Genomic DNA, 56,054 nt, shown 5'->3' on the forward strand with positions numbered 1-56,054 from the left:
GGCCAACCACGCCGGCGCGCGGCAGGAGCTGATGGCCCTGATCCGGCGCTGGCAGGCCGCTCTCGACGTCGTCGCGAATCTCCGCAAGCCCACGGTCGCCGCCGTCACCGGCTGGTGCATCGGCGGCGGCGTCGACCTCGCGGTCGCGTGCGACGTCCGGGTCGCCTCGGCCGACGCGGTCTTCAGCGTCCGCGAGGCCAAGGTCGGGATCGTCGCCGACCTCGGCAGCCTGCAACGTCTGGTCGGCGTCATCGGAGACGGCCACCTGCGCGAGCTGGCGCTCACCGGCGACGACGTCGATGCCGCTCGGGGCGCGCAGATCGGCCTGGTCAACCACGTCCACGCCTCCGCCGACGAGACGCGTACGGCGGCCGCCGGGCTCGCCGCCCGGATGGCCGCCAACTCGCCGCTGGTGCTGCGCGGGATCAAGGACGTCCTCGGCGCCGAGCGGGGCCCACGGGTCGAGGCCGGGCTGCGCTACACCGCCGTGTGGAACGCGGCCTTCCTGCTCAGCGACGATCTCGACGAGGCCATGCTCGCGTTCCTCGAGCGCCGGCCACCGGAGTTCACCGGTCGCTGACGGCGTCCCGCTTCGCGCGGGTGATCGCCGCGACGGCGCGGCCGTACCGGATCGGGGCGGCACCGAGGGCCAGCGCTCGCTGCCGGGTCGGCTCGGTGACGTCGAAGTGCTCGGTGGCCGTTCCCGCGTTCTGGATCCAGCGCGCCTCGATGCCGAGCCGCTCGGCGAAGGCGAGCAGCTCGCGGCGCCCGGCCTCGCCGGGCAGGTCGGACAGCAGGTGCGACCAGACACCGTCGACCGGACCCACGATGGCAGGTCGCTGCATGTCGTCGACGTACACGGTCACGACGGTGGACACTACCGCCGGCACCCCTCCTCGGGGTGCCGGCGGTGCCCGGTCAGCCGGTCAGCGGACCCGGCCGTAGAAGACCGAGCCGGTCCAGATCCGGTCCTTGCGGACCGGGACGCCGGGTCGCGAGGCGTGCCACAGCATGCGGTCACCGGCGTAGATGCCGACGTGATAGACGCGCCCGCCGCTGGTGAAGAAGACCAGGTCGCCGACCTGCGGGCTGCGGACCCGCTGCGTGGCGCCGGCCTGGGCGGAGGAGGTGCGCGGCAGGTTCTCGCCGACGTGGCGGTAGACCCACTGCACCAGGCCCGAGCAGTCGAAGGCGTTCGGGCCGGCGGCGCCGTACGCGTAGGGCTTGCCGGCCCGCGAGCGGACCGTGGCCATGACCTTGTCGATGCGCTTCTCCGCGCGCTCCTCGGCCTTCTCCTTCTTGGACTTCTCGCCGTTGGTCGCGCCGTCGGCGGTGTTCTCCTTGTTCTGCTCGGCAGGGGTGAGGGTGGAGACGACGTCGTCGTCGGCGTGGGCCTGCGGCGCCGGCGTGAACAGGCACGCGGCGGCGAGGAGCGGGACGACGAGCAGGCGCGCGGCAGCGCGGGACGCGATGGTGGACATCAGAACGGAACTCCGTCAGCGGCGCCTGCGAGAGATGACCTGTCGGGCTTGGGCTGCTGGTGCCCAGGGACGCTGTCGTCCCTTCGCCCCGAGCCGGATCGCGATCCGGCGTACTGCTGGGTCCCCCGTGCCCGCGCTTACCTCATCGTGGTCGATGTCTCCCCACCGTCGAGCGCGGGCCTCGGCGCGACGCGGGCGGCCTCCCCGGTCGGGGAGGTCTCGACCGACCATTCGACCCGCATGCCATGGCCGGCGCAGTGGTCGATGTCACGTTCGCGGCGTGGCGATCCTCACCCGGTTCGATGTAACGCCCACCGTGATGGGTGCCTCCGATCAGCCCGGGAAGTGTGGATCGGCCAGCAGGTACTGCGTGATCCGTCCGTCGCGGGACCGGGGCGGACGCACCGGCTCCGGGATCATCCTCCCCTCGGCGGTGTCCCAGAACCGGTCCACCCGCACCGCGAGCCGGCGAGCCAGCCGACCGGGCACGCCGCGGTGGGGGAGGTACGGGTGCGGGCGGGTGGGCACCCGCCGCTCGCAGCGGTAGAGGCGCTCGGCCAGGTCGCCGAGATCCTCCTCGGACGTGGCGGCGGCCAGGTCGTCGACCAGCCGCAGCTCCAGGGTGCGCATCCTGGCCAGCTCCTCCTCGACCTCGTCCCAGATCGAGGTCCAGGTGCGGCGTACGGCGTAGGTGGAGCCGTAGAGCTTGGCCTTGAGCTCGACCAGCGCGACCTCGAGCCGTCGGCTCTGCCGCGCGAACTCGTGGGCGCGCCGGTGTCCCTGGCCGAGCCTGCGGCGGGCCGCCGGGACCAGGACCGCGTTCGCGGCCGCGACGTGGCGGCTGGTGCTCGCGAGGAACGGGTCCGCGGCGCTGTAGGCGGCGCGTGGCGCGTCCTGGGTCGGGCGGCAGGCCTCGGCGCTGCGCATCCGGGCATGGAGCACGGCGTAGGTTCGCGTGATCGTGTCGGCGAGGACGTCGACGCCGGCTTCAGGGCTGTCGTTCATGGTTCCACCTCCGAGAGAACCCCCCCTCAAATGCAGTGTGCGCCGGTCCGGGACCCCTCGCAAGGGGGCCCGGACCGGCGCACGGCCGGCCGGTGGGACCGGACGGAGCGTCAGGCGCGCGGCAGCGTCGTGTACTCCACGCCGCAGATGTACTGCACGGTGCGCAGCACCTGGCAGGAGTAGCCGAACTCGTTGTCGTACCAGACGTAGAGGATGGCCGAGTCGCCGTCGACGATCGAGGCGCCGCCGTCGACGATCGAGGCCGCCCGGGCGCCGATGAAGTCGGTGGACACGGCGTCGGAGGCGGTCGTGTAGTCGAGGTTGCGGGCCAGCGGACCGGTCAGGGACGCCTTGCGCAGGTAGGCGTTGACCTCCTCGCGCGTCGTCTCCCGCTTGAGCTGCAGGCTCAGGATCGCGATCGAGACGTCCGGCGTGGGGACGCGGATCGAGTTGCCGGTGATCTTCGCGTCGAGGTCCGGGAGGACCTTGGCCACGGCGGAGGCGGCGCCCGTCTCGGTGATGACCAGGTTGAGCGGTGCGGAGCGCCCGCGACGGTCGGCCTTGTGGAAGTTGTCGAGCAGGTTCTGGTCGTTGGTGAACGAGTGCACCGTCTCGACGTGGCCGCGGGTGATGCCGAACTCGTCTGCCATCGCCTTCAGCGGCGGGACGATCGCGTTGGTCGTGCAGGACGCGCACGACAGCACCTTCTCGTCGAGGTCGACGTCGAGGTGGTTGACCCCGTGCACGATGTTCGGGACGTCGCCCTTGCCCGGCGCGGTCAACAGCACCTTCGCGATGCCGGGGCGCAGGTGGTTCGACAGGCCCTCGCGATCGCGCCAGATGCCGGTGTTGTCGATGAGGATGGCGTCCTCGATGCCGTACTCGGTGTAGTCGACCTCCGCGGGGGAGTTCGAGTAGATCACCTGGATCACGTTGCCGTTGGCGATGATCTGGTTCTTCTCCTCGTCGACCGTGATCGACCCGTTGAAGGAACCGTGGATCGAGTCGCGGCGCAGCAGCGAGGCACGCTTCTTGAGGTCGTCGCCCTTGGCCTTGCGGACGACGACGGCACGCAGGCGCAGGCCGTTGCCGGAGCCGGACTTCTCGACGAGGAGACGGGCGACGAGTCGGCCGATCCGGCCGAAGCCGTAGAGGACGACGTCCTGCGGGCACGGCGCCGGGACCTTGTTGTCACCGGTGGCCTCGGAGAGCGCCTCGGCGGTGAACTCCGGGATCGACGGCGAGCCGGCGGCGGCGCGGTGGGCCCGGACCAGCAGCGCGAGATCGACCTTCGCGGCGCCGAGGTCGAGCGCGGCGATCGCCTCCAGGAAGGGGAAGGTGTCCGACACGGACAGCTCTACGCCGTCGATCTGGCGGGCGTAGCGGTGCGTCTTGAGGATGTCGATCACCGACTTGTTCACCAGCGAGCGGCTGTGCAGAAGGATGGTGACGTCCTTCTCGCGGTGCAGCTTGCCGACGACCGGGATCATCGCCTCGGCGAGCTCTTCGTGGTTCTTCCAGCGAGTGAACTTGTCTTCGGTGGTGCTCAACGCTTCCCCTCGTACGACAGTCGACAAAGCGGCTCGATCGTAGGCCCCGCGTAGGGCGGGGCCCTCATCGGGCCGCCCGTAGGACGCGTGCGTTGGGTCACAGTGGGCCAGGGGTCGCGGCTGCCGGGTCGTTGGGTCGTCGGGGTGCCTATGCTGGTCAGCGACCTGTGGAGTCCCGGAGCGAGGAGGTGATCGGCGATGGACGGCCAACCACCCAGTCCCACCACCGCTCACCACCCCGAGGATCCCGCATGTCCGAGAACCGGGCCACGAGGCCCCTTCGCACGCCCATCCGCAGCCTGACCGGCCGGGTCCGGCGACCCCAGCAGGTCGTCCCGACCGACCCCGGCGCCGTACCGGCTGGTCCGTCCGCTCCGGCCGGCCTCTCCGCCGGCCGTCCGTCCGGGACGAGCCTCGTCGACAGCGCCGTGTACGTCGATGGTGACCGGGTCGCGTCGCCGACGTCGCTGGCCGAGAGCTACCGGGCGCTCAACGACAACGAGCAGGCCATCGCCTGGATCGGTCTCTACCGCCCCGAGCAGCACGAGCTGGCCTCCCTGGCCGAGGAGTTCGGCCTCCACGAGCTCGCCGTCGAGGACGCGATCGTCGCGCACCAGCGCCCCAAGCTGGAGCGGTACGACGACACGCTGTTCGTCGTGCTGCGCGCGGCCCGCTATCTCGACGACGTCGAGGAGGTCGAGTTCGGCGAGGTGCACGTCTTCGTCGGCCGCGACTTCGTCGTCACGCTCCGGCACGCGGAGGCGCCCGACATCTCCGCCGTCCGCCGTCGGCTGGAGAGCAACCCCGACCTGCTCCGGCTCGGTCCCGAGGCGATCCTCTACGCGATCCTCGACCGGGTGGTCGACGGCTATCTGCCGGTCGTGGCGGGCCTGGAGAACGACATCGACGAGATCGAGACGGAGGTGTTCGGTGGCGACCCGGCGGTCTCGCGGCGCATCTACGAGCTGACCCGCGAGGTCATCGAGTTCCAGCGCGCCACGCGCCCGCTCGCGACCGTGCTGCGCCAGCTCACCCGGGGCTTCTCGAAGTACGGCACCGACGACGAGCTGCAGCGCTACCTCCGCGACGTCGACGACCACCTCACCCAGGTGATCGAGCAGGTCGACGGCTTCCGTCAGCTGCTGCGCGACATCCTCACCGTCAACGCGACCCTCGTCGCGCAGAAGCAGAACGAGGAGATGACGGCGCTGACCGAGGCCAGCCTCGACCAGAACGAGGAGGTCAAGCGGATCTCCGCCTGGGCGGCCATCCTGTTCGCGCCGACGCTGATCGGCACGGTCTACGGCATGAACTTCGACCACATGCCCGAGCTGCACTGGCAGCTCGGCTACCCCTTCGCCGTGGTGCTGATGGGGATGGTCAGTGTCGGGCTGTACGCCGTCTTCCGACGCCGCGGCTGGATCTAGAGGTTGCCGGCCCGCCCTTGCAACTAAGGGTTACAGGGTGAATGCCGCTGCCACAGCGCCCGGGTAGTGGCAGCAGCGCCCGGGTAGTCGTCAGAGGACCTTGGTGCCGTACATCTCGCCGAGCGGGTCGGCGAGCAGCTCGAGGCGCTCGCCGTCGGGCCCGGGGAAGTAGAGCGAGACCCTCGACTCGAGGTGGTAGGCGACGCCGGCGTCGTCGAGCTTGGCCCGCAGGTGGTCCCACCGCTCGCGGGTCACCGAGATCGCGAGGTGGTGGTGGCCGCCGAGCACCTCGGCATATGGCCCGAGGTCGAGGCCCGGCAGCGTGAAGAAGGCGAGCAGGTTGCCGGCGCCCACGTCGAAGAAGAAGTGGTCGGATCCGGCGTAGTCGCGGTTCTCGAAGATCTCGGTCAGGGGGAACTCGAGCAGCCCCTGGTAGAAGTCGATGGTCCGGCGCACGTCCGAGGACAGCAGGGCGGCGTGATGGATGCCGCGGGCGCTGCTCTCGGGGCGCTCGCCCTCGGGAGCGAGGTACTCCTTCTTGATGCGCTCGCGGTCCTTCGTGATCGCGTCGAGATCGATCGTTGCCATGTCAACTACTCTCCTCCGAGATCGTGGATGTGTCAACATTCTCCGCTAGAATGGCTCCGATGAGTACGACGACGCGATGGCTCGACGACGAGGAGCAACGGGCCTGGCGGGCCTGGATCGACCTCAACGCCCAGCTCTCCGCGCGTCTCAACCGCGAGCTCCAGGCCGCCAGCGGCCTCTCGATCGCCGACTACGAGATCCTCGTCGCCCTCACCGACCGCGACGTCCCCGACCGCACGCTGCGGATGTACGAGCTCGGCGAGCGGCTGCAGTGGGAGAAGAGCCGGGTGTCCAAGCAGGTCTCCCGGATGGAGGCGCGCGGACTCGTCGAGCGCCGGCACTGCGCCGACGACCGCAGGGGCGCCTTCGTCGACCTGACCGAGGCCGGCCAGGCCGCGATCGACGCCGCGGCACCGGGCCACGTCGCGCTCGTCCGCGAGCTGTTCTTCGAGGGGCTCAGTGCTGACCAGGTGCGCAGCCTGGGCCGCTTCGCGACGACCGTGCTGGGGCGCCTCGCCGACTGATCGGGCCCATGGGGCGCCAGGCGCTTGGCAACTGAGAAGTTGCGCCAATAGGTGGCCCGGTGTGTGCGTGTCGGTCCGACAGGACAGTCACGAGCCTCGCGCTGGCCTGCCGGACCGGATTCGCGCCGGGTGACCGCGCCGGCATCGAGTCGATGAGCCCCACACGCACGCCGAGCCGTTCTGGCACGGCCTGCTGCACGGAGCGCTCAACGGTGACGACCGCACCGTCGGCAACACCGTCACCACGGTGCAACAGGCGATGTCGCTGTTCTTCCAGGCCGACATCCGCCGCCGCTGCATCCCCAGTTCCGGCCACCCCGCCACCGACCTCGCCGACGTGATCCGTCGCCGCGGCGCCATCTATCTCCTCGGCCGCGAGGACCCCTACGCATCCGCCAGCCCGCTGATGACCGCCGTGGCCGAACACGTCTCGGACACAGGTCTGCTGCTGGCCAACAGCTCCCCGTGGGGAGGCCGGCTGTGCCCGCCCCTGGTCTCGGTTTCTCGACGAGCTGCCCTCGACCGCACCGCTGCCGACCCTGCGCACCCGGATGGCCAACGAGCGGGCACCCGGGCTCTCGTTCATCTGGGCCGCCCAGACCCGGCCCCAGTTGGCCAGCATCTTCGGCGAGCACGACGCCCGGGCGTTGCTCGGCCTCACCAACACCCTGGTGATGTTCGGCGGCTCCAAGGACGTGGCCTTCACCGGACCGATGGCGTCGGGGCCGGGTGGGCCGTCGGCGAGCAGCTGGTCGAGGCTACGAGCAGTTCGTGATGGGTGCCGTCGTGCTCGACGACGAGCCGGGGACCCGAGGGCGTCTCGGCGAGGCTGCTGCGCATGGTCTTCTCCTGCAGTGTGAGGCGCTGGCGACGGTCACTCGTCCGCCGGGGCCGATGCCCAGCGGAGGGTGGCGCTCGTCGCGGTCGAGTAGTTGTAGAGCATGATCTGGTCGAAGCCGTGGTCGAGGACGGCCCGCACCTTCTGGTCGAGCACGGTCTGGTCGCGGTGGTCGGTCGGCCACAGACGGAGCGCGATAGCGACGTCCGCGCCGCCCGCAAGATCAACGGCAGTCCGGACGAACGCCAGCTCGTCGCGGACGTCCTCGACCGCGCGGCCGTACGTCGGGACGAGCAGGCCAGCTCCCCGGCGCGCCAGGCCTACGAGATCGAGCCCCTCCTGCCAGCTGGATTGCACCGGGCCGGCCCACGTCGCCGTGTTCACCATGACGGTCAGGTCCGGACCGGCGGCGTCGACGAGCTCGCCGACCAGGCCGGTGATGGTTCGTTGTCGTTCGGCGGCGAACGCGGCGAGCTCCGGCCACATCTGGAGCAGGCCGAGGAGGTCGGCGAGCGACGTGCCAGCAGTGGGATCGCAGGAGTTCCAGATGCCTCGCAGCATCATGCGCACGCCGTCCGCCAGCGCGTCTCCGTCGATGCCGGCCTCCCGGGCGCGGGCCCGGCAGTGCTCGCAGAAGCACAGCGATCGCAGGTAGCGAGGCAGGGGGCCGTCCGGGACGCCGACGATCTCGTGCGGGTGTCCGTGCCCCGCCATCAGGTGGCCGGGGCTCTCCACCAGCACCCGGTCGAAGAGCCGACTGGCGGCCACCGCGGCCACCAGTCCGACGGCGTATGCCAGGGTCGCTGGGTTGGCGGGACAGAGCCCGTGGGTCGATGCGACGCCGAAGCAGTCGCGCTGCGAGAGGTGTGCCGCCTCGGTGGCGATCGTGCTGTTGTGCAGCAGGGTGACCCACGCTCCGACCCGGACGCCTCGGGCGGCCGATGCCTCGACGAATCCTGGGACGAGCTCCGGATGTTCGCGCGCGATGATCGACAGCGCGAGGTGTTCGGTCGCGACGGCGTCGAGTCCGTCGAGTGGCAGGTGGAGGCGGTTGCCCTCGATGACGTATGTCGTGGCGTGTGGGCTACGGGGACGCAACACCTCGCCGGAGTGGTAGGTCACGGCCAGGTCCACCCGGCTCGCGCCCAGCTGGGCGGTCGCATCCAACACGGCCTCGGCGCCGTCCTCGGACAGGTCCCACGGGTAGACGAACAGGCCAATAGTCGCGCCTCGCGCTCGGCCGCAGCTCACTGCTTGGGCTCGCGGTAGAGGCGCTCCAGGGGGAAGTGAGCCTCCATGGCGATCCGTGCGGCGTCGCGGTCGCGACGGCGTAGCGCCTCGTAGATGGCGGCATGGTGTTCCGCGGCCTCCCGGGGTGGGACGATCGGTCCCTCGTAGTCGGTCACCTTCTCGGTGCAGTCCCACAACACCGAGATGAGATCACGCAGCAGCCAGTTCTCTGTGCGGCTGTAGAGCGTCTCGTGAAACTTGCGGTCGACCGCGGGGTCGATCGTGCCGTGGTCGGCACCCGCGGCGATCTGCTCCACGCAGGCTGCCAGTGCGTCGAGGTCCTCATCGGTCAGCAGGTCAACCGAGTCGCCGATCGCACCGAGCTCGAGGGCGCGACGAACCTGGGAGAGGTGCCGGATGAACTCGTCGCCTTCGGGCGTGAGCAGCCGTTGCCAGAAGTCGAAGCTCTCGCCGAGACGCGCGAACGTCTCCTGGGCCAGGTACATCCCCGACCCGTGCCGGATCTCAACGATCCCGAGCGCGGCGAGGGATCGGACGGCCTCGCGGACCGCACTCCGCGAGGCGCCGAGCACCTCCTGGAGGTCGGCCTCGCTCGGGAGTCGATCGCCCGGCGCGTAGCGGTCGGCGATCAACAGCTCCTTGATCACGTCCACCAGGGGTGGTGGAGGGGACCGCCGCAAGTTGTAACGCGGAATGTCTTGACCGGAAATCTCCATGCGTCTACCTTATCAACTCATCAGACGTCTGACGACTTTAGGGAGCAAATCGTGAATTCAATTCCGGCGGGGGTCATCACACCCCTCGTCTCGCTGCTGGGGCCAGGCGCCCGCCCGGACGCCCAGGTTGTGAAGCAGCAGGTCGAGCACCAGCTGGCCGGCGGCATCGCCGGACTGGTGGTCGCCGGATCGACCGGCGAGTTCGGCAACCTCAGGCTGGCCGAGCGCTTGGACCTGCTCGAGCACGTCGTCGCGGCGGTCGACGGTCGAGTCCCGGTGTGGTGCACGGTCGGCGGCATGGGCACCGCGGAGGTGATCGACGCGGCCGTCCTCGCCCAGCGCAGCGGAGCTGACGCGCTCATGGTCCTCCAACCCCTCTACATGGACGTCGCCGACGCCGAGATCCTTGCGCACTTCCGTGCCGTTCGGGAACGGGTGGACATCCCTGTGGTCGCGTACAACATCCCGCTGCGTACGCCGCGCGGCCTGACCGTCGAAGCGATCGGCCAGCTCGCCGACGAGGGCGTCCTCGCGGGCATCAAGGACTCCTCGGGCGACCACACCCTCGGGCGGCAGCTGGTGGAGCGCACGCGTGACATCGAAGGTTTCTCGGCCTTCGCCGGTGGCGAGACCACGATCGACCTCGTCCGCACGATCGGCTTCGACGGCTGCGTGCCCGGGACGGCGAACATCCTCCCGGAACCGGCCGTGCACCTCTTCTCAGGTCCGCGGGACGAAGCACTGGACCGGATCGCGGTGGACATCTGCAACCTGCTCGGAGACATGTTCTACCACCCGCTGCGTGACGCCTCCTTCCAGTCGCAGGTCGTGGCCTCGTTGCGGGTGGCGACGAGCCACGTGCTGGGCCTCGAGCTGCCGGCGTCGCTGCCCCCGTTGACCCGGCCCGACACCCAGTACATCGACTCCATCATCCAGATCGTCACGGAAGCGCAGAGCTCGTGGCGTGACCATGTCGGCATCGCCGAGAAAGTCTGAGGACAACCGTGAAGCGCATCTTTCCTGTGGTCACGCTCTGCCTGGTTGCCGCGTTTGCCGGCTGCTCGGTGGGCGACGACCAACAGTCCGGACCGAAGGACGGTGACAGCGGCGCTGGTGGGACGGCCCATGTCGCCCTGTACACCCAGCCGACGACGTTCAGCCCGGTCGTCACGATCAGCGGCGCCGACCAGCTGGTCCAGCAGCTGCAGTGGGATCCACTGTTCGCGGTCGACACCGGGGGCGAGCTGGTGCCCCGGCTCGCCGGGAGCTGGAAGCCGAACGCCGATGCGACGCAGTGGACCATCACACTGCGCGACGACGTGACCTGGAGCGACGGTGAACCGATCACCGGCGAGGATGTCGCGTTCACGTTCGAGGTCTATGCAGACCCGAGCACGGGGAGCCTGAGCACCGCGCGGTTCGCCAATATCGCCGGGGTGGCCGAATACACGGCGGGCAAGGCCGACTCGATCTCCGGCGTCACCGTCGATGGCCAGAGCGTCACGGTCGACCTGGTCAACCCGCAGGCGTCGTTCGCGCTGGGTATCGCCGAGCCGATCGTTCCCATCCTGCCCGAGCACGCCCTGGACGCGCTCCCGCGAAAGGACCTCGCTACGAGCAAGTTCTTCCGCGAGCCCTCGGTCGGTAGCGGTCCCTACGTCTTCGACCACTGGGTCAACGATGACAAGGTCGCATTCACCGCCAACCAGCACTACCGCGACGAGCTCGCGCTCGAGGGGGTCGATGCCACCTTCCTCGACAGCGACGTGGCGGAGGCGCAGATCCAGACCGGGGAGATCGACTACGCGCAGATCTCAGCCGCGGCGGCGGAGGACCTCTCCGGGGCGTCGGGCGTCGAGGTACTCTCGGCCACCGGTGGCAGCATCATGGGCCTGCACTCGGCGTTGGAGTCCGGGTTGCTGGGCGATGTCCGCGTCCGGCAGGCGATCATGCATGCCATCGACCGCCAAGCACTGGTCGACACCGTGCTCGCCGGTCACGGCCAGGTCATCAACACGATCGCGTTCGGCCCGAACGCCGACGTGCCGAGCGACGTCGACACCTACGCCTATGACCCGGACCGGGCTCGTGAACTGCTCGAGGAGGCCGGGTGGGATCCCAGCAAGAAGGTACGGCTGGAGATCATCCCGGGCCTGCGCGACCGCGAGCAGGTCGTCGACATCGTCGCCGGACAGCTGCGTGAGGTCGGCATCGATGCCGAGGTCAAGCGGTTCGACCAGGCCGGGCTGACGACCGCCATCGGCGATCGGGACTTCGACCTCACCATCTCGGGCTACGGGTTCTTCAACGGAGACCCCTCGTCGATGGCCGGCCGCGTTCGCTGCGACCTGTTCGCGCCGAACGGCTCGAACCTCGTGCACTACTGCAACGAGGACCTCGACCAGCTCCTCGAGGATGCTGAGGCGACGACGGACGACCAGAAGCGGGCCGCGATCTACGAGCAGGCGCAGGCCATCGTCAACCGCGATGTGCCGGTCATCCTGCTCTTCGCGCCAGATGCCCTCGCGGCGACCAGCTCGGCGTTCCACGGGTTCGAGCTGAACCCGCTGCCCAACCAGGCATTCTGGAACGCCGCCGAGTGGTCAAAGGAAGGCTGAGGCGTCCCAGTGCTCAGATTCGCTCTCCGCCGCCTGGGGATCTCGGCCGTGGTGCTACTCGGAATCACGATCGTCGCGTTCGCGATCCTGAGGGCCCTCCCCGGCGACCCGGCCGAGATCCTCGTGGACCCGATGGCGGCCAACGGCAACCGTGAGGCTGCCGTGGCCGCTGTCCGGGCCAGGCTCGGCCTGGACGGGTCCTATCCCGCGCAGTACCTCTCCTGGCTCCGTGAGGCGGTGCAGGGCAACCTCGGGTTCTCGTACGGCGACGGCCGCCCCGTCACCGAGGTCCTGGGGCGGCGGCTGCTGGCGACCTGCCAGCTCGTCCTGACCTCCCTGGTGGTGGCGGCCGCCGTGGCGACGCCGCTCGGCCTCTGGGCCGCGCGGCGCCGCCAGCGGCTGGCCGACTACGTGGTCAGCGCCGGCAGCCTGCTGGCGATCTCGGTGCCGAGCTTCTTCCTCGCGTTGGCGGCGATCTACGTGCTGTGCGTCAAGTACAGCCTGCTCCCCACCGGCGGTGCACCGAGCACCGGGACGGTCGGCGACACCGTGTCGCACATGGTGCTGCCCGTCGGCATCCTGGCCTTCGCGATGGCCGGTCCGCTGGTGCGCTACGTCCGTGCTGCCGCCATCGAATCGCTGGCGTCCGACTACGTCATCACCGCCAAGGCAAAGGGGGTGGGCGAGCTGAGGCTCATCCGCTCGCACGTGCTGCCCGCCTGCCTCCCGACGCTGATCACGGTCGTCGCGGCACAGCTGCCGGCAATGCTCGGAGGTGCGGTGGTCATCGAGCAGCTCTTCGCGTGGCCGGGCCTCGGTCGTCTGACGGTCGACTCCGTGCTGTCGCGGGACTACCCGATCCTGCTCGGCGTCGTGCTGCTGATCGCGGTCACCGTGCTGCTGGTCAACCTGCTCGCCGACCTCCTCACCGCGGCCGTCGACACCCGCGTGCAGCTTGAGGGCAGGGCACGATGAGCCGCGGTCTCGCCGGGCTGCGGGCTGGGCTGGCCCGCCCCGCCGTACTTCGGTTCACGGCGCACCGTCTCGCTGTCGTCGCCGCCGTGTTGCTGACGATCGTGCTGGCGATCGTCTTCTTCGGGCCGCTCCTGACCTCGCTCGACCCTCACCACGTCGACCCGTCGCAGTACCGACAGCCGCCCAGCTCCGACCACCCGCTCGGGACCGACTCCGCAGGACGCGACGTGCTCGCTCGACTCATCTACGGCGGGCGGACCTCGTTGACCATCGGAATCAGCGCCAGCCTGGCAGCGGCGGTGCTCGGCTTCGGGCTCGGTGCCCTCGCCGGCATGACGGGGGGCGTGGTCGACTCGGTGCTGTCGCGGATCGTCGACGTCATCCAGTCCTTCCCGGCCCTCATCATCATCATCCTGCTGGCGGCACTGATGGGCGGGAGCATGACGACCCTGGTCGTGAGCATGGCCGCCTTGGAGTGGCCGATCGCCTACCGCGTCGTGCGCACGACCTGTCTCTCCCTGCGCGAACAGGACACGATCCGGGCCGCTCGCGGGTTCGGCGCCCGACTGCCGTACCTGTTGCGCTGGCACGTGCTCCCCGAGGTCGTGGGCCCTCTCGTCGTGGTGATCACGGTGGTCGCAGCCGTGTGCGTCCTCCTCGAGGCCGCTCTGTCCTTCCTGGGCCTCGGCCTGCCGGCCGACGTCCCGAGCTGGGGGAACATGCTGTCCGACGCACGCTCACTCACCGTCCTGAAGAACATGCCGTGGCTGTGGATCCCGCCGGGCGCGGCCATCGCCGGCACGGTCCTGATGATCAACTTCGTCGGCGACGGCATCCGTGAGGCGACCGATCCGAGGCAGTCGCGATGAGCACTCCTCTTCTCGAGTTCGTGGGCTTCCGGGCCTCGTTCACCGACGATCGTGGCCGCACCTCGGTCGGGTTGCGGGGCGTCGACCTCGCAGTCGGGCGAGGTCAGACCGTCGGCGTCGTGGGCGAGTCCGGGGCGGGCAAGTCCCTGCTGCTCCGGGCCGCCTTCGGGCTGATGCCACCCGGTGTGAGACTCACGACGGAGGGCTCCGTGCTCTTCGACGGGTTGCCGATCACGCCGGCCCGCCTCCGTAAGACCGACCTGCTCGGCGGCAAGGTGGGGTTCGTCTTCCAAGACTCCGCACTCGCGCTGCACCCTCTCCGGTCGGTCGGGTTCCAGGTCGGCGAGCAGCTTCGCCTCCACACGGATCTCTCTCGGTTGCGGCGCCGGCTCCGGGTCTTCGACCTGCTTGCAAGCGTCGGTATCGAGGACCCGGAGCGGGTCGCCAAGTCGCGGCCCCACCAGCTCTCCGGCGGCATGCGGCAGCGGGTCATGATCGCCATCGCCATCGCCGCCGACCCGGTCCTCATCGTCGCGGACGAGCCGACCACCGCGCTCGACAACGTCGTCCAGCGCCAGGTCCTGCTGGAGCTGGCCGCGACCCAGGAGCGCACCGGCGCGGCGCTCGTGCTGGTCTCGCACGACCTCGGTGTCGTCGCGCAGGTGACCGAACAGACCGCCGTGATGCGCGACGGCACGATCGTCGAGTCGGGACCGACGGTGACGCTGCTGGCTCGCCCGCAGCATCCGTACACCGCCGCCCTCCTCGCCGCACGCCCCTCGTTGCGCGGCCCCCGGCAGGGATCGGTGGCCGTCCAGCGCCCACTCGCGTCCGACCAGATGGAGCTGTGATGACCTCCGTGCCCACGCCCCCGGTCCTCCTTGAAGGTCGTGGCCTGGCGAAGTCGTACGGGGGGAGGGGACGGCGCCTCGAGCACGTCGCGCTCGGCGGTGTCGACGTCGCGCTCCCGGTGGATGCCTCCGTCGGGCTGGTCGGCCAGTCAGGGAGTGGCAAGTCGACCCTTGCCAAGATCCTGGCCGGCCACGTCGAGCCGGACGGCGGGACGGTCAGCCTCCGTGGTGAGGACATCACCAGCACGGGCGGGCGCCGCGCGGCCCAGGTCGGGAAGGTGGCCCAGTACGTCTTCCAGGACCCTGCCGCGGCGCTCAGCCACCGGCTCCCCGTGCGCGACCTGATCTGGGAACCCGTCCGTGTCCGGTCTGATCGTCGCAGTCGGCGCGGGGATCAGGACCACGACGTAGCGCGCCACCTCGACCTGGTCAGCCTCCCGTCCGGGCTGGCGGGACGACACCTGCACGAGCTGTCCGGTGGACAGCGCCAACGCGTGGCCCTCGCGCGGGCGCTCATCTGCCAGCCCGACGCCCTGATCCTCGACGAGCCGCTCGCCTCTCTCGACGTCTCGACCCAGGCCCAGATCGTGCAGCTGCTGGTCGACCTGCGCGCGCAGCTGTCGTTCGCGATCTTCATGGTCTCGCACGACCTGCCGGTGGTCCGCGCCCTCTGCGACCAGCTGGTGGTCATGCACAACGGGGTCGTGGTCGAGCGAGGTGCCACCGAGTCGGTGCTCCTCGACCCGCACTCGGCACCCATGCAACGCCTCATCGAGGCCTGCCCCGAGATCGACGTCCCACCCGTCCCTTGACCCGTCCGAAGGAGCACCGATGAACCCGAAGAGAGACCCGAACGAGCCGATGTTGGCCGCCCGTCGCCGAGCCCTGTTGGTCGGCGCGGCCGGGGTGGCTGCCGGAGGCGCCGCGGCGCTCCACCTCCGGCCCGGCCCGGCAGCGGCCGGGTCGGGCCTCGGCGCCTGCGCCACCGAGCTGGTCCAGCACCCGTCTGTGGCGGTGACCCAGGCGCTCACCACCGACGGCAGTGGCCACTACTGGTTCGGCCCGGGCACGGCGCGCTATCCCGGTGGGGGGCTCGCGATGGTCGTGGCGCCGTACCTCGCTTCGGACTACTTCGGCCAGCCGCACTGGTCCACCAGCGCGGACGGTGCCTGCACCTGGGTCGCCCCGACGCCTATCGCGGCCTTTGCGTCGACGTCACTCGCCACCGGTGTCGAGGAGCGCTACATCGGGGTGCTCCCGTCCTTCCACGCGCCGACCTCGACGATGCTGTTGGCCGGCACCGCGACCGCCTACAACGTCCCGGGCGGATCGCTGAACGCGAGCTACCCGCGGCGGATTGCTTACGCGGTGCGGGCTGCGGGCGGTGTCTGGAGCAGCAAGCAGTACCTGGCCTGGGCCACGCCGGGCCCGACCGGCTTGGCGTACACCTCCATGCTCCAGAGGCTGACCGAGTCCGATGGCAACATCCTGCTCCCGGTGCAGTTCACGACCAACTACATCGGTGCGTCCACGGTGTACTCCAGCACCACCCTGCTGTGCAGCTTCGACGGGACGACACTGACGGTGCTCTCCGAGGGGGCACCGGTGACACTGACCACCGGGCGCGGTCTCTTCGAGCCGAGCCTGGCCAAATTGGACGGGACCTACTACATGACCCTGCGGGCAGCCCAGACCAGCGCAAGCTCCGGGCGCGCCTACCTGTCGACGTCGAGCGACGGGCTGTCCTGGTCCGCGCCGGCGGTGTGGACCTGGGACGACGGCACTCCCCTCAACACCCGTGACACCCAGGCACACTTCCTTACCCGCACTTCGGGGCTCTACCTGCTCTACACGCGCCTGAGCACGTTCAACTCAGGCGTCGTACGGTGGCGACTCCCGATCTACATGGCGCAGGTCGACACCACCACCAACCAGCTGATCCGGCGTACCGAACAGGTCGTCATGCCGATGATGTCGACCGACACTGCCAGCTACTCCGGCAACTTCAGCGTGGCTTCCAACTCCGACGACGAGTTCTTCGTCGCCGATGCGCCCTTCGCCGGTGACGGCAAGGGGACGTTCGTGTCCCGGTTGAACTGGTGACCGTGGAACCTGTCGCTGCTGAGCTGTCCCGGCTGTGCACCGCGTGGTCGGAGAGGAACGTGGTCGGGTCTCTGCCGGAGCTCGTGGCCCGCCGTGGCCGGGACGACGTGTCGCCCCCTCCGGGACTTCGCGTGGACTGGGTCAACGATCGCGGTGCGTCTCTGATGGTGGTGCGACCACTGGAGGATCCGGCCCCTGGAGTGCTCGTCTTCCTCCACGGCGGGGGCTACGTCGTCGGGTCCGCGGCAAACCTTGACCCCGTCCTGGCGCCGCTGGTCCGTCGTACCGGGGTCCCCGTCGTGTCCGTGTCCTACCGGCTCGCGCCCGAGAATCCCTACCCGGCGGCGCTCGAGGATGGACTGGCTGCGATGGAGGTCATCGACGGCGGACGACTACGCGCCCTCGGCGTCGGTCCTGGCCCAACTGTCCTCTGCGGTACCAGCGCGGGGGGTGGGCTCGCGCTCAGTGTCGCTCTCCATCGGCGCGATGCCGGGAACCCGGCCCTCGACGCACTCGCCCTCTACAGCCCCATGCTCGACGACCGAACCAGCCTCGGGTCACCCGACGAGTGCGTCCTGCCCTGGAACCACACCGCGAACCGGCTCGCCTGGGGAGCGTTGCTCGGGGGTGCCGCCGGCGGTGACCAGGTGGAGTCGTACGCCGCGCCGGCCCGCGCAGCGACGTACGCCGGACTGCCACCGACCTACCTCGATGTCGGCACGGCCGACCTCTTCCATGCCGAGAACCTCCGGCTCGCCCGACGGATGCGCGCAGATGGCGTCGACCTGCGCTTCGTCGAATGGCCTGGCGGCTACCACGGCTTCTCCGCCACCGCGCCCGGCAGCACGCTGGCCGGTCGCTGCAATGTAACCCGACTCGACTTCCTGAACAGGATCCTCCGACCGCGATGAAGCAGCACGACCTCGTCCTCCGAGCAGGTCTCGTCCACGGTCCCGACACCGGAACCGGAATGGTCGCCGACGTCGCCGTCGACCGCGGCCGGATCTCAGTGGTGGCACCCGACGGCATCGCGGCGAGTGGTCGCTCCGAGGTCGACGCAACGGGCCTCCTGGTCGTCCCCGGGCTGGTCGACCTCCATACCCACGTCCACGACGGCGCAGGCTTCTGGGGCGTGTCGCCGGCGTCGACGGCGTGGCGGACCGGGGTGACCACCTGGGTGGACGCCGGCAGCGCCGGGGCGTACACGATGAGAGCGCTCCGGAGCCGCGCTGCCCGGGAGAGGGTCGGGATCCACGCGTTCGTCAACATCGCTCCGCAGGGTCTGGCCGCCCGCACGGGCGAGGCACGGGACGCCGCCGCGCTGGACCCGGAAGCGCTGCGGGCGTGCGTCGGCGAGCACGGCGGCTTCGTACGGGGGATCAAGGTCCGCATCGACGAGACGACCGTCGGCCTCCAGGGAGTCGAGCCGCTGCTGCAGGCGCTGACACTCGCCGACGACCTCGGCCTTCCGGTGATGGCTCACGTCGGGCCACCGACCGAGTACGCCACCGCCGTCCTGCAGGTGCTGCGCCCGGGGGACGTGCTGACGCACTGCGCCGGCCCCGTCATCCGGGCCGTCCTCGAGTCGGCGGACCGGGACGCCCTCGTCTCGGCGTACCGCAGGGGAGTCGTCTTCGACCTCGGCCACGGCGCCGGCGGCTTCGACTACCAGGCACTGGAGACATTGCTGACGTTGGGTCTGGCACCCCACACCGTCTCCTCCGACCTGCACGCCCTGTGCGCTCCGGGCCCGGCGTACGACCTGCCCTACGTGATGAGCAAGCTGCTGGCCGCCGGCATGGCCCTGCCCGACGTGCTGCACGCGACGACCGCGGCCCCGGCCGACGTGCTCGGACTCCCTGTTGGCCGGCTTCAGGTCGGCGGGGCCGCCGACATCGGCCTGTTTCGTCTCGAGGAACGCGTCGATCGGTACGCCGACGTCCACGGAGTCGAGCGCGTGGGTGAGCAGCGGCTGGAGAACGTCTCGACCTTCGTCGCCGGTGCGCCGCTGTCGCCGCACTGGCCGAGCGCGCCGCCGTCCTGGGTGCCGTTGACGGTCCACCAGCGTTCGGCGCTCGACCGCCGGGACCGGACGGCCAGACGACTCCTGCGCGCGCCGCTGGTGCCAGGCGACCAGGTCCGCTCGCAGCTCCCCGGTGCGCCGAGCTCGGAGGCGGGCACGCGGCCGGTGCGGATCGCTGCGCTCGGCCTCTACCACGAGGCGAACAGCTTCGCCGAGCACCACGTCGACCGCGACGCGTTCGCCGCCGGCACGAGCGTGGGCGAGGCGGCGATGCGGGAGAGGTACGTCGCGGGCTCCAGCGTGATGTCGGGCTACCTGGATGTCGAGCGCGACGACGTCGAGGTGGTGCCGCTGCGGATGACGACGTTGACGCCGGCGGGTGTGGTGGTCGGTGACGTGCTGCGCCGCGAGGTCGACGCGTTGTGCGAGTCGTTGCGGAACCGAGGACCGTGGGACGGCGTCCTGGTTGCCGTCCACGGCGCGTGTGTCGCCGACGACCTGGCGGACGCGGACGGCTACCTGCTCACCCGGCTGCGTGCGGTCGTCGGCGACGACGTGCCCCTGGGAGCCACGCTCGACCTTCACGCGAACGTCTCTGCCGCGATGGTCGAGGCGGCAGATGTGCTGAACGCCTACCAGACGAACCCTCACGTCGACGCCCGCACGCGCGCCGTCCAGGTGGCCGAGACCATCGTGGCCGCCGCCCGACGGCAGGTGCGACCGACGATGGCGTGGCTCCAGGTGCCCGTCGTACCGACGATCGTCGCCCAGAACACCGACGCCGAGCCCATGCGCTCGCTGATGCACGCCGCTGCTGCCGTCGAGGCACGGCCCGGCGTGTTGGCGGCGTCGGTCACCCAGGGCTACCCGTACGCCGATGTCGCCGAGATGGGGATGGCCGTCGTGGTCGTCACCGATGACGACCGGGACGCGGCGCGCGATGCGTGCACCGAGCTCGCCGCGGTGCTGTGGAGCCGGCGGGCGGAGCTCAGCCAGTCGGCGCTGCCGCCGACAGAGGCAGTCGAGCTGGTCCGCACGAAGGCGGTCGCCACCCCGGCGCTGCTCCTGGACGCGGGCGACAACATCGGCGCGGGATCAGCCGGCGACTCGGTGGTGCTGCTCCGGGCTGTCATCGACGCGGGACTGACCCGCGCCGTCGCCATCGTCGCCGACCCCGCAGCCGTGACGGCATGCACAGCCGCCGGGGTCGGCGGTGCGGTCCGGCTCACCATCGGCGGGACCTCGCATCCCGAGGTCGGTCCGCCTCTCGAGGCCGCCGGTGAGGTCCTGCGTCTGGACGCCGGCGCCTTCAGGGCCGACGCTCCGGTCCACGCCGGCCTCGATGTCTCCGACGCCGGTCCGACTGCCCTGGCCCGGCTCGACACCGGCCAGCTGGTGGTGCTCACGACCAGGGCGGTGATGCCGGTGTCGGCGACCCAGGTCACCCGGCTCGGGGTCGACCTCGCCGAGCTCGATGTCGTGCTCGCCAAGGGCGTCCACTCGCCGCTGGCCGGGTACGCCGGTCACGTCTCCGACCATGTCTTCGTCGACACTCCCGGGGTCACGGCGGTTGACCTGAACCGCCTTCCCTACCGCAACCGGCGCGCGCCGATGCTTCCGTTCGAGGACGACGCAGTCCTCCGGATCGGGCTGCCGTGAACCCGCTGCCGAGCGAGGCCAAGGGGCTCTCCGATCCGCTCCAGTCGGATCCCGGGACGATCCTCGGAGCCCACGCCGTACTCGGCGCGCACGCGGCCACGCCGTTGCTGCTGCTCCACGAGCCGCCGATGATGTCGAACGTCGCGGCGATGCAGCGACTGTGCGACGAGGCGGGTGCCCGACTGATGCCACACGCGAAGACGACCATGAGTCCGCAGATCTTGAAGCGTCAGGCGGCTGCCGGCGCAGCCGGGTTCACCGTCGCGTCCGTACGGCAGGCCCGTGCTCTCAGCGCCCTGGGTCATCGGTGCCTGCTCATCGCCAACCAGGTCGTGCAACGGCAGGACCTCCGCTGGATCGCGGCTGCCGGTGCCGCCCCCGACGGGTGGATCGCCTTCTTCGTCGATTCGATGGCGGGGATCGAGCGCATCGACGCCGCGCTGCGCGACGTCGATGCGGGCCCGCCCCTGCGCGTCTTCGTCGAGCTTGGCATCGCCGGCGGGCGTGGCGGCGTACGGTCGCCCGACGAGGCTGCCGCGCTCGTCGGGCATCTTCGCGAGCACCCGCGCGTGCGGGTCGAGGGGCTCGCCGCGTTTGAAGGGATCCTGGACGCCGAGGACCCCGCGACGCCGGTCCGGCTCGAAAGCTGGCTGTCCTCGGTCGAGACGTGCTGGCGTGCCCTGGCCGCTCCCTCACGCGGCCAGGTGCCGGCCCCCGGACTCGGCCTGACCTTCGGCAGCTCGGTCTTCCCGGAGACCGTGGTCGACCACTTCGCACCCCACACCTCGACGGGGGACCTCGACCTCATCCTGCGCAGCGGGTGCTACGTCACCCATGACGACGGGGTCTACCAGAGGCAGCGTGCGGCGCGCAGGGGCTGCGCCGAGCTCCTGGACCTCCGACCGGCCCTCGAGCTCTGGTCCACGGTCCTATCGACCCCCGAGCCCGGTCTTGCGATCCTCGACTTCGGGCGCCGCGACGTCGGCGTCGATGCCGGGCTGCCGTCCGTCCGACGGCGCCTCGCCGACGGGGACGCAGCGCCGCGGGACCTCGCCGGCCACCGGGTCGATCGACTCAACGACCACCACGCGATGGTCGTGTCGGACCCTGGCCGGGTGGCGCCCCTCGTGGTGGGCGACCGGATCGGCCTTGGTGTCAGCCACCCCTGCACCGTCTTCGACAAGTGGCGCCTGCTTCCTGTCGTCGACGACACGCTCCGCATCACCGACCTTGCCGCAACGATCTTCTAGGAGAGCAACACCGTGACCCCCATCGAGTCCTGGCCCCAGTCGGCCGCCCTGCTGGAACGTGCCCGGACGACGGTGGGCAGCGGCGGCCTGTCCTCGGGGCTCCGCGCCCGGATGCAGCCCCAGCCGCTCTACATCAAGCACGGCAGCGGTGCTGTCCTCACCGACGCTGACGGGCACGACTACCTCGACTACGTCCTCGGCTGGGGTCCCATCATCCTCGGGCACGCCCACCCAGAGGTCACCGCGGCCGTGACCCGCCAGGTGCGGCTCGGGACCGGATACGGCGCTGCCCACCGTCTCGAGGCGGAGGTGGCAGAGACGGTGGTCGACGCGATCCCCGGCGCGGAGAAGGTGCTGTGGACCAACACTGGCACGGAGGCGAACCTGATCGCGCTCCGACTCGCACGCAGTGTCACCGGCCGCCGGCGGGTGGCAAAGATGGTCGGGCACTATCACGGCTGGTCCGACCCGTTCCTGGTCGGCTACCGCCCCGACGCCGCAGGGGACTTCGACACCGCGGGCTCGGTCGGCCAGGACCCGGGTGCGCTCGACGCGCTCGACGTCCTCCCGTTCGGAGACGTCGACGCCGTGCGCGGCGCCCTCGCTGCGCGTGAGCACGCCGCGCTCTTCGTAGAGCCGGTGATGTGCAACTCCGGTGTCATCCCACCGCCGGACGGCTACCTCCAGGAGCTGCGCTCGATCTGTACGGAGACCGGCACCACGCTTGTCTTCGACGAGGTGATCACCGGCTTCCGGCTGGCCTTCGGCGGAGCGGCCGCCAAGTACGGCGTGGCGCCCGACCTGGTCGTCCTCGCCAAGGCGCTCGGCAACGGCCTGCCGATCGCGGCCGTGACGGGTGCGGCGCCGATCGTCGACGCGACCGAGCGCGGAACCGTTCACGCAGGCACGTACAACGGAAGTCCGTTGGTCCTCAGCGGCGTCGAGGCGACGCTCGGAGTGCTGCACGCCGACAGCGTCTACGACCATCTGGAGGTGGTGACAAGCCGACTGGCGCGCGGCCTCGGGGACGCTCTCGTCCACGCCGGCGTCACCGGCCACGTGCATCATGTCGGGCCGGTACTGCAGTGCAGCCTCGGGCCGGCCGATGCCTCGCCGGGCGGGTTCTTCCGAGCCGACCAGAGCCGCTACGACCAGCTCTCGGCAGCCCTCCTGCGGCGCGGGGTCATGGTCATGCCGGGCGGTCGGTGGTACGTGTCGGTGGCGCACACCGATGACCAGGTGGACGCGACGGTCGACCGTTTCGCCGACGCCCTCTCGGACCTGTCGGTCGGTGCGTGATGGACGTCGTCCGCGATCCTCACCGTTCGGGGCTGGTGCAGCCCTTCTCGCCGGCGCGCGTTGTGGGCGACCTCGTCCTCGTCTCCGGCCAGGCTTGTGTCGACGAGCGCGGGGCGCACGTGGAGGCGTCGTTCGAGGTCGAGATGCGGTCCAGCATGGACGCGCTCGGCCGTATCCTCGCCGCGGCCGGGTGCGTCTTCGACGATGTCGTCCAGACCCGGTGCTACCTCGGCACGTACGACCACCGGGACGAGTTCAACCGGCTGTACCTCGAGTACTTCCGCGCCCCGCTTCCGGCCCGGACCACCACCGCCGGCGGCATCGGCCCGCTCAAGTTCGAGATCGACGCGATCGCCGTACGGCCAGGAGCCGTTCGGTGACCGCCGAACGCCTGGATGGACAGGTCGTGCTGGTCACGGGTGCCTCCCGGGGGATCGGGGCCGCCGTTGCCGTGCTGTGCGCCGAAGCAGGCGCGGCGGTGGCGGTGGCCCACCATCCCTCGGGCGAGATGGCCCGGCTCGCCGACGGGGTCGTCTCCGCCTGTCGGACGGCTGGCGCGGTCGCGGTCGCGGTCTCGGCGGACCTCGCCGACCCTGACGCTGCCGACCGGCTCGTGGCCGCGGTCCGTGTCGCCATCGGGCCGGTGACGACACTTGTCTGCAACGCAGCGGCGTCCCACCGCGGACCTTTCCACGAGGTGAGTACGGCGGCCTGGGACCACGTGCTCCAGGTCAACCTCCGGGGGACCTGGGCGCTCGCGACCGCGGCGCGCGCCGACCTGCTGGCGGCGCGGAACCCCAGCATCGTCGTGGTGTCCAGCGTGATGGCTCAGACGGCCTCGCCCGCCTCGGTCGCCTACATCAGCTCCAAAGCAGGGCTCGAAGGGCTGACCAGGGCACTCGCCCGCGAGCTCGGTCCGGCCGGGGTGAGGGTGAACGTCGTCGTGCCCGGCGCGATCCGAACGGAGCAGGAGATCGAGTCGGGCCCGGCGCCGCAGACCATCACCACCCTGCTGGACCAGCAGGCACTGAAGCGACGGGGCACGGCACAGGACGTTGCCGAGCTCATCGCCTTCCTGGCCAGCGACCGGGCCGGATTCATCACCGGGCAGTCGGTGCGGGTCGACGGTGGCCTGGTGATGGGCTGAGTCCTACGGCACCACGGAAGCACCCTCCGGATGCGGCTGACGGCCGGTGAGGGCGGGGAGCGCATCGGTGCCGAGGCCTTGTCGCAGCGCGCTGGCACTCGCGAGGGCCAGCGTGTCGGCGAGGGCGCCGGTGGTGGGGGGTGAAGGCGAGGGTGGGGGCGCGGGTGATGTCGACGGAGTGCGCGGTCAGCTCGAAGGCCCGGGTGGGCAGGTAGTCGCTCACCCGCATCTCTCCGGCAGCGGTCTCCACCACGGGGTCCGCGCCTTCGAACAGGTCGAGCGCCAGCCCGGCCGCCTCCCGCGCCGCACGCTCCCTTTGAGCTGTTTGCGGGCGATTCATACCCTTGACGCTTCAAGCGTGGACGTGCACGCTGCCGATGTTGGTCCACGCGTCCGGGTCTTGACGGTCTTAAGGTTTACAGCGCCATTTCCGGTGCACGAGCGCCCGGGTAGTAGCAACAGCGCCGAGGTAGTCGAGACGCGTGCCCGAGTTGCCCTGGGTCGCTGCGGTCGTGCCGTGAGCGGCGGTCGCCTCCATCTACCCGGGTGCTAGGACATCTACCCGGGTGCTGTGGTGGGCGAATTCGTGCGGTGACCCGTAGTTACAAGCGGCGCCGGGCCCGCATGTCCTCCACGGCGAGCGACGCGAACGTCATCGCCGCGCCGAGGGGCGCGCCCGGACCCGGGTAGGCCGAGCCGAACACCGACGCGGTGGAGTTGCTGGCGGCGTACAGGCCGGGGATCGGGACATCGTGGGTGTCGAGCACCCGGGCGCTCGCGTCGGTGACCAGCCCGCCCTTGGTGCCGAGGTCGGAGAGCACGAACCGGGCGGCCGTGAACGGCCCCTTGTCGACCGGGACCAGCGCGGCCTCCGGTCCGCCGCCCCCGGCGAAGAAGGTGTCGTACTCGTCCTCGCCGCGGCCGAAGTCCTCGTCCTTGCCCGCCGCGGCGAAGGCGTTGTAGCGCTCGACCGTCGCGACCAGCGCGGCCGGGTCGAGTCCCGCGGCCACCGCGAGATCCTCGATCGTGTCCGCCTCCACCCACGTGCCGGCGGCGAGATGCTCGGCCCGCTCACCCTCGGGCATCGCGATCGCGGGGAGCCGGCCCTCCTCGCGGGAGTCGAAGACGAGCCAGGACGGTGTGCGGGCCGGGTCCTGGGCCATCACCCGGCCGAAGCGGTCATAGGGCAGGCACTCGTTGCCGTACCGCTGCGCGGCACCGTCGACCATGAGGCCGCCCCGGAAGCCGAGAGTGAACGCGCCACCGCCGTCGGGCTGCTGCAGGCCCGGGCAGAACCAACCCTCTCCCGTCCAGTCGGTGGCGGCGCCGATCTCCGCGGCCGCGTCGATCACCTCGCCGGTGTTGGTGCCGCGCGGCGCCATCGTCCATGCCGCGTCGCCGGGCGTCCCGTGGGCGGTACGACGCTCCGGACTGCCCTCGAAGCCGCCGGCCGCGACCAGGATCCCGTGTCGCGCCCGGACCTCGCCGGGACCGTCCGGGCCGGCGTAGCGGACCGTGGTGACGCGCCCGTCCACGTCCCGTCCGAAGTCCGTGACCTGACGGCCGGTCGCGATCGTGCCACCGTCGCGGACGGTGATCGCCGCGAGCCGGCCGATGAGCGCCTGGCCGCCGGAGAGGGTGGACCGGCCGGGACGCCCGGCGCGATCGCGCTCGACCGGCGGCCGGACCAGCGCGGCGACAGCGGGGTCGAGCTCCTCGCGCCGGATGCTCCTGGGCTGGATCGAGCGGCCCATCGGGACGCGCCCGGGTGCGTCGTAGTACTCCGAGAACGGGATCCACTCGAACTCCATGAGCGGGTCCGCCTCGAGCTGGGCGACCAGTCGCGGCGCCTGGGTGAGCAGTGCCTCGACCCGCTCCTCGTCGGGATGGTCGAGCACGGCCGCGAGGTAGGCCCGTGCGCCCTCGGTCGAGTCGGGCAGGCCCGCGCGCTGCTGCACGTCGCTGCCCGGCAGCCAGCAGGCGCCGCCTGAGTACGCCGACGTCCCGCCGATCAGCGGCGTCCGCTCGAGGACCAGGGTGCTGAGCCCGGCCGTGGCCGCGAGGGCGGCCCCGGTCAGGGCCCCGCCGCCGGACCCGACCACCACGACGTCGTACTCCCGCTGCAGGGCGTCCGCCCCGACCAAGCCGCTCATGGCGAAACGATAACGCGTTCTAGTTTCTCGTGAAGTGCTTGGCTGCCACCACCTGATGCAAATGATAATCGTTCTCATGTAGAGTCCGGGCTCCCGACGGAGCCGCCGTCGGTGGAGAGGGACGAATCCATGAGAACCATCAGCTCACTGACCGCGCTGGCACTCGCCGGCGGCGCGGTCGCCGTCGGCCTGGCCGCACCCGCGGTCGCGGCCGATCGGCCCGTGGTCCTCGACCGCGGTCACATCGACCTGTTCGAGGTCAGCTATGACCCGGCCAGCGCCGGCCTGAGACTGCAGGTGAAGGACGACACCGGCCTGTACGACGCCGGTGCCACGTTCCGCGATGCCGCGGATGTGACCATCGCGATCGACGACCAGACCGCCGCCATCCAGGTGCCCGGCCCGGGGGTGCCGAACGCGGGGCAGTACGCGTTCCTGGGCGCACCCGGCGACACCGTCTACATGCTGCCGCAGACCCAGAACCCGCAACTGCCGTGGCCGGGCTGGAGTACCGAGCGGCTGATGTCCACGCTCCCGTCGGGCACCGAGCTGCCGACCGCGGAGAACGCCGTCCAGCTCGACGTCGAGGTCGACGGTCCCGGCGCGGTGCACAGCTTCATGAACAACTCCTTCGGCGGAGTCGAGAAGCACTATGTCGACAGCACCGACGGTGGTCCCGACGTCATCCCGATCACCCGCAGCGCGCACGTCCACACGAACTGGACCTTCTCCGAGAAGGGCGACTACACCTTCGACGTCACGCCGCGGGCCACGACGACCGCTGGCGGCACACTCAGCGGTCCGACTGCCAGCTACCACATCCGCGTCGGCGACCCGGCGCCCGCGGACCTCGGCGTCGAGGTCACGCCCAACAAGCCCGGCGCGACGTATCTCTACGGACAGGGCATCACGCTCACGGCGGCGCCGACCGCCGCGACCGACCTCGACCACTACCACTGGTTCATCAAGCGTCCCGGCGGACCGGACTACGCGATCAGCAGCGCGTCCAGCACGGCCGAGCTCAAGCTGCCGACGTCCCTGGTCTGGGACGGCGCGCAGGTCTACGCCAATCTCTACGACCACGCCCACAACGTGGTCGCGTCCTCCGAGCCGCTGACCCTGCACGTGTCGCAGCTGCCGCAGGTGACCACGCTCACCGCTCGGGCCGACAAGGCGTCGTACGCCGTGGGGGAGACCGCGCACTTCACCTCGAGCCAGAGCCCGGAGACCGGTGAGGACCACTTCCACTGGTACGTCCGCAAGCCGGGCGAGGAGTTCTTCACCTACATCCCCGACTCCAACCAGGCCACCGCGGACCTGCCGATCACCGCGGACCTGCAGGGCGCCGAGGTCGTCGCCCGGATCTTCGACCACGACCACGCGGTCATCGCCGAGTCGGCGCCCGTCGTGGTGAGCCTCGCGTCCGGCGCCGCACCCACCCCGACGCAGCCGCCCGCCGCGGGCAAGGCGGTCAGCCAGGTCGAGGTGAAGGTCAAGCCGAAGCGGCTCACGCCCGGCAAGCGCGGCAAGGTCGAGGTCGCGGTCACCGTCCCGCAGTCGCCGGGCGCCGGTGCGACCGGCAAGGTCGTCGTCCGCGTCGGCGGGAAGAAGATCGCCACCGGCACGGTGCGGGCCGACGGCAGGACCGTGGTCAGGCTGCCTCGGCTCAAGGCGGGCAAGCACCGGATCAAGGTCGTCTACAAGGGCGACGCCGGCACGGAGAAGTCGAGCACGACGCAGGTCGTGAAGGTCCGCCGCTGACCTCCCGGTGACCTGACGGCTCTCCGCCTCGGGGCGGGGCCGGTCTCGGGCCGGTCCCGCCCCTCCTCACCCAGACTCGGAAAGTCCCCATGAAGACAACCCTTCGCCCGCTGCCCACGCTGCATCGCGCCCTGTTCGCGACCGGCGCCGCCCTCCTCCTGCTCGTCATGGGCGGGTTCCCCGGGGCTCCGGTCCACGCCGACCCGGCCGCGGTCGGGGCCGGCCCGACGGTGCTGCGTACCGTCGACGGGCCGGTCACGGTGCTGGACGTGGCCTCGGCGCTGGACGGCACGGCGCGGCTCGGGCTGGTCCAGGCCGGGCAGGCCTACGAGCCCGCTCGCGTGGTCGTCGAGGTCGACGAGGCGGCGTTCGGCGAGGGAGTGCCGCTGGGCTGGAGCACGCGCCGTGCTCCGACAGCGGAGCCGGAGGCGACCCTCGACGTCGACCTGACGGTCACCGGACCGGGCCGGGTGCTCGTCCAGGATGTCGAACCCGACGGAGTACGCGTCGACCTGATCGACACCGGCGACGACCGGCCCGACGTCCTCGCGCTCCCGCCCGGCAGGGAGGGCCGGCCGCTGTGGTCCTTCGGCGTGCCCGGACGGTATGTCGTGGACGCGGCCCTCGGCGGCGCGACGGCCACCTACGTACTCGATGTCCGAGCCGCCGCGGAGGAGCCGGCCGGGCCGGCCCCGACCGAGCCGCAGCCGGTCGAGCCCGCGCCCGTCGAGGTGCCACCCGTCGATGTGCCGGCCGACGTACCCCCGGCGTCGCCGGAGCCCGCGCCGCCGGTGGCACCGGCGAAGCAGCAGGACGCGTGCGCCGTCCCGGGCCTGCCGGCCGACGTGGTCCGGGTCAGCGACGGCCACTTCGACTACGGCGTGCAGGTCGCCGGCGGTCGGCTCGGCTCACGGGTCAAGGACGACCGCACCAGCCCGCCGACCTGGCGTGACCCGGCCGCGATGCTGTTCGAGATCGGCGAGCCGGCCCGCCGGCAGGTGCCGGCCAACCCCGCTCTCGCCTTCCTCGGTACGGCGGGCAGCGACATCTGGACCATCGGCCAGGTCCAGGAGAGCGGCGTGCCGTGGCTCGGGTGGAACACCCAGCACGAGAGCGCCATCGGCAACATCCAGGGCGCCACGACCTGGCGGCTCGACTCGGTCGAGGGCCCCGGTCAGCTGTTCGTCTACCAGACCGGGTCGTTCGGTGCGGTGTCCCCCGTGCTCGGCATGGCGGACGGCTGGCCCCGGAGCACCGTCGTTCCGGCCAACGTCCACGCGCATGGCAACTGGTCCTTCACACAGCCCGGCGTCTACCGGGTCACCACCACGCACCTGGCGCGGCTGACGTCGGGCGCGGACGCGTCCAGTACCGGCACGCTCACCTTCCGGGTCGGCCCCTGCGCCCAGCCGGCCCCGGGCCCGGTGGGCGACGCCGGGGCCGGGAGCGCCGGGGACAAGAAGGGCGGCAAGGGCAAGAAGAGCAAGGGCGAGGAGCACCCGGAGGCCACCGCAGGAGCCGCACCGGCATCGCCGACCCCGATGCCCGCCCGCGTCCCCGTGGCGTGCGCGCCGGTCACCGGTGGCGAGGGCAGCGGGTCGACCGGGGCGAGGACGGACGCCGGTGACGAAGCCGCGGCCCCCCAGACCCCACAGACGCCGCAGACATCGCAGGCCACGGTGGGCGACGGCCACTTCGACTTCGGCTCGGTGATCGAGGGCACGACGATGCAGGCGCGGGTCAAGGACGACCGGACCCAGCCACCGAGCTGGGTGGAGCCGGAGTCGCTGCGGTTCGCGATCGGCGGCTCCGCGCAGCAGGAGGTGCCCGCCGGAGCGGCGTACGCCTTCCTCGGCTCCCCGGGCGCCAGGATCTGGCTGATCCCCCAGACCCAGGCGAGCGGCGTGCCGTGGCTGGGCTGGAACACCCAGCACGAGACCGTGCGGCAGCAGGTCCGCGGCCCCGTGCGCTACCGGCTCGACGGCGTGAGCGGCCCCGGCAAGCTCGCGGTCTACCTCACCGACTCGTTCGGCGGCGTCGGGCAGAAGATGTTCGGCAACGTGAGCGGCTTCCCGCAGGCGTTCGACGTGCCGCTCAACGTGCACGCCCATGGCAACTGGGCCTTCACCGCACCCGGCACCTACCAGGTGACCATCACCCAGTCGGCAACGCTGACCGACGGCACGGCCGTCTCCGACCAGGCGACGCTGACCTTCGTGGTCGGCGGCGGGTCTGGCGGCGGGTCTGGCGGCGGAGGCCGCAGCGTCGGCCTGACCGTGCCCCTGGCGGTGCCCCAGGCTCCGCTTCCGGCCGCCGCGCCCGCGGATGACTGCGTCATCCCGGCGACGGGCGCCGACGACAGCCTCACCCTGCTGCTGCCTCTCGGCGTCACGCTGGTGGTGACCGGCGCGGCCGTGCTCGGCGTACGCCGCCGGGCGATCCGTCGCTTCGCCCATGCGTAGGCGGGTCGCGGGTGGCGCGGCGCTCGTCGTCCTCCTGACGGCCTGCGCCGCGCCACCCACGCTCTCGGCGAACGACGGCCGGCTCCAGGTGGTCACCACCACCGGGCTGATCGCCGACCTCGTCCGCAACGTCGGTGGCGAGGACGTGAACGTGGTCTCCCTCGTGCCGGACGGTGCGGACCCGCACAGCTACGAGCCGAGCCTGCGCCGCGCACGTGACGTGGTCTACGCCGACGCCGCCTTCAGCAACTACCTGCTGCTGGAGGAGCACAGCGTGATCAAGGTGCTCGACGCCAACCTGCCCGACGACGCCATCAACGTCTCGCTCGCCGAGGACGCGGTGAAGTACGCCGCCGAGATCATCCCGCTCGTCGAGAAGGTCAACCTCGACACCATCTGGCTGGGACTGCGGGTCCACGGCCGTGGCGAGCAGTACGGCGCCACGCGCGCCTCCGACGTGCTCCTCTCCGCCACCGCGATGACCGGTCCCGGCCGAGTGGTCGGCTACATCACCGGCTCCTTCGGCGATCCCGAGGTCTACTTCGACTCGGGCGACGGCTTCGACGCAGCGGACGGCTACCGCGACGACACCGCCGTGCTGCCCGCGGACGCGCACACCCACATGTCGTGGTCGTTCTCGGAGCCGGGGGTCTACACGGTCGACTTCGCGGCGCGGCTGCAGGTGGACAGCGGCGCGAAGTCGATGCCGATCGGGGCGACGACCGTGACCTTCGCGGTCGGTGTCCCGCCCGAGGACGCCGGCGACGGCAGGGCGCTGGACCGGGGCCACGCCGATGTGACCGTCGACCTTGACGGGGGCGATCTCGACCTCCGCTACGACGCCGAGGGCGGCGGTGAGCACAGCCAGGAGGAGCTCGACCCGGCGGAGGTCGTCGTCGACGTGCCCGCGAAGGCACTGGTCGAGATCCCCGGCGACGATCGGCTCGGCTTCCTCGGCCGGCCGGGCACGCCTGTCTACCAGCTCCCGCAGGCCGTGCTCGGCAAGCACATTCACGGCGAGATCGACCCGCACCTGTGGCAGGACGTCGGCAACGTGATGGCCTACGCCGAGCTGATCCGCGACACCCTGATCGACGCGGACCCCGAGCGCGCGCTGGCCTACCGGGAGCGGGCCGATGCCTACCTCGCGGAGCTGGAGCAGCTCGACGCGTACGTCCGGGACACGATCGCCGAGGTGCCGGAGCGCCGCCGCTACCTGGTGACGACCCACGACGCGTTCGGCTATCTCGCCCATGCCTACGGCCTCCAGGTCGCCGGCTTCGTCACCCCCAACCCGGCCACCGAGCCGTCGCTGGCCGACCGCCGCAAGCTGGTCGGGACGATCCGCACCCTCGGGGTGCCCGCGGTCTTCCTCGAGCCGAACCTGCGCGCCCGGTCGTCCGTGCTCACCCAGGTCGCCGACGAGGAGGGCATCGACGTCTGTGCCATCTACGGCGACGCCTTCGACGACCGGGTGACCGACTACGTCCAGATGATGCGCTTCAACGCGGAGGAGATCCGATCGTGTCTCTCGTGAGACTGCCCGCCCTCGTGCTGGCACTGTCCACCCTGCTCGTGCCGGCCGCGGTGGCCGCGCCCGACGACCCGACCCCGACGGTCCCGCCGGACGACGGCGCCCTCCAGCAGACCATCGACCCCGACCAGGAGGTCGCCACCGACGACGTCGTCCTGGAGGCCGGCCACGTCGACCTGGGCCCGCGCGACGTGGACGGCGCGTGGACGCTGATGGTCCATGACGACACCCGGCTCGAGGGCTCGGTCTGGCGCCCGCTCGAGCACGCGGTGATCCGGGTGCGCGACACCGGCATGCAGCAGGTGCCCGACGACCCGGCGTACGCCTTCCTCGGTGTCGATCCCGGCACCGGCGTGCACGTCGTACCCCAGACGCAGAACCCCGAGGTGGTGTGGCTCGGCTGGAACACGCAGGACCCCTCGGTGCTGGAGACCGTCGACCGCGGCGTCACTCTGACGCTGAAGGGGGTCGACGGTCCCGGCCACCTGGTCGTCTACCTGCAGGACGGCGGCTTCGGCGAGCCGGACGTGCTCTGGGACTCGCGTGAGCTCGACGGGCGTGACGTCGCTGACCAGGACCTGTGGGTCGACGTCAACACCCACACCCACGCCAACTGGGTGTTCAGCGAGCCGGGTGTCCACCTCGTGTCGATCGCGGCCACCGCGACGCTCGTCGACGGCACCGAGCAGACCACGACCGGCACGCTCCGGCTGGCGGTCGGCGACGCCACCGATCCGGAGCAGGCCCGCCGCGCCGAGGCGAGCGCACCGGGCACGAGTGGCGTGGCGCCCTCCGCTGCCGATACGGAGGCGGCCGAGGAAGGCGGTACGCCGGTCTGGCCGTGGGGCGTCGGCGCCGGAGCGGTCGTCCTCGTCGGCGTGCTGCTGGCGGTGGTCACGCGCGGGCGTCGTACCCGGGCCCGGGCACTGGCCGACGACGGGAGCGGCCGATGACGACCGGCCTGCAGGTGCGTGGCCTGGACGTCGACCTCGGCGGCCGGCCGGTGCTGCGCGGAGTCGACCTCGACCTCCGCCCCGGTGAGCTCGTCGGCCTGATCGGCCCCAACGGGGCCGGCAAGACCACCTTGCTGCGCGGCATCCTCGGCCTGACCCGGGTGCGTGCCGGAGAGGTGCGCATCGACGGCCGACCGGTACGCCGCCGGCGCGGCGAGATCGGCTACGTCCCCCAGCGCCACGAGTTCGCCTGGGACTTCCCGATCTCGGTCGAGCAGGTGGTGCTCACCGGTCGGTCGGGGGGCCTGCGTCCCGGTCGCGGGCCCGGGGTCGCGGACTGGAGGGCGGTGGACCGGGCGCTGCGCCTGGTCGCGATGACCGACCTGCGCCGCCGTCCGGTCGGCGAGCTGTCCGGCGGCCAGCGGCAGCGGGTGCTGGTGGCGCGGGCGCTCGCGCTGGACCCGTCGGTGCTGCTGCTCGACGAGCCGTTCACCGGCCTGGACCTGCCGACCCAGGAGTCGCTGCTCGCGATGTTCACCGCGCTCGTGGACGGAGCGGAGGGGGAGGCACGTGCGGTCCTGATGACCACGCACGACATCGCCTCCGCGCTGTTCGCCTGCCGCCGTGTCGTCCTGCTCAACCAGACGGTGGTCGCGACCGGGACCGCCGACGAGCTCCGGGCCCGCCCCGACGCGTGGTCGAGCACCTTCGGCGTGGGTGTCGACAGTCCGTTCCTGCGGGTGCTGGACGCAGGAGTGACGGTATGAGCCCGCTCGACTTCCTCGACGACCTGACCAACCCCGACCTGCGCTTCCTGCCCAAGGCGCTGGCAGTGGCGATGATGTCCTCGATCGTGTGCGGGGTCGTCGGCTGCTACGTCGTGCTGCGCGGCATGGCGTTCATCGGGGACGCCGTCGCCCATGCCGTCTTCCCCGGCCTCGCCGTCGCGTTCGTGCTGTCCGGCAACCTGATCGTCGGTGGGACGATCGCGGGTGTCCTCACCGCCGTCCTCATCGCGGTGTTCAGCCAGGGGCGGCGCCTCAAGGAGGACTCGGTGATCGGGATCTTCTTCGTCGCCGCGTTCGCGCTGGGCGTCGTGATCATCTCCCGGGCGCCGGGGTACGCCGGGTCGCTGCAGCAGTTCCTGTTCGGCTCGATCGCCGGCGTGCCCGACCGCGACCTCGCCGTGATCGCCGTGACGGGCCTCGTGGTCCTGACCGTGCTGTTCCTGCTCCATCACGGGCTGGTCGCCGTCACGCTCGACCGGGAGCTGGCGCGGGTCCTCGGCCTGCGGGTCTTCCTCCACGACCTGGTCCTCTACGTCCTGGTCACGCTGGCCGTGGTGATGTCGGTGCAGACGATCGGCAACGTCCTGGTGCTGGCGCTGCTGGTGGCGCCCGCCGCGACGGCGCGGCTGCTGACCGACCGGCTCGGCGTGATGATGACCCTCGCCCCCGTGGTCGGCGTGCTCGGCGCGACCGTGGGGCTCTACGTGTCGTGGTCGTGGGACCTGCCCGTCGGCGGCACGATCGTGCTGGTGCTGGCGGCCGCCTTCCTCCTCGCCTGGCTCGCCGCGCCCCGGCACGGCGTCCTCGCCGTCATGGCACGGGCCGGCTCGGGCCTCGGTCGTCCCGAGGTCCGGCCGTGACGACAGCGAGCCCGCCGGCTCCGTCCCGGGGCGGGGGCGCGGACCTGCAGGTGTGGCTGGTCCTGGGTGTGCTGCTGGCAGCGGTGCCGGCGCAGCGGCTGCTCGGCGATCGCCTGGAGGGCGCCGCCTTCCAGACCTGGGCCACCGTCTTCCTCGCCATCGTCGTCCAGTCGATCCCGTTCCTCGTCCTGGGCGTGCTGCTCTCGGGCCTGATCTCCGCGCTGCTGTCCGAGCGGGTCGTCTCCCGGGCCCTGCCGCGGAACCCCGTGCTGGCGGTGCCGGTCGCGGGGATCGCCGGGATCGGCCTGCCCACGTGCGAGTGTGCCGCGGTGCCCGTGGCCTCCGGGCTGGCCCGGCGCGGCGTACCCGCACCCGTCGCGCTGACGTTCCTGCTCGCCGCGCCCGCGATCAACCCGGCCGTCATCATCTCCACCGCGGTCGCCTTCCAGGGCCGCACCGACATGGTCGTCGGCCGGTTCGTCGCCTCCCTGCTGGTCGCCGTGGTGATCGGCTGGATCTACGTCGGTGTCGCCGGCCGGGTGCCCGCGCTGCGCCTGCCCCGGATCAGCGAGGTCCGCCACGCGCATGGCAACGACACGAGGTGGTCCCGGTTCGTCGGTGCGGCCTGGCACGACCTGCTCCCCGCCGGCGGCTTCCTCGTGATCGGCGGGATGGTCGCGGCGGCGGTCAACGTGCTCGTCCCGGTGAGCATCGTGGAGTCGGTCGCCGGTCAGTGGCTGGCCGGCATCGTCGTGCTCGCCGCCTTCGCCTTCCTCGTCGCGCTGTGCTCCGAGGCCGACGCCTTCGTGGCGGCCAGCCTCACGGCGTTCTCCGACACCGCGAAGCTGGTCTTCCTCGTCGTGGGCCCCGTCATGGACATCAAGCTCGCCGCGATGGAGGCGGGCCAGTTCGGCCGCGGCTTCGCGGTCCAGTTCGTGCCACTCGTCCTGGTGGTCGCCACCGTGATCGCCTCCGTCGTCGGGTGGGTGCTGCTGTGAACCGGAACGCCCAGGCCGTCGTCCTCGCCGCGATCGGTGCGGTCGCCCTGCGGGTCGGCATCACCGACGAGTACGCCCGCTATGTCAACGACTGGATGAGGTGGCCGCTCGTCGTCAGCGGTGGCGCGATGGTGGCGCTTGCCTTCCTCGCGGTGTTCAGCCGCGACCACGACGACAGCGAGGCGTCGTCGGCGGTGTGGGCCATGCTGCTCCCGGTCGTGATCGCCTTCGTCGTCCAGCCGCCCGCCCTCGGCGCGTACGTCGCCGAGCGCCGGTCCAACGACGTGAGCGCCGTGCAGTACGACAGGGCCGCGGTCGCGCCGCTGCCAGCGGGCCGGGTCAGCGACCTGCTGGTCTCGGAGTTCGTCGCCTACGCCTCGGTGTACGGCGAGGTGCTGGCCGGTGCGCAGGTACGGCTGCGCGGCTTCGTCACCCACGACGAGGACGGCTGGTACGTCACCCGGCTCTCGATCAGCTGCTGCGCCGCGGACGCGCTGGCCTTCCGGGTCCGGGTCGATGGCGCCGACGGGGTCGACGGGTCCGCGCCCGGCGACGAGGAGTGGGTCGAGGTCGTCGGAACCTGGGTCGAGGGGACCGGCGAGGGAGTCGGAGCCGAGGACGCGCCGGTCCTCACCGCCACCGAGATCACGCCGACGGACCCGCCGAAGCGCCCCTACGAGTGACCGCTCCTCAGTACTGCCGCGCGCGCTGGGCCGTCGGCCCGTCCAGGTGGACCGGCCGGTGACCGATCCGGCTGAACGGCGCGGCGAGGATCGCGCCGAGCAGGCCGCCGAGGCCGTTGTGCCACACGTCGGCCAGCGACGGCACCCGGGTCGGGAGGAACTGCTGCTGCGCCAGCTCGATGCACGCTGATGCGAGCACCGTCACCGCCGCCGCGAGGAGCGGTCGGCCGAGCAGGACCGCGAGCAGGAAGCCGGCCGGCACGAAGAGGGCCACGTTCGCGATCACCTCGGTCTCGCTCCAGTCCAGCCGTCCGTCGCTGGCCCGCCGCGCCGCCGCCCCGGCCAGGTCGAACGCCCACCGGCCCGCCGACGGGTCGGCCAGGGTGAGCCGGGCGACGACGACGGAGTAGCAGGCCAGGAGGACGGCGGCGACGGGGCGGCGGATCATGCTCTCGACGCTAGGTCGGCCGATCGGGCCGGACATCGGTCGCGGGTGCCGTCGGCCGGTACCTGGGGACCGGTCCCCAGGTACCGACCGTCAGCCCTGGCGTCCCTTCATCCGAGGGTTCCGCTTGTTGATCACGTAGATCCGCCCGCGGCGGCGGACCACCTGCGCGCCCGGCTGGCGCTTCAGCGACCGGATCGAGTTGCGCACCTTCACCGCTTGGTCCTCCTGCCCGTCGTGGGGTCGACCAGTCCGTCCATCACCGCGCCGATCAGCCGTCGGGGCACCCGGTGGGTGCGGCCGTCGATGGTCACCGGCACCAGGTCCGGCGCCGTCGCCTTCCACTGTGCCCGGCGGTGCCGGGTGTTGCTGCGGGAGGTCCGGCGCTTGGGTACTGCCATCACGCCACCTGCCGGATAGGGCCCAGCCAGGGCTCGAAGCCGTCCTCGCTGACCGACCAGGTGCCGCGCTCGCCCTCGGCGACCAGCAGCTCCTCGAAGGCCGGGCGCAGGTGCGCGGGCGCCGCACCGACACCGGTGAGCACGATGCGGGTGAACGCGGCGCGACGGCCCCAGCCGGCATGGTCGCCGATGCTGAGCTGGCCGCCCGCGCCGTCCCACTCCAGCGCGCGCCCGGACCGGGTCGGCAGCCAGAAGCAGCCTCGCGAGCGGTGGGCTCCGCCACCGATGAGCTCGAGCGACTCCAGCAGCCGGTCGGGGTGGAACGGTCGGGGCGCCCGCAGGTCGACCCGCCACACGCCCTCGGTCCTGATGTCGGGCAGCGCGTGGGCTCGGGTGGGGCTGGTCCAGTCGTCGCTGTGTGCGCGCTGGTGCAGGCTCCCCAGCAACTGCCGGCTCTCCAGGCCGTGGCCGCCTTCGAGCACCGGGACGCCCGGGCGGGCCAGGGCCTCGACCAGGCCCCGCGCGACCGGGTCGGGACCGTCGTCGAAGGTCAGCACGTCGGCGTACTCCACCATCGCGGCCAGCACCTCGCCGACGCCACGACGATCGTCGGCCGCGCAGTGCAGCCCGCGGTCGGCGAGCAGGTCGTCGCCGAGCAGGTCGCGCACGGGATGACGGGTGCCGAGCGCCGTGACGACCGTGGCGACCCGCAGGAAGCGGGCCAGGCGGGTGTCCCAGGTGAGCACCGAGCACAGGTGCCCCGCCTCGGCGCCCACGGGGAGGTGGGCGACGATGCTGTGCCAACGGCCGTCGCGGGCGAGGCGTTCGAGCGTCGGCACGATGTCCTCGCGGATGGCGCACGTGACGCACGCATGCTCGAGCAGGAGCTCGTGGGTCTCGACGACGCCGGACAGGTCGCTGACCGTCCGGGTGAGCAGGCCGCGCTCCGGGTCGATCTCGTGGCGCACCGCGACGGCGTCGGGCAGGCCGAACTGCAGGCCGACCATCGTCGTGGCCATGGCGTCCGGGTCGACTCCGGTCAGCAGGACGACAGGCACCCTCATCGCGCGCCGCCCCGCCGGCCGTACCGCCGCTCGAACGCCTCGACGCGACCCTCGGTGTCGAGCACCCGGCCCTGGCCGGTCCAGAGCGGGTGGCTGTGCACGCTCACGTCGACGTCCACGACCGGGTACGACGTCCCGTCGACCTCGACCCTCCGGCCGTCCACCCCGTCGACGAGCGTCGACCGGGTGAGCATCAGGTCGCCCGTCGCGCGGTCGCGGAAGACGACGGGCCCGTAGGCGGGGTGGATGCCCTGTTTCATCGCTTGCTCCTTGCGGTTAGAATGAGAATCATTCTCAATCATAGAGCAGGAGGGAAGCGATGTCACAGGTGTGCCAGGTCACCGGGGCCAGCCCCGGGTTCGGCAACCACGTGTCGCACTCGCACCGACGGACCCGACGGCGCTTCGACGTCAACATCCAGCGCAAGCGCTACTGGGTCCCGTCCTTGGGGCGACACATCACGCTGCGGGTCTCCGCCCGCGGCATCAAGACCATCGACCAGCGGGGGATCGAGGCCGTCGTGGCCGACCTCCGGGCCCGAGGAGAGAGGCTCTGACATGGCCGGATCGAAGGGGAAGGCATCCGACGTGCGCCCGATCGTGAAGCTCCGCTCCACCGGCGGGAGCGGCTACACCTACGTCACTCGCAAGAACCGCCGCAACGACCCCGACCGGCTGCGGCTGCGCAAGTACGACCCCGTGCTGCGCCGCCACGTCGAGTTCCGCGAGGAGCGCTGATGGCCTCGCAGGCGAAGATCGCCGCCGAGGCGCGGCGCCGGGCCACCGTCGCGAGGTACGCCGACCGGCGGGCCCTGCTCAAGGAGCGGGTCCGCCGCGCCGCGCCGGGCTCGGCCGAGCTGGCCGAGGCGGTCCGGGCGCTCGCCCGGCTGCCGCGGGACGCCTCGCCCGTGCGGCTCCGCAACCGCGACCAGGTCGACGGCCGTCCGCGCGGCTACCTGCGCAAGGCCGGGCTCTCGCGGATCCGGTTCCGGGCCCTGGCCCACCGCGGTGAGCTGCCCGGGATCACGACGTCGAGCTGGTGAGGCGCCGGAGCCGCTCCAGGATCCGCAGCCCGTCGGGATCGGGCTCGGTCGCGGGAGCGAGGGCCGCCCGCAGCCGGCGCGCGGCCGAGGCGGCGTCCAGTCCGATGCCGATCGCGACCAGCTCGCTGCCGGCGGGTGCCGGGCGGAGGCCGGCGACATGGACCTGGCCGCCGACCACGTTGACGACGTACCCCCGGCGGCCGCGGGCGGTGTCGACCGCGACCGTCCCCTTCATCCGGTAGGCGCCGGTGGGCGGCGCGAGCAGCACGTCCGCCACGCGGCCGGGTGACACGGCGTCGTCGGTGCGGACGGAGGCGGACGCCGCGTGCGGGCCGTGCTCGTCGTCGGTCGCGGCGCGCTCGGCGCGCAGCAGCGCGGCGAGGGGGAGCTGGTCCGGCGGGTCCTCGGTCAGCGCGACGTCATGGATCAGGGCGGGATCGACCCGGCCGCGCGAGGTGCGGACGACGTGCGCGGCCGGGTTCACCTCGCGGACCCGGCCCTCGATCGCCGTGAGCGTGTCCTCGCGGGTCGCCGCGGGGAGCAGATCCACCTTGTTGACCACCACGAGCGTGGCTACCGAGAACCGGGCGGGCGGCATGCCGCCGTCGTCGACCGTGGTGAAGTACTCCACCGCGTCGATCACGTCGACCACCCCGCCGGGTCGCACCCGTGGCGCCGCGCTGCCCTGGATCATCTGCGCCAGCGCGCCCGGCTCGGCGAGCCCGCTCGCCTCGACCACGATGGCGTCGAGTGCGAGCCGGGGGTTCGCGAGCTTCTCCAGCGCGGCGTCCAGGCCCGACACGTCCTCGAGACAGCACAGGCAGCCGCCCGCGATCGACACCGGCTCGTCGACCTGTCCGGTGACCAGGCCGACGTCGACGTTGATCGCGCCGAAGTCGTTGACGATCACGCCGATCCGCGCGCCGGGCTGGCGCAGCAGCCGGTTGAGCAGGGTGGTCTTGCCCGCGCCGAGGTGCCCGGTCAGGGCGGTCACGGGCACGTGCGGGCTCACGTCCCCAGCCTAGTTGACAACGATTCTCATATCGGGGCCGGTCGTGGCAGGGTGTCCGCGTGAACAGCCATCGCGGCCGGGGACACGGACACGGCCACGGCCACTCCCATCGGGCGGACCGCGACCCGGAGGACCAGATCCAGGTCGGTACGACGGCCCGGACCGTCCTGCTGTCCACCCTCGCCCTCGCCCTGATCGGCACGCTGGCCGGGATCGCGATCTGGTGGCCGCCCGGTGACGCGGCCGCCCGCCGCGCCGAGAGCGGCGGTGCCGCGGCCCAGTTCGCCGCCCCCGGCGTGACCTTCCCGTCCGCCGACGTGGTCGCCGTGGCCGAGCGCTGCTCGGGCCGGACCGGGCTGCCCGACGGGTCCGGCTGCAGCACCGTCACCGTGCTGGTCGACGGCGAGGACGAGCCGATCCGTCTCGACGTACCCCCGGAGGTCGTCGAGTCCGGGCTCGCGAAGGGCGACCGTGTCGAGCTGCTCCGCACGCCGGCGCCCGAGGAGGCGCCCGACCAGGGTGCGACGTACTCCTATTTCGCCACCGAGCGCTACGGGACCCTGGTCTGGCTGGGCGTGCTCTTCGTCGCGGTCGTGCTCGCGGTCGCGCGGTGGCGCGGACTGCTTGGCCTGGTCGGTCTCGCGTTCGGCGGCGCCGTCGTGTGGTGGTGGATGCTGCCGGCGCTGCTCGACGGCGCCTCCGGCGTCGGTGTCGCGCTGACCAGCGCATCCGCGATCATGTTCGTCGTCCTCTACACGACACACGGCTTCTCACTGCGCACGAGCACCGCCCTCGCCGGGACACTGCTCGGCATCGTGCTCACCGCCGGCATCGGCGTGGTCGCCATCGGCGACGCCCGGCTCACCGGCATCAGCGACGAGACGGGCGCGATCCTGGCCTCCTTCGGCGCCCTCGACTTCCAGGCGCTGCTCGGCTGCGCCCTCGTCATCGCGGGGCTCGGCGTGCTCAACGACGTCACCATCACGCAGGCCTCGGCCGTCTGGGAGCTGCGCGCCGCCACGCCGCACGCCTCGCGCACGGCCGTCTTCACCAGCGCCATGCGGATCGGCCGCGACCACATCGCCTCGACGATCTACACCATCGTCTTCGCGTACGTCGGTACGGCGCTGATCCTGTTGATGCTGCTGCGCGTCTACGACCGCCCGCTGATCGACCTGATCTCGACCGAGCAGCTCGCCGAGGAGGTCATCCGCACGCTGGTCACCTCGATCGGGCTGGTCCTCGCCGTGCCGGTCACCACCGCGATCGCCGCACTCATCGCCGCCCCGCGGCCGGAGGCCGTGGCGTCACCTGGTGCAGGAATCACCTCTTAAGTGGCGATTCCCGCGCCTACTGACCGTTGCAACGGTCAGTAAGCGCCAGTTTCGCCACTGAGGAGGCGATTCCTGCAGCCGCCATGCGCTCACAGTGACGGATCGGTCCAGGCCAGCTGGACGACCTCCGCGCCGCGGTCGCGGGTGAGCATCTTGCCGCGACCCGGCTGGGCCGGACCCGGCCGGAGGTTGCCGATCAGCGCGCCCTCGTCACGACTGCCCGCCAGCAGGATGCCCGGCATGGCCAGGTCCCGCATGGTCTGGATGACCGGCTCGTAGAGCGCCCGCGACGCACCGCCGGAGCGGCGGGCGACCGCGATGTGCAGACCGACGTCGCGGGCCTGGGCCATCAACGGCTGCAGGAGGGCGACCGGCGAGCTCTGCTGGGTCGCGACGAGGTCGTAGTCGTCGACCACGACGAACACCTCGGCCCCGGTCCACCACGACCGGTTGCGCAGCTGCTCGGGCGTGACGTCCGGTCCCGGGATCCGGTTCTGGAGGTACGTCGCCAGGTCGTTGAGCGCGGGCTGTGCCTGGGTCGCGGAGGTGAGGTAGTTGAGGAGGTACTCCTCGGGGACCTCGCCCAGCAGCGAGCGACGGTAGTCGACGAGGACGATCTGGGCCTCGGCCGGGGTCCGCGTGCGCATGATCTCCTGGCAGTAGGTGCGCAGCAGGTTGGTCTTGCCCGACTTGCCGTCCCCGAAGAGCAGCAGGTGCGGCTCGGCGTCGACGTCGAGCGCGACCGGGGCCAGCTCCTTCTCGTTGACGGCCAGGAGCACCTGCCGCTGCGCCCGGCCGTTGTCGGTGCCCGACTGCGCGCGCACCTCGTCGAGGGTGATCCGGTCGGGCAGCAGACGCAGCTTCGGTCCGGCCGGTCCGCGCCAGGCTGCGGTGACCGCGGCGATCAGGGCGTCCACGCCGTCGCCGAGGGTCTCGGCCACCCCGTCGCCGTCGGTGCGGGGGAGCGCGCCGAGGAAGTGGAGCTTGCCGGGCACCAGGCCGCGGCCGGGCCGGTTGCCCGGCACCAGCGCCGCCACCTTGCGGTCGATCTCGGAGTCGATCGGGTCGCCGAGCCGCAGCTCGAGGCGGGTGCCGAGCAGGTCGCGCATGGCCGCGCGGAAGTCGGGCCAGCGGGTCGACGCGGTGACGATGTGGAGGCCGAAGGTCAGGCCGCGCCCGGCCAGCTGCTGGATCTCCAGCTCGAGGTCGTCGAAGTCGGAGCGCAGCGTGCCCCAGCCGTCGATGACCAGGAAGACGTCGCCGTACCCGTCGTCCGCGCGGCCCTGGGCGCGGCGGCTGCGATAGGTCTCGATCGAGTCGATGCCCTGGCTGCGGAAGTAGCGCTCACGGCGGTCGACGATGCCCTTGACCTCGGCGACGATCCGGCGCACGACCTCCGGCTCGGAGCGCGAGCCGACGCCGGCGACGTGGGGCAGCGCGACCAGCGGCGCGAACGTGCCGCCACCGAAGTCGAGGACGTAGAACTGCGACTCCAGCGGGGTCGTGGTCAGCGACAGGCTGGTCACGATCGTGCGCAGCAGCGTGCTCTTGCCGCTGCGCGGACCGCCGACGACAGCGACGTGGCCGGCCGCGCCGCTCAGGCTGATCGTGAGCGTGTCGCGTCGCTGCTCGCGCGGCCGGTCCACGGTGCCGAGCGGCACCGTCAGGCCACCGACGCCGCGCCACTGCAGCGAGACCAGGCCGAGCTCCGGGTGCGGCGCGAGGTCCGGCATCAGCTGGTCCAGGGTGTCCGGCCGGTCCAACGGCGGCAGCCACACCTGGTGCGCGGCCTGGCCGCGCCCGTCCATCCGGGCGACCGCGATGTCCAGCAGCGACGCGGTGCCCTCGACGGCTGACGGCGTCGCGGAGACATCCGGGTCCTCCTGCTCCGGCTCGTCGAAGGTCTGCACCTCGGAGATCGTGAACGGCAGGATGCCGCGCACCTTGCCGCCGCTGTCGCGCACGACCCGGCGCCGGCTGGTCTCCGGCGGCCCGGACACGTACGCCGCCTTGAACCGCGTCATCGTCGTCGGATCGGGCTTGAGGTAGCCGAGGCCCGGCACCGCCGGCAGCTCGTAGGCGTCCGGCACGCCGAGCACGGCCCGCGACTCCTGGGCGCTGAACGTGCGCAGTCCGATCCGGTACGACAGGTGCGACTCGAGGCCGCGCAGCCGGCCCTCCTCCAGGCGCTGTGAGGCCAGCAGCAGGTGCAGTCCGAGCGAGCGACCGAGCCGGCCGATCGCGACGAAGAGGTCGATGAACTCCGGCTTGGCCGACAGCATCTCCGAGAACTCGTCGACCACGAGGAAGAGCGAGGGCAGCGGCGTCAGCGCGGCGGCGGCCGGATCGCCCGACGTACGGGCCTTCTCGTAGTCGCGGATCGACGCGAAGTTGCCGGCCTCGCGCAGCAGCTCCTGCCGGCGCACCATCTCGCCCGACAGGGCGTCCTGCATGCGGTCGACGAGCGTCAGCTCCTGGGCCAGGTTGGTGATCACCGCCGAGACGTGGGGCATCTCGGCCATGCCGGCGAAGGTCGCGCCGCCCTTGAAGTCGACCAGCACCATGTTGAGCTGCTCGGGGGAGTGGGTCATCGCCAGGCCGAGGACGAGGGTGCGCAGGAACTCCGACTTGCCCGAGCCGGTCGCGCCGATCACCAGGCCGTGCGGGCCCATGCCCTGCTGGGCGGACTCCTTGATGTCGAGGTGGATCGGGCCGGCCGTGTCGCCGACGCCGATCGGGACCCGCAGCCGGTCGCGGGCGGGTCGCGCCCGCCAGGCGGTGCCGGGGTCGAAGGTGTGGACGTCGCCGAGGCCGATCAGGTCCATGAAGTCGGTGGGGCCGGTGAGGTCGGCCGCGGCCTCCTCGCCGACCGCCGCGCCGGCGCTCGGGGTGTACAGCGGCGTCAGCCGCCGGGCCAGGGCCTCGGCGCTGGCGGCTCCGCACTGGTCCGCCTTGGCGCGCACCGGCTCGGTGCGCAGACGTACGGCGACCAGGGGCACCGTCTCCGGAGCCTGGCCCGGTGCTGCCGAGCGCGCGGGCTGGTCCTCGATCTCGAGGCGGAGGGCCGTCGGGCTGTCGAGCTCGCCCCAGCGGGCGGGCAGGTCGATCACGGTGACGCCGTGCAGGCCGTCGGACGGGACGAGGTGGTTGCCGGGAGGCAGCTCGGCGCCGTCGGTGACCAGGATGATGTGGGGGATCGCCGGCCGCTCGTCGGCGCCGAACCGGGGCCGCTCGGTCAGGTCCGGCGGCAGCATCGTGGCGAGGTCGCTGAGCGAGGTCGTCACCATGCGGGCCGGCCCGACCGCGTCGTTCTGGTGCTGGCTGTGTGCATGGGGCAGCCACTTCACCCAGTCCCAGTGGGCCAGCGTCGTCTCGTCGGCGAGGACCGCGACCTGCAGGTTCTCCGGCGACTGGAAGGTCGCCGCCGAGCAGAGCAGCGCCCGCGCCAGGGAGCGCGCCTCCTCCTCGTCGCCGCAGACCTCGATCCGGTCGAACGCACGCAGGTCGATCGACGCCGGCAGGTCCGGCTGCAGGCGGTGGACGACGAGCAGCCGGTGCAGCGCCGACGCCGACGCCGGGTCGACCTCGTCGATGGGCGCGCTCTCCGGCGGCAGGAGCTCGAGGGCCAGCGGCTGCGCGCACACGCCGTACCGCACCTGGAGGAAGGCGGGGTCCGTCGACGACCGCTCCCACACCCGGGTCCGGTCCTCGGCGAGGGACGGCAGGGCGGTCGGCGCCGGGTGCATCCAGGTGAGCGCCCGGCGCTGCTGGTCGGCGGCCTCACGGGCGACCTTGCGGACCGTGGCGAGGTAGCGGAGGTACTCCGTGCGCGAGCCGGTGACCTGCTGCTGTCGCTGCTTCCGCTGCCGGTCGATCTGGACGACGATGAACCCGAGGGTCGCGAAGAGGAACATGCCGGCCGCGATGAACCGCAGCGCCTGGTTGCCGCCCGCACCGCCGAGGCCGGCGACGAGCACGATCGAGCCGAGGCTGCCGAGCATCGGGATGGCGTTCATCGCCACGCCCGCGGCGCCCTCGCTCGGCTGGAGCTGCGGCGGCGGCTGCAGCTGGAGCTGGCCGCTGGGCAGGTCGGGGCGCTCGCCGCGGTTGCCGCGCTGGGTCAGGCTGCCGGGAGCGGCGGGCGGAGGTGCGACACGGCGGCCCGGAGGCCCGCCCGGTGCGCCCGGAGGCAGGGCGCCCGGCGCACCGCCCGGCGTACCCCGGTGCATGCCCGGTCCGCCGCCTGGAGTGATCCCCACCGTCACGCTGTCGTCCCCTGTCGTCCGCTGTGCCGCGGTCCGTTCATGCGACCCGCCCGATGATAGGACCCGGCCGGGTCAGGGTAAGCAGCCTCGGAACGCACGGGAAAGAGGACTACCCTGCGAGCCGGGCCGTGAACCTCGGTCCGGTACGAACACCGATCTCGGGAGGCTGCAACGGTGAACGGGACGTCCCGCCCTCCGGCGCCGGGCACGGTCACCGCGGTGAGCGTGCACGGACCGCGGGGCGTGCTCGACCTGACCGTGCCGGTCGACGCGACGCTCGAGGACGTCTCGCGGACCTACTCCGCCGAGGCCGGCCTGCCGGTCGTGCTGCCGCTGGTGACCCGGTCCGGGGAGCCGCTCCAGCCCAGTGCCGTCGTCGGTGCCGTGGGCCTGGTCGCGGGATCCGTCGTGGTCGCGGTGGATCCGTCGTCGCGTCCGGCGCCGCCGCGCAGCCGGTTCCGCCCGGGCGACGCGGGCGACACCGTGCTCGCCGCGGGCCGGGCGTCGGGGCTGTGGTTCGCGCTCGCCGTCGGCGTCGCCGTCGTCGCCGGGTGGTGCGCCGCCCACCTGCCGGCCGAGGACCGCTGGCCGGTCGTGGCGGTCCTCCTCGCCGCGGCCGTCGTCGGCAGCCTGCCGATCGGCGTCCTGCGCTCCCAGCGCGCGCTCGCCGCCCCGGCGTTCGCCGCCGCGGCGGGGCTCGCGCTCGCCTGGGACCCGCTGCCGGAGCGGTTGCCGACCGTCTGCGGCGTCGCGGCCCTCTGCGCCGCCGTCACCGCGGGCGTGGGCCGGGCGCTCGCCGCTCCCGAGGACCCCGCGATCGACGGGCTCCGGGTCTGGATCGTGGTCGGGTCCGGCTGGTTCGCCGTCGCCGGTCTCGGTGCCCTGACCGGCGTCGCGCCGCAGGTCGTGTGGGCGGTGCTCTTCCTGGCCGCCGTGTTGGCCGCCCGGTTCGTGCCGGAGCTCGCGGTCGACGTACCCGACCAGTATCTCCTCGACCTCGAGCGCCTCGCCGTCACCGCGTGGTCGGCCCGCGAGCGGCCCACGGGGCGCCGCGGCCGGATCGTCGTGCCGGAGCAGGCCGTCCAGGTCGTCGCGGCCCGCGGGGCCCGGCTCGTGACGGCCGCCGCGACCGCGGTCCTCGTCGTTGTCCTCATCACCACCCCCCTGCTGCTCGCCACCGCCCACCTGCCGCTGGACAGCACCGGCGCCCGCTGCCTGGTCGGGTTCGGCGGCGCGGCCCTGCTCTTCGCCGCCCGCAGCTACCGCCATGCCGCGGCGAGCCGGTTGCTGCGCCTGGCCGGCGTGGTCGCGCTGGCCGCCCTGGCCGTCGTGATCCTGGGCCTCGCGCCGGGAGCCGGGGCTCCGGTCGCCGCGCCGGGGGCGGTCGCCGCGGTCGCCGTCGCCCTGGCCGGGATCCTCGTCCTGGCGGCGGTTCTGGTGGGTCGTGGCTGGCGGTCGGCGTGGTGGTCGCGGCGGGCCGAGATCGGCGAGGCGGTCTGTGGCGCGTTCGCCGTCGGGGCCCTCGTGGTGGCCGTCGGGTTCTTCCGCTATCTGTGGGAAGTCACCGGTTGATGTTTAGCCCCTCGCGGACGAGGGGTAGCACCTCACGCGTCGGCTCTTTGGCAGCACTCGGGAGCCAGATCGAGGAAACCGAAATGCACGGGGCGGGTCTCACCGCCCGCCAACCAGCACCAAGGAGCAGACATGGCAGTCGAGTTCGGACACGCAGAGGGCGCCCTCGGGAAGGTCGCCGATCTGGTCATCAACGCCAAGCAGGACCTCGGCAAGCAGGCCCAGACCATGGAGGGGCAGCTCGAGAGCATGCGTCAGGAGTGGGTCGGCACCGCCGGCCTCTCGTTCGACAACCTCAAGACCGCGTGGCTCGAGAAGCACAAGGTCGTCACCACGGCCCTGGACCGCTTCCACGCGTCCCTGACCGAGACCGAGAAGGACAACGTCGCCGTCGACGAGCAGGCCGGCTCGGAGATGGTCAACCTCCTCAACCGCCTCGGCCAGCAGTAGTCCCCGCCCCCGAAACCACGAACTCCAGGAGAGAACCATGACCGGACCTGACTTCGGCTCCCTCGACGGCCTGCGCGTCAAGCACGCCTCCCTCGAGGCCGCGGCCCACAACATGTACGAGACCGCCAAGGCCATGAACGCCCGCCTCGACCAGCTCGAGAGCGACGCCCAGCCCTACGTGAGCACCTGGGCGCCCGACAGCGAGCAGCGCCTCAGCTACGACCAGGCCAAGTCCGCCTGGGACTGGGCGATGAAGGAGCTGCTCGACCTGCTGGACGGCGTCTCGAAGACCACCTACCAGTCCAACTCGGAGTACATCCAGGCCGACAAGCGCGGCGCCGGCCGGTTCTGATCCAGGCTGATCCGGTCGCACGCGCGACGAAGGGACCGACCGCGTGGTCGGTCCCTTCGCTGCTGTGCGGGTACGTTGCCGACACTAGGATCCGGAGCTCGGGCTCTCGGGAAGGGTTGAGCAGATGACACAAGGGCCGCGGACGAGCGCCGCCGTCGCCTCCGGGCTGGTCCGGGTGACGGTCACGTCCGGCACCCGGCGGGTCGACCTGGTCCTTCCGGGCGCGATCCCGGTCGCCGAGCTGCTGCCCGAGCTGGCCCGCAGCGTCGGCCTGCTCGACCCGGCGACCGTGCACGGCGGCTACCGGGTCGGCACCGCCGAGGGGCGCCGGCTCGCGCTCGACACCGGCCTGACCCTGCAGGGCATCGAGGACGGTGGGCTGCTCACCGTCACCGCCGGCGTCGACGACCCGGCCCCTCGGGTCTACGACGACGTCGTCGAGGCGATGACCGATGTCGTCGAGCACGACCTCGAGCCCTGGCGCCCGGCCGCCGGCCGCCGTACGGCGCTGGTCGCGGCGGGCCTGTTCCTCCTGCTCGGTGCCGGCGCCCTGCTCGTCCAGCGCGGCTCCGACATCGCCGCCGCGGCCACGGCCCTGGTCGCCGTCGCGCTGTGCGCCGGGGCGATCGTCCTGTCCCGGGCGCAGGGCGAGCACGAGGCCGGCGTCGGCGTCGCCTGGCTGGGTGCCGGGTACGCCGCGGCGGCCGGCGTCATGTTCGCCCCCGACGGGGACACCTGGTTCGCCGACCCGCTCGCCGCCGCCGGCGCGGGCGCGCTGGTGGCGGGTGTGGTCTGCCTGATCGGGCTCGGTCCCGGCCGGACGCTGGCGTTCCCGCCGATCGTCGTCGGCGCCCTCGGGCTCGGCGTCGGCATCTACGTCCGATCCTCGCCCGACGGCTTCGCCCCCGCCCCCCTGCTGACGACCGTGCTGGTGCTCGTCGTCCTCGCCGGCAGCGTCTTCCCGTGGCTCGCCCTGGGCGCCACGACCACCCGCGTCGACCAGCTGTTCTCGCCCGCCGACATCACCGCCGACCCCGACGACATCGAGCGCGCCCGGGTCGCCGCGGACGCCCGGGTCGCCCACGAGATCCTGCTCGCGATCAGCGGCACCGTCGGCCTGCTCCTCGTCCTCGTCGCCCCGCTCGCCGTCAGCCTCGGCGTCACCGGCACCCTGCTCGCCGTCGACGCCTGCCTGATCGTCGTGCTCCGGACCCGGCAGTACCGCACCGGCAGCGAGGTCCTCCTCGGCCTCGCCTCCGGCGTCGCCGGCATCGCCGCGACGGCGGTCGCGGTGCTCGCCTTCCACCCGGACTGGCGCCCGACGCTGGCGGTCGTCCTGGCCGTCGTGGGCGCGGTGCTCCTCGTCGCGACCCTCAGCCCGACCGCCCCGTCGGTACGACGCGGCCGACTCGGCGACGTCCTCGAGTCGGTCGCCCTGCTCACCCTGCTCCCGCTGCTCGTCGTCGCCACCGGTCTGTTCGACCAGGTGCGCGACTGGCTCGGATGAACCGCTGATGGCCACCAAGAAGGACCTCGTCGAGGCCTATGCGTTCAGCCGCCGTCGGCTCGTGACCGCCTTCGTGTCCGGTGCTCCCGGCGGCCGCGAGGTCGAGCCCACCCGACCGGGCCGGATGATCGTCGGCGGCATCGCGCTCGCCGTCCTCCTCGTCGCCGGTGCCGCCATCGCCGGCGCGCTGTCTGACCGGGCCGAGGTCGACTGGGACAAGCCCGGGCTCGTCGCCGACGACCGCGGCGCGCTCTACGTCATCCTCGACGAGGATCTCGCCTCCGGCCTGCCCCGGGTCCGGCCGGTCATCAACGTGACCTCGGCCCAGCTGATCCTGGGCGCCGGGGTGGAGGCCCGCAAGGTCCCCGACGACGAGATCGCGGGCGAGCGGAAGGGCCCACCCATCGGGATCCTCGACGCCCCGGCCACCGTGCCGGGGGCAGCCGACCTGGTCGAGAGCGGCTGGACGTCCTGCACCGGCAGCGGACTCGGCATGCAGACCTCGGTCGAGGTCTCGCCGCGGGTCACCCCGACGCCGACCACCGGCTTCGTCGTGAGATCGGCCGCCACGGACAAGGTCTACCTCATCGCGGAGGCCGACGTGCCCGGTCTGCCACGCCGGGCCTACCGCTACGAGCTCACCGCCGGCAACGACGGTCTCTACAGCGATCTCCGGATCTCGCCCAACAACCAGATCACCGTGCCGGACGCGTGGCTCGAGCTGTTCCCGCCCGGTGCCTCGCTGGACGCCGCCGGCCTCGGCATCCGGGGCTGGGGCGAGCCGGCCGGCCTCCCGGGCTACGACGGCGCCCTCGTCGGAGACTGGCTCGAGCGCTCCGGGACCACCTATGCGTTCACGAAGACCGGCTTCGTGGAGCTCTCGCCGTTCGAGGCGGCGGTGCTGCGCAACACCTCGCTCGGCAAGCGGGCGCCGCAGGCCGTGACCGAGGCGCCGGGTGCCCCGTTCGACATCGTGCGCGGCGCCGAGGGGGCTGGTGAGCACTGGCCGGAAGAGGTGCTCGCCGGGTCGCTGTCCGCCACCGAGCAGGTCTGCGGCCAGCTCACCACCGCCGAGGACCGGGAGCCGGCCGTCCGGCTGGCCACCGCGCCCACCGGTGCGGCCGGCGCCGAGGACGTCGCCGTCGGCGATCGCGAGGTCACCGTCGCGTCCGGCCACGGTGCCGTGATCCGCTCGGCGGACTGGATCACCCGTGCTGGCGGCACGATCCACCTGATCGACGACCGCGGCTACAGCTATCCGGTCGCCAGCACCGACGACCTCGCCCAGCTCGGCTACGGCCAGGTTCCGGGCCTGGTCGTCCCCGACGTGTGGAACAAGCTCTTCGAGATCGGACCCGAGCTGTCCCAGGACGCGGCCCTGTGCCCGCCGTCGAAGGACCGGTCGTGCGGCGCCTAGGACGCGGTCCAGGACGTCGCTCCTCCCGCGTCGCCGCGGGCGGGCTCGCGAGCGTCGCCCTGGGGCTGACCCTCATGGGGGCGGCCCCGGTGGGTGCGGCCCCGGTGGCTGCGGCTCCGTCCGCGGCGGCGCCGGAGGCGCGCGTCGTCGCCGACGTGGAGGGGCCGCGCTGCCTCCAGGTCAGCGCGACCACGACCGACCAGCTCACGGTCAAGGGCGACAACGCGGCCAACCTGGCGCTGCACGTCGAGGAGGCGCAGGCGCTGGTGAAGAAGGCCGGAGCGCAGCCGGGACAGGGCGTGCAGGTGGTCGTCGTGGACAGCGGGATCGACGGGTTCCGGGGGACGACGCCCGTCGAGCTGCCGACCGGCCACGGCTTCGCCGTGGCGGGCATCATCGCCGGACCCGACCAGGTGGACCCCACCCGGGTCGACGTCGGGATCGCTCCCGGCGCCGACGTCCTCGACGCGCGGTTCTACGACACGCTCGAGCGCTCGCAGGAGGGACAGCGGATCCCCATGGCCGCCGACCTCGCCCAGCGGCTGGGGGAGATCGCCGCGGCCCGTGAGGGGGGCGCCCGGAGCCGGATGGTCGTGGTGGTGCCCGCCCAGGTCCCCTACTCGGCCGACCTCGAGACGCAGGTCGACCGGCTGGTCGGCACCGGCGTGCTGCTGGTCGCGGCCTCCGGCGACCGCCCGTCGGGCGAGGGCGCCTTCCCCGACGGCTACGAGGGCGAGGCGAAGAAGGGTGAGGACGCCGCCGACGTGATCTGGCCGGCCGCGCACCCGAAGGCGGTCGCGGTCGGGGTGTCGACCCCCGGCAGCCGCGGGACCGTGCTCCGCAGCTCGGCCATCGACCTCGCCGCGCCGGGCTACGGCGCGGTGTCGAAGGCGCTCAACGGCGGCTGGTGCGTGGTCGACGGAGCCTCGACCTCCTGGGCCGCGGCCCAGGTCGCCGGTGTCGCCGCCCTCGTGTGGTCCGCGCACCCCGACGAGGACGCGGACCAGCTGCGGACCCGCCTCGAGCAGACCGCCAGCGGCAACGGCGGCCCGTCGAGCCCGATCACCGGGTACGGCGTGGTCCAGCCCGTCGAGGCGATCCAGCGCGACATCGCCGACCTGGGTGTCGAGCGCACCCAGCAGGTCCGACCCGCCAAGCCGCCCCGCGCGCAGGCGGACGTCCTGGCCGGCGCGCGGCACGACGCGATCTGGTGGGGACTCGGTGGCGGCACCGCCCTCGTCGTCCTGCTCCTGCTGCGCCCGCTCCTCGCCCGCCGCCGCTGAGCGCCGTCCCGGACGGCGCGGCCGCACGGTGTCGCAGCGAGCCGGGTGGACCGCCCGCCCGAACGCACAGACGGCGCCGACCTGTGGTCGGCGCCGTCTGCTTCTCCGGCGGAGGTAGGGGGATTCGAACCCCCGAGGGCGTTAACCCAACCCGCTTTCCAAGCGAGCGCCATAGGCCACTAGGCGATACCTCCGCGGAGGAGGTTACCGGCAGATGGACGACGGGGTGGAATCGGGACTCGCGCGGCCGGCGCACTGCCGACGTACGATCGCCCCATGACCTCGCGGGGTGATGAGCCGGAGCCGTGGGCTCCCGCTGAGCACCTGCCCACCGACGCGCAGCGGATGGGCCTGAGCCGGTCCGTGCCCGACGGTGCCCTGCTCGAGTTCGCGGGCTCGCTGGACAGCGCGAAGCGCTCGCACCGGATGGTCGCCTGGGTGCTGCTGGCCGTGATGGTCGCGCCGGTCCTGCTGACCGTGCTCAACCTGCTGCGCTGAGGCCGCGTCCCGCCCGATGCCGTGGTCGATGTGAACCGGGTGCGCCCCATCCTCTAAAGTGGCCCGCAACCCCCCACGTGGCGGTATCTCACCCAACTCCCCCAGGGCCGGAAGGCAGCAAGGGTAAGTGAGCTCTATCGGGTACGTGGGGGGCCTTTGCTTCGGTTCCTACGGCTTGCGGGCGACGTAGAAGTAGTTGAACGGATCGGTGCGCACCTCGCGGACGTCCACGTCCACCAGGCCCGCCTCCTCGAGCATCCGCACCGCGGTCTGCCGGCCCCAGACGGTGCCGAGCCCGGCGCCGCCGTGGGCGAGGGACACGGTCATGCAGTGCATCAGGCTCAACGTGTAGAGGTAGGTGACCCAGGGCAGGCCGAGGTTGTTCTCGACACCGGTCTCAGCCTTGATGTCGACCATCAGGAACGTCCCGCCGGGACGCAGCGCGGCGGCGATGCCGGCGAGCACCCGGTCGGGGAACGCCTGGTCGTGGATGGCGTCGAACGCGGTCACGACGTCGTACGCCGCGGTCTCGCGCAGCTCCGCGACGTCGCGGACCTCGAAGCTCGCGTTGGTCAGGCCCCACGCGGCGGCCTCCCTGCGCGCCGTGTCGATCGCCTCGGCGCCGAGGTCGTAGCCGACGAACCGGCTCGCCGGGTAGGCGCGCGCCAGCAGGTTCACGGCGTGCCCGGACCCGCAGCCGATGTCGGCGAGCGCGGCGCCGTGGGTCAGCTGCTCGTGGAGGCCGGGGACTGTCGGCACGACCACGTCGAGCAGTCCGGCGTCGTGGACGGCCGCGGCGTCGGCGGCCATCAGCTCGTGGAACCGGGGGAAGCGGTCGTACCCCAGTCCGCCGCCGTCGCGGAACTTCTCCCGCAGCTCGGGCTCGACGCCGGCGAGCATGGTGAGCATCTTCATGCTGCGCGCCAGGTTCACCGGACCGTCGGCGGGCGTGAGGCAGGCGGCACGCTCCCGGGGGAGCGCGTAGTGGCCGGTCGCGGCGTCGTACGTCGCCACGTCGCCGGCCACGATGCCGTCCAGCCACTCCCGCAGGTACCGCTCGTCGACCCCGGCCGTGGCGGCCAGCGTCGCGGGATCAGCGGGGCCGCTGCGGGCCAGGACGTCGAGGAGTCCGAGCTCGTCGCCGATGCCGAGGAGCAGGCCCAGGGCGGCGTCCTCGCGTACCCGGACCATCCGCTTCTGGAACGCCCGTGCCGCGTCCCGGTCGATCGTCGTCATGATGCTCGTCCTTCCCTTCCCGAGGGCATCTCGGAGGTCATCACGATAGGGCGGGACGGTGACCTTGGGGTGTGCGCCACGGCCCCCCGGACGTGTCGGGGCCAGCGACTAGGGTGGGCTCCGTGGACTCCCCGCTCGCGCTCTACCGCCGCTACCGGCCCGAGACCTTCGCGGAGGTCATCGGGCAGGAGCACGTCACCGAGCCGCTGCGGGCCGCCCTGGCTGCCAACCGGGTCAATCACGCCTACCTCTTCTCCGGCCCCCGCGGCTGTGGCAAGACGACCAGCGCGCGGATCCTCGCGCGGGCGCTCAACTGTGAGAAGGCGCCGATCTCGGACCCGTGCGGCGAGTGCGAGAGCTGCCGCGACCTGGCCCGCAACGGGCCGGGCTCGATCGACGTGATCGAGATCGACGCGGCCTCCCACGGTGGTGTCGACGACGCGCGCGACCTGCGGGAGAAGGCCTTCTTCGCCCCGGTGCGGAGCCGCTACAAGGTCTACATCATCGACGAGGCCCACATGGTCACCACGCAGGGCTTCAACGCCCTGCTCAAGCTGGTCGAGGAGCCGCCGCCCCACCTGCGGTTCATCTTCGCCACGACCGAGCCGGAGAAGGTCATCCCGACCATCCGCTCGCGGACCCACCACTACCCGTTCCGGCTGATCCCGCCGCGCCTGCTGACGTCGTACCTCACCGAGCTGTGCGAGCGCGAAGGCGTCTCGATCGAGCCCGCCGCGCTGCCGCTCGTCGTCCGTGCCGGCGCGGGCTCGGCGCGCGACACCCTGTCGGTCCTCGATCAGCTCCTCGGCGGCGCCGGGCCGAAGGGCGTGACCTACGACCTGGCCAGTGGTCTGCTCGGCTACACGCCTGACACGTTGCTCGACGACGTCGTCTCGGCGTTCGCCGCCGGCGATGGCTCGGCCGTCTTCGGCGTGGTCGACAAGGTGATCGAGACCGGGCAGGACCCGCGTCGGTTCACCGAGGACCTGCTCCGTCGGCTGCGCGACCTCGTCATCATCTCCGCGGTGCCCGACGCCGCCGCCTCGGGCCTGCTCGACCTGTCCGGCGACCAGGCCGACCGCCTCGTCGCGCAGGCGGCCGCCTTGGGCCGGGCCGAGCTCACCCGCGCCGCCGACCTGGTCGCGGCCGGCCTCACCGACATGCGCGGCGCCACGGCGCCGCGGCTGCTGCTCGAGCTGATCTGCGCCCGGATCCTGCTCCCGGCCGCCGACCACACCACCGAGGGCGTGCTGGCCCGCCTCGACCGCCTCGAGCGGCGGGCCTCGATCAGCGGTACGACGTCCGCCGAGTCCGCGCCCGCCGCCGCTCCGGCCGCCGCCCCCGCCCAGGACCGGCCGGTGCCGTCCCGCTCCGAGCGGGCCGCTCCCGAGCGGGTCGAGGAGCCGGCGACCCCGCCTGCTCCCGCGCCGACCGCCGCGCCCGCCCCCGAGCCGGCGCCCGAGCCGTCGTCCGAGCCGGCACACACGCCCGAACCGGCACACACGGCCGAGCGGGTGCCGGTCGCAGACGCTCCGGCGCCCGCCCCGGCCGCGGAGCCGGTGTATCCCCCCGAGCCGGTCCACGTGCCGGAGCCGGAGCCGGAGCCCGCGCCGATGGCGTCGGTCGTGGACGCGCCCAGTCCGGAGCCGGCCGCTCCCGCGCCCGCCGCCACGGGTGGCAGCGGACTGTCCCTGGTCGACGTCCGCCGGCTCTGGCCCTCGGTCATCGACCGGGTCAAGAGCGTCAAGCGGGTCACCTGGATCCACCTCACCCAGAACTCCCAGGTCGTCGGCTTCAACGGCAACGTCCT

At 72.2% G+C, this 56,054-nt stretch carries 53 protein-coding genes, 1 tRNA gene, 1 other RNA gene and 1 pseudogene (2 of these 56 only partly in view); 38 read left to right on the forward strand and 18 right to left on the reverse strand.

The genetic code is table 11. The features are described 5' to 3' along the window. Window positions 1-580, forward strand: the 3' portion of a protein-coding gene (locus tag KVF89_RS13020) for a crotonase/enoyl-CoA hydratase family protein (protein WP_257426008.1). The gene continues 251 nt to the left of window position 1, outside the view; only the last 580 of its 831 coding nucleotides appear in the window; its start codon lies off the left edge, out of view; its stop codon occupies window positions 578-580. Here the strand turns inward: KVF89_RS13020 and KVF89_RS13025 are convergent. The 4 genes from KVF89_RS13025 to KVF89_RS13040 form a co-directional block, all read right to left on the reverse strand. Then, a complete protein-coding gene (locus KVF89_RS13025; protein WP_257426009.1) occupies window positions 567-866 on the reverse strand; it encodes a DUF4031 domain-containing protein in 300 nt (99 codons plus the stop codon). The genes KVF89_RS13020 and KVF89_RS13025 overlap by 14 nt on opposite strands. Window positions 867-926: 60 nt before the next feature. Beyond that, window positions 927-1,481 carry a C40 family peptidase gene (locus tag KVF89_RS13030; RefSeq protein WP_257426010.1) on the reverse strand — a complete coding sequence of 185 codons (555 nt, stop codon included), beginning with the start codon at window positions 1,479-1,481 and terminating at the stop codon, window positions 927-929. A gap of 333 nt (window positions 1,482-1,814) precedes the next feature. Continuing rightward, window positions 1,815-2,486: a hypothetical protein gene (locus KVF89_RS13035; protein WP_257426011.1), complete on the reverse strand. Its 672-nt coding sequence runs from the start codon at window positions 2,484-2,486 to the stop codon at window positions 1,815-1,817. A gap of 110 nt (window positions 2,487-2,596) precedes the next feature. Continuing rightward, window positions 2,597-4,036: a glyceraldehyde-3-phosphate dehydrogenase gene (locus KVF89_RS13040; RefSeq protein WP_257426012.1), complete on the reverse strand. Its 1,440-nt coding sequence runs from the start codon at window positions 4,034-4,036 to the stop codon at window positions 2,597-2,599. 251 nt (window positions 4,037-4,287) lie between these two features. Between KVF89_RS13040 and corA the strand changes: the two genes are divergently transcribed. Further along, window positions 4,288-5,463: a magnesium/cobalt transporter CorA gene (corA, locus tag KVF89_RS13045; RefSeq protein WP_257426013.1), complete on the forward strand. Its 1,176-nt coding sequence runs from the start codon at window positions 4,288-4,290 to the stop codon at window positions 5,461-5,463. A gap of 90 nt (window positions 5,464-5,553) precedes the next feature. On the opposite strand, the gene KVF89_RS13050 is transcribed toward corA, so the two are convergent. Next, entirely contained in the window at window positions 5,554-6,051 is a 498-nt protein-coding gene (locus tag KVF89_RS13050) for a VOC family protein (RefSeq protein ID WP_257426014.1), read from the reverse strand. 59 nt (window positions 6,052-6,110) lie between these two features. Here KVF89_RS13050 and KVF89_RS13055 point away from each other — a divergent pair, with 59 nt between their 5' ends. After that, a complete protein-coding gene (locus KVF89_RS13055) occupies window positions 6,111-6,575 on the forward strand; it encodes a MarR family winged helix-turn-helix transcriptional regulator (protein ID WP_257426015.1) in 465 nt (154 codons plus the stop codon). Window positions 6,576-7,126: 551 nt separating this feature from the next. Next, a pseudogene (locus tag KVF89_RS13060) lies at window positions 7,127-7,222 on the forward strand (hypothetical protein); the annotation flags it as partial. A gap of 55 nt (window positions 7,223-7,277) precedes the next feature. Here the strand turns inward: KVF89_RS13060 and KVF89_RS13065 are convergent. From KVF89_RS13065 to KVF89_RS13075, 3 genes are all read right to left on the reverse strand, one after another. After that, on the reverse strand, window positions 7,278-7,415 hold the full coding sequence (locus tag KVF89_RS13065) for a hypothetical protein (protein WP_257427629.1): 138 nt from the start codon (window positions 7,413-7,415) through the stop codon (window positions 7,278-7,280). Window positions 7,416-7,449: 34 nt separating this feature from the next. Beyond that, on the reverse strand, window positions 7,450-8,583 hold the full coding sequence (locus KVF89_RS13070; RefSeq protein ID WP_257426016.1) for a hypothetical protein: 1,134 nt from the start codon (window positions 8,581-8,583) through the stop codon (window positions 7,450-7,452). A gap of 77 nt (window positions 8,584-8,660) precedes the next feature. Next, a complete protein-coding gene (locus KVF89_RS13075) occupies window positions 8,661-9,317 on the reverse strand; it encodes a FadR/GntR family transcriptional regulator (protein ID WP_273475511.1) in 657 nt (218 codons plus the stop codon). Between the two features lie 114 nt (window positions 9,318-9,431). Between KVF89_RS13075 and KVF89_RS13080 the strand changes: the two genes are divergently transcribed. From KVF89_RS13080 to KVF89_RS13140, 13 genes are all read left to right on the forward strand, one after another. Beyond that, complete coding sequence (locus KVF89_RS13080; RefSeq protein ID WP_257426018.1) at window positions 9,432-10,376, forward strand: dihydrodipicolinate synthase family protein; 945 nt, start codon at window positions 9,432-9,434, stop codon at window positions 10,374-10,376. Between the two features lie 8 nt (window positions 10,377-10,384). After that, a complete protein-coding gene (locus KVF89_RS13085) occupies window positions 10,385-11,998 on the forward strand; it encodes an ABC transporter substrate-binding protein (protein WP_257426019.1) in 1,614 nt (537 codons plus the stop codon). A gap of 9 nt (window positions 11,999-12,007) precedes the next feature. Continuing rightward, window positions 12,008-12,973, forward strand: coding sequence for an ABC transporter permease (locus KVF89_RS13090; RefSeq protein WP_257426020.1), 966 nt, complete (start codon window positions 12,008-12,010; stop codon window positions 12,971-12,973). Beyond that, window positions 12,970-13,842 (forward strand): ABC transporter permease, encoded by an 873-nt coding sequence (locus KVF89_RS13095; RefSeq protein WP_257426021.1) that lies wholly within the window; start codon window positions 12,970-12,972, stop codon window positions 13,840-13,842. Before KVF89_RS13090 ends, KVF89_RS13095 begins: the two co-directional genes overlap by 4 nt. Beyond that, window positions 13,839-14,693 carry an ABC transporter ATP-binding protein gene (locus tag KVF89_RS13100; RefSeq protein ID WP_257426022.1) on the forward strand — a complete coding sequence of 285 codons (855 nt, stop codon included), beginning with the start codon at window positions 13,839-13,841 and terminating at the stop codon, window positions 14,691-14,693. The genes KVF89_RS13095 and KVF89_RS13100 overlap by 4 nt, the downstream gene beginning before the upstream one ends. Beyond that, window positions 14,693-15,505, forward strand: a complete 813-nt coding sequence (locus KVF89_RS13105) for an ABC transporter ATP-binding protein (RefSeq protein WP_257426023.1) — start codon at window positions 14,693-14,695, stop codon at window positions 15,503-15,505. Before KVF89_RS13100 ends, KVF89_RS13105 begins: the two co-directional genes overlap by 1 nt. Before the next feature lie 19 nt (window positions 15,506-15,524). After that, window positions 15,525-16,796, forward strand: a complete 1,272-nt coding sequence (locus KVF89_RS13110) for a sialidase family protein (protein ID WP_257426024.1) — start codon at window positions 15,525-15,527, stop codon at window positions 16,794-16,796. A gap of 164 nt (window positions 16,797-16,960) precedes the next feature. Beyond that, window positions 16,961-17,707, forward strand: a complete 747-nt coding sequence (locus KVF89_RS13115; RefSeq protein ID WP_257426025.1) for an alpha/beta hydrolase — start codon at window positions 16,961-16,963, stop codon at window positions 17,705-17,707. Further along, window positions 17,704-20,478: a M81 family metallopeptidase gene (locus tag KVF89_RS13120; RefSeq protein WP_257426026.1), complete on the forward strand. Its 2,775-nt coding sequence runs from the start codon at window positions 17,704-17,706 to the stop codon at window positions 20,476-20,478. Before KVF89_RS13115 ends, KVF89_RS13120 begins: the two co-directional genes overlap by 4 nt. Next, window positions 20,475-21,728, forward strand: a complete 1,254-nt coding sequence (locus KVF89_RS13125) for an alanine racemase (protein ID WP_257426028.1) — start codon at window positions 20,475-20,477, stop codon at window positions 21,726-21,728. Before KVF89_RS13120 ends, KVF89_RS13125 begins: the two co-directional genes overlap by 4 nt. Window positions 21,729-21,740: 12 nt before the next feature. Then, complete coding sequence (locus tag KVF89_RS13130) at window positions 21,741-23,027, forward strand: aspartate aminotransferase family protein (protein ID WP_257426030.1); 1,287 nt, start codon at window positions 21,741-21,743, stop codon at window positions 23,025-23,027. Further along, complete coding sequence (locus tag KVF89_RS13135) at window positions 23,027-23,407, forward strand: RidA family protein (RefSeq protein WP_257427605.1); 381 nt, start codon at window positions 23,027-23,029, stop codon at window positions 23,405-23,407. Before KVF89_RS13130 ends, KVF89_RS13135 begins: the two co-directional genes overlap by 1 nt. Then, window positions 23,404-24,174: an SDR family NAD(P)-dependent oxidoreductase gene (locus KVF89_RS13140; RefSeq protein WP_257426032.1), complete on the forward strand. Its 771-nt coding sequence runs from the start codon at window positions 23,404-23,406 to the stop codon at window positions 24,172-24,174. Before KVF89_RS13135 ends, KVF89_RS13140 begins: the two co-directional genes overlap by 4 nt. Window positions 24,175-24,776: 602 nt before the next feature. Here KVF89_RS13140 and KVF89_RS13145 read toward each other — a convergent pair. After that, on the reverse strand, window positions 24,777-26,327 hold the full coding sequence (locus tag KVF89_RS13145) for an FAD-dependent oxidoreductase (protein WP_257426034.1): 1,551 nt from the start codon (window positions 26,325-26,327) through the stop codon (window positions 24,777-24,779). Window positions 26,328-26,456: 129 nt separating this feature from the next. Between KVF89_RS13145 and KVF89_RS13150 the strand changes: the two genes are divergently transcribed. From KVF89_RS13150 to KVF89_RS13185, 8 genes are all read left to right on the forward strand, one after another. Continuing rightward, on the forward strand, window positions 26,457-28,088 hold the full coding sequence (locus KVF89_RS13150) for a choice-of-anchor M domain-containing protein (protein WP_257426035.1): 1,632 nt from the start codon (window positions 26,457-26,459) through the stop codon (window positions 28,086-28,088). An 89-nt stretch (window positions 28,089-28,177) separates the two neighbouring features. Then, window positions 28,178-30,550: a TIGR03773 family transporter-associated surface protein gene (locus KVF89_RS13155; RefSeq protein WP_257426037.1), complete on the forward strand. Its 2,373-nt coding sequence runs from the start codon at window positions 28,178-28,180 to the stop codon at window positions 30,548-30,550. Continuing rightward, the gene (locus KVF89_RS13160; RefSeq protein ID WP_257426038.1) at window positions 30,543-32,087 is read left to right on the forward strand and encodes an anchored repeat ABC transporter, substrate-binding protein; all 1,545 of its coding nucleotides are present in this window, start codon (window positions 30,543-30,545) and stop codon (window positions 32,085-32,087) included. Before KVF89_RS13155 ends, KVF89_RS13160 begins: the two co-directional genes overlap by 8 nt. Next, window positions 32,075-33,037: a choice-of-anchor M domain-containing protein gene (locus tag KVF89_RS13165; protein ID WP_257426040.1), complete on the forward strand. Its 963-nt coding sequence runs from the start codon at window positions 32,075-32,077 to the stop codon at window positions 33,035-33,037. Before KVF89_RS13160 ends, KVF89_RS13165 begins: the two co-directional genes overlap by 13 nt. Next, window positions 33,034-33,804 (forward strand): anchored repeat-type ABC transporter ATP-binding subunit, encoded by a 771-nt coding sequence (locus KVF89_RS13170; RefSeq protein ID WP_257426042.1) that lies wholly within the window; start codon window positions 33,034-33,036, stop codon window positions 33,802-33,804. Before KVF89_RS13165 ends, KVF89_RS13170 begins: the two co-directional genes overlap by 4 nt. Continuing rightward, window positions 33,801-34,685 (forward strand): anchored repeat-type ABC transporter permease subunit, encoded by an 885-nt coding sequence (locus tag KVF89_RS13175; protein ID WP_257426044.1) that lies wholly within the window; start codon window positions 33,801-33,803, stop codon window positions 34,683-34,685. The genes KVF89_RS13170 and KVF89_RS13175 overlap by 4 nt, the downstream gene beginning before the upstream one ends. Beyond that, entirely contained in the window at window positions 34,682-35,683 is a 1,002-nt protein-coding gene (locus tag KVF89_RS13180) for a permease (RefSeq protein WP_257426045.1), read from the forward strand. The genes KVF89_RS13175 and KVF89_RS13180 overlap by 4 nt, the downstream gene beginning before the upstream one ends. Beyond that, window positions 35,680-36,366: a TIGR03943 family putative permease subunit gene (locus KVF89_RS13185; protein WP_257426048.1), complete on the forward strand. Its 687-nt coding sequence runs from the start codon at window positions 35,680-35,682 to the stop codon at window positions 36,364-36,366. The genes KVF89_RS13180 and KVF89_RS13185 overlap by 4 nt, the downstream gene beginning before the upstream one ends. A 7-nt stretch (window positions 36,367-36,373) precedes the next feature. On the opposite strand, the gene KVF89_RS13190 is transcribed toward KVF89_RS13185, so the two are convergent. From KVF89_RS13190 to KVF89_RS13210, 5 genes are all read right to left on the reverse strand, one after another. Beyond that, window positions 36,374-36,814, reverse strand: coding sequence for a VanZ family protein (locus KVF89_RS13190; RefSeq protein WP_257426050.1), 441 nt, complete (start codon window positions 36,812-36,814; stop codon window positions 36,374-36,376). Window positions 36,815-36,904: 90 nt separating this feature from the next. Continuing rightward, window positions 36,905-37,027 carry a type B 50S ribosomal protein L36 gene (gene ykgO, locus KVF89_RS13195; protein ID WP_257426051.1) on the reverse strand — a complete coding sequence of 41 codons (123 nt, stop codon included), beginning with the start codon at window positions 37,025-37,027 and terminating at the stop codon, window positions 36,905-36,907. Further along, window positions 37,024-37,212 (reverse strand): 50S ribosomal protein L32, encoded by a 189-nt coding sequence (gene rpmF / locus KVF89_RS13200; RefSeq protein WP_257426053.1) that lies wholly within the window; start codon window positions 37,210-37,212, stop codon window positions 37,024-37,026. Before rpmF ends, ykgO begins: the two co-directional genes overlap by 4 nt. Beyond that, window positions 37,212-38,276: a GTP-binding protein gene (locus KVF89_RS13205; RefSeq protein ID WP_257426055.1), complete on the reverse strand. Its 1,065-nt coding sequence runs from the start codon at window positions 38,274-38,276 to the stop codon at window positions 37,212-37,214. The genes rpmF and KVF89_RS13205 overlap by 1 nt, the downstream gene beginning before the upstream one ends. Further along, a complete protein-coding gene (locus KVF89_RS13210; RefSeq protein WP_257426057.1) occupies window positions 38,273-38,536 on the reverse strand; it encodes a type B 50S ribosomal protein L31 in 264 nt (87 codons plus the stop codon). Before KVF89_RS13210 ends, KVF89_RS13205 begins: the two co-directional genes overlap by 4 nt. A 59-nt stretch (window positions 38,537-38,595) precedes the next feature. Here KVF89_RS13210 and rpmB point away from each other — a divergent pair, with 59 nt between their 5' ends. The 3 genes from rpmB to rpsN are packed head-to-tail and all read left to right on the forward strand — an operon-like array spanning window position 38,596 to window position 39,318. Further along, entirely contained in the window at window positions 38,596-38,832 is a 237-nt protein-coding gene (gene rpmB, locus KVF89_RS13215) for a 50S ribosomal protein L28 (protein WP_257426059.1), read from the forward strand. Window position 38,833: 1 nt separating this feature from the next. Then, window positions 38,834-39,013: a 50S ribosomal protein L33 gene (gene rpmG, locus KVF89_RS13220; protein WP_257426061.1), complete on the forward strand. Its 180-nt coding sequence runs from the start codon at window positions 38,834-38,836 to the stop codon at window positions 39,011-39,013. After that, window positions 39,013-39,318 carry a 30S ribosomal protein S14 gene (gene rpsN, locus KVF89_RS13225; RefSeq protein ID WP_257426062.1) on the forward strand — a complete coding sequence of 102 codons (306 nt, stop codon included), beginning with the start codon at window positions 39,013-39,015 and terminating at the stop codon, window positions 39,316-39,318. The genes rpmG and rpsN overlap by 1 nt, the downstream gene beginning before the upstream one ends. On the opposite strand, the gene KVF89_RS13230 is transcribed toward rpsN, so the two are convergent. Beyond that, entirely contained in the window at window positions 39,299-40,330 is a 1,032-nt protein-coding gene (locus KVF89_RS13230) for a CobW family GTP-binding protein (RefSeq protein ID WP_257426064.1), read from the reverse strand. The genes rpsN and KVF89_RS13230 overlap by 20 nt on opposite strands. Window positions 40,331-40,389: 59 nt before the next feature. On the opposite strand from KVF89_RS13230, the gene KVF89_RS13235 reads away from it, so the two are divergent. Further along, entirely contained in the window at window positions 40,390-41,664 is a 1,275-nt protein-coding gene (locus KVF89_RS13235) for a YibE/F family protein (protein WP_257426066.1), read from the forward strand. An 89-nt stretch (window positions 41,665-41,753) separates the two neighbouring features. Here the strand turns inward: KVF89_RS13235 and eccCa are convergent, their stop codons facing one another. After that, complete coding sequence (gene eccCa / locus KVF89_RS13240; protein WP_257426067.1) at window positions 41,754-45,893, reverse strand: type VII secretion protein EccCa; 4,140 nt, start codon at window positions 45,891-45,893, stop codon at window positions 41,754-41,756. Window positions 45,894-46,103: 210 nt separating this feature from the next. On the opposite strand from eccCa, the gene KVF89_RS13245 reads away from it, so the two are divergent. The 6 genes from KVF89_RS13245 (at window position 46,104) to KVF89_RS13270 (ending at window position 52,510) form a co-directional block, all read left to right on the forward strand. Continuing rightward, complete coding sequence (locus tag KVF89_RS13245) at window positions 46,104-47,501, forward strand: hypothetical protein (RefSeq protein WP_257426069.1); 1,398 nt, start codon at window positions 46,104-46,106, stop codon at window positions 47,499-47,501. Between the two features lie 132 nt (window positions 47,502-47,633). Continuing rightward, window positions 47,634-47,951, forward strand: coding sequence for a WXG100 family type VII secretion target (locus KVF89_RS13250; protein WP_257426071.1), 318 nt, complete (start codon window positions 47,634-47,636; stop codon window positions 47,949-47,951). A 37-nt stretch (window positions 47,952-47,988) separates the two neighbouring features. Beyond that, window positions 47,989-48,303, forward strand: a complete 315-nt coding sequence (locus KVF89_RS13255) for a WXG100 family type VII secretion target (RefSeq protein ID WP_257426073.1) — start codon at window positions 47,989-47,991, stop codon at window positions 48,301-48,303. Between the two features lie 124 nt (window positions 48,304-48,427). Continuing rightward, window positions 48,428-49,810, forward strand: a complete 1,383-nt coding sequence (gene eccD, locus KVF89_RS13260) for a type VII secretion integral membrane protein EccD (RefSeq protein ID WP_257426075.1) — start codon at window positions 48,428-48,430, stop codon at window positions 49,808-49,810. A gap of 7 nt (window positions 49,811-49,817) precedes the next feature. Beyond that, window positions 49,818-51,227 carry a type VII secretion protein EccB gene (eccB, locus tag KVF89_RS13265; RefSeq protein WP_257426077.1) on the forward strand — a complete coding sequence of 470 codons (1,410 nt, stop codon included), beginning with the start codon at window positions 49,818-49,820 and terminating at the stop codon, window positions 51,225-51,227. Next, window positions 51,215-52,510, forward strand: coding sequence for a S8 family serine peptidase (locus tag KVF89_RS13270; protein ID WP_257426079.1), 1,296 nt, complete (start codon window positions 51,215-51,217; stop codon window positions 52,508-52,510). The genes eccB and KVF89_RS13270 overlap by 13 nt, the downstream gene beginning before the upstream one ends. 109 nt (window positions 52,511-52,619) lie before the next feature. Here KVF89_RS13270 and KVF89_RS13275 read toward each other — a convergent pair. Next, window positions 52,620-52,704: transfer RNA gene (locus KVF89_RS13275), tRNA-Ser, on the reverse strand. Between the two features lie 82 nt (window positions 52,705-52,786). On the opposite strand from KVF89_RS13275, the gene KVF89_RS13280 reads away from it, so the two are divergent. Beyond that, entirely contained in the window at window positions 52,787-53,008 is a 222-nt protein-coding gene (locus tag KVF89_RS13280) for a hypothetical protein (RefSeq protein WP_257426081.1), read from the forward strand. A gap of 67 nt (window positions 53,009-53,075) precedes the next feature. Then, window positions 53,076-53,166, forward strand: an RNA gene (gene ffs / locus KVF89_RS13285) — signal recognition particle sRNA small type. A 10-nt stretch (window positions 53,167-53,176) separates the two neighbouring features. Here ffs and KVF89_RS13290 read toward each other — a convergent pair. Next, on the reverse strand, window positions 53,177-54,244 hold the full coding sequence (locus tag KVF89_RS13290; RefSeq protein WP_257426082.1) for a class I SAM-dependent methyltransferase: 1,068 nt from the start codon (window positions 54,242-54,244) through the stop codon (window positions 53,177-53,179). 122 nt (window positions 54,245-54,366) lie between these two features. Between KVF89_RS13290 and KVF89_RS13295 the strand changes: the two genes are divergently transcribed. Next, on the forward strand, window positions 54,367-56,054 hold the 5' portion of the coding sequence (locus KVF89_RS13295) for a DNA polymerase III subunit gamma and tau (protein ID WP_257426083.1). Its footprint extends 556 nt past the window's final position; the window shows 1,688 of its 2,244 coding nt (coding positions 1-1,688); it begins with the start codon at window positions 54,367-54,369; its stop codon lies beyond the right edge, outside the window.

Origin of the sequence: Nocardioides carbamazepini, from assembly GCF_024614185.1 — a bacterium.
GTDB lineage: Bacteria > Actinomycetota > Actinomycetes > Propionibacteriales > Nocardioidaceae > Nocardioides > Nocardioides carbamazepini.

What these genes read in the sequence shown, in the direction of transcription:
- KVF89_RS13030 (WP_257426010.1), bottom strand. Translation starts at nt 1,481, where the DNA reads ATGTCCACCATCGCGTCCCGCGCTGCCGCGCGCCTGCTCGTCGTCCCG.
- KVF89_RS13035 (WP_257426011.1), bottom strand. Translation starts at nt 2,486, where the DNA reads ATGAACGACAGCCCTGAAGCCGGCGTCGACGTCCTCGCCGACACGATC.
- corA (WP_257426013.1), top strand. Translation starts at nt 4,288, where the DNA reads ATGTCCGAGAACCGGGCCACGAGGCCCCTTCGCACGCCCATCCGCAGC.
- KVF89_RS13050 (WP_257426014.1), bottom strand. Translation starts at nt 6,051, where the DNA reads ATGGCAACGATCGATCTCGACGCGATCACGAAGGACCGCGAGCGCATC.
- KVF89_RS13055 (WP_257426015.1), top strand. Translation starts at nt 6,111, where the DNA reads ATGAGTACGACGACGCGATGGCTCGACGACGAGGAGCAACGGGCCTGG.
- KVF89_RS13065 (WP_257427629.1), bottom strand. Translation starts at nt 7,415, where the DNA reads ATGCGCAGCAGCCTCGCCGAGACGCCCTCGGGTCCCCGGCTCGTCGTC.
- KVF89_RS13095 (WP_257426021.1), top strand. Translation starts at nt 12,970, where the DNA reads ATGAGCCGCGGTCTCGCCGGGCTGCGGGCTGGGCTGGCCCGCCCCGCC.
- KVF89_RS13100 (WP_257426022.1), top strand. Translation starts at nt 13,839, where the DNA reads ATGAGCACTCCTCTTCTCGAGTTCGTGGGCTTCCGGGCCTCGTTCACC.
- KVF89_RS13105 (WP_257426023.1), top strand. Translation starts at nt 14,693, where the DNA reads ATGACCTCCGTGCCCACGCCCCCGGTCCTCCTTGAAGGTCGTGGCCTG.
- KVF89_RS13110 (WP_257426024.1), top strand. Translation starts at nt 15,525, where the DNA reads ATGAACCCGAAGAGAGACCCGAACGAGCCGATGTTGGCCGCCCGTCGC.
- KVF89_RS13115 (WP_257426025.1), top strand. Translation starts at nt 16,961, where the DNA reads ATGGTGGTGCGACCACTGGAGGATCCGGCCCCTGGAGTGCTCGTCTTC.
- KVF89_RS13120 (WP_257426026.1), top strand. Translation starts at nt 17,704, where the DNA reads ATGAAGCAGCACGACCTCGTCCTCCGAGCAGGTCTCGTCCACGGTCCC.
- KVF89_RS13135 (WP_257427605.1), top strand. Translation starts at nt 23,027, where the DNA reads ATGGACGTCGTCCGCGATCCTCACCGTTCGGGGCTGGTGCAGCCCTTC.
- KVF89_RS13145 (WP_257426034.1), bottom strand. Translation starts at nt 26,327, where the DNA reads ATGAGCGGCTTGGTCGGGGCGGACGCCCTGCAGCGGGAGTACGACGTC.
- KVF89_RS13150 (WP_257426035.1), top strand. Translation starts at nt 26,457, where the DNA reads ATGAGAACCATCAGCTCACTGACCGCGCTGGCACTCGCCGGCGGCGCG.
- KVF89_RS13155 (WP_257426037.1), top strand. Translation starts at nt 28,178, where the DNA reads ATGAAGACAACCCTTCGCCCGCTGCCCACGCTGCATCGCGCCCTGTTC.
- KVF89_RS13160 (WP_257426038.1), top strand. Translation starts at nt 30,543, where the DNA reads ATGCGTAGGCGGGTCGCGGGTGGCGCGGCGCTCGTCGTCCTCCTGACG.
- KVF89_RS13170 (WP_257426042.1), top strand. Translation starts at nt 33,034, where the DNA reads ATGACGACCGGCCTGCAGGTGCGTGGCCTGGACGTCGACCTCGGCGGC.
- KVF89_RS13175 (WP_257426044.1), top strand. Translation starts at nt 33,801, where the DNA reads ATGAGCCCGCTCGACTTCCTCGACGACCTGACCAACCCCGACCTGCGC.
- KVF89_RS13190 (WP_257426050.1), bottom strand. Translation starts at nt 36,814, where the DNA reads ATGATCCGCCGCCCCGTCGCCGCCGTCCTCCTGGCCTGCTACTCCGTC.
- rpmF (WP_257426053.1), bottom strand. Translation starts at nt 37,212, where the DNA reads ATGGCAGTACCCAAGCGCCGGACCTCCCGCAGCAACACCCGGCACCGC.
- KVF89_RS13205 (WP_257426055.1), bottom strand. Translation starts at nt 38,276, where the DNA reads ATGAGGGTGCCTGTCGTCCTGCTGACCGGAGTCGACCCGGACGCCATG.
- KVF89_RS13210 (WP_257426057.1), bottom strand. Translation starts at nt 38,536, where the DNA reads ATGAAACAGGGCATCCACCCCGCCTACGGGCCCGTCGTCTTCCGCGAC.
- rpmB (WP_257426059.1), top strand. Translation starts at nt 38,596, where the DNA reads ATGTCACAGGTGTGCCAGGTCACCGGGGCCAGCCCCGGGTTCGGCAAC.
- rpmG (WP_257426061.1), top strand. Translation starts at nt 38,834, where the DNA reads ATGGCCGGATCGAAGGGGAAGGCATCCGACGTGCGCCCGATCGTGAAG.
- rpsN (WP_257426062.1), top strand. Translation starts at nt 39,013, where the DNA reads ATGGCCTCGCAGGCGAAGATCGCCGCCGAGGCGCGGCGCCGGGCCACC.
- eccCa (WP_257426067.1), bottom strand. Translation starts at nt 45,893, where the DNA reads ATGCACCGGGGTACGCCGGGCGGTGCGCCGGGCGCCCTGCCTCCGGGC.
- KVF89_RS13250 (WP_257426071.1), top strand. Translation starts at nt 47,634, where the DNA reads ATGGCAGTCGAGTTCGGACACGCAGAGGGCGCCCTCGGGAAGGTCGCC.
- KVF89_RS13255 (WP_257426073.1), top strand. Translation starts at nt 47,989, where the DNA reads ATGACCGGACCTGACTTCGGCTCCCTCGACGGCCTGCGCGTCAAGCAC.
- eccD (WP_257426075.1), top strand. Translation starts at nt 48,428, where the DNA reads ATGACACAAGGGCCGCGGACGAGCGCCGCCGTCGCCTCCGGGCTGGTC.
- eccB (WP_257426077.1), top strand. Translation starts at nt 49,818, where the DNA reads ATGGCCACCAAGAAGGACCTCGTCGAGGCCTATGCGTTCAGCCGCCGT.
- KVF89_RS13280 (WP_257426081.1), top strand. Translation starts at nt 52,787, where the DNA reads ATGACCTCGCGGGGTGATGAGCCGGAGCCGTGGGCTCCCGCTGAGCAC.
- KVF89_RS13290 (WP_257426082.1), bottom strand. Translation starts at nt 54,244, where the DNA reads ATGACGACGATCGACCGGGACGCGGCACGGGCGTTCCAGAAGCGGATG.